The sequence below is a fragment of the Patiriisocius hiemis genome (assembly GCF_031846325.1).
GTDB classification, from domain to species: domain Bacteria; phylum Bacteroidota; class Bacteroidia; order Flavobacteriales; family Flavobacteriaceae; genus Patiriisocius_A; species Patiriisocius_A hiemis.
In genome coordinates this window covers 1-57,671 of sequence record NZ_JAVRHZ010000009.1, presented here as the reverse complement: position 1 = coordinate 57,671, position 57,671 = coordinate 1, and the positions used below count along the sequence as shown (strand labels likewise).

Annotated in this window: 64 protein-coding genes (1 of these 64 running past the window's edge); 45 read left to right on the top strand and 19 right to left on the bottom strand. The window is 34.3% G+C overall.

Annotated elements, in window-relative coordinates; genetic code table 11:
- Positions 1-773 carry the 5' portion of a replication-associated recombination protein A gene (locus RM538_RS12795; protein WP_311333835.1) on the bottom strand. 505 nt of this gene lie to the left of the window's left edge, so 773 of the gene's 1,278 nt are visible here — the first part of the coding sequence; it begins with the start codon at positions 771-773; its stop codon lies beyond the left edge, outside the window.
- Between the two features lie 86 nt (positions 774-859).
- Here RM538_RS12795 and RM538_RS12790 point away from each other — a divergent pair, with 86 nt between their 5' ends.
- Complete coding sequence (locus tag RM538_RS12790; protein WP_311333834.1) at positions 860-1,621, top strand: rhomboid family intramembrane serine protease; 762 nt, start codon at positions 860-862, stop codon at positions 1,619-1,621.
- Here RM538_RS12790 and rlmB read toward each other — a convergent pair.
- The 7 genes from rlmB to RM538_RS12755 form a co-directional block, all read right to left on the bottom strand.
- Complete coding sequence (rlmB, locus tag RM538_RS12785; protein ID WP_311333833.1) at positions 1,616-2,356, bottom strand: 23S rRNA (guanosine(2251)-2'-O)-methyltransferase RlmB; 741 nt, start codon at positions 2,354-2,356, stop codon at positions 1,616-1,618. The genes RM538_RS12790 and rlmB overlap by 6 nt on opposite strands.
- Before the next feature lie 60 nt (positions 2,357-2,416).
- On the bottom strand, positions 2,417-2,956 hold the full coding sequence (locus RM538_RS12780; RefSeq protein ID WP_311333832.1) for a hypothetical protein: 540 nt from the start codon (positions 2,954-2,956) through the stop codon (positions 2,417-2,419).
- 11 nt (positions 2,957-2,967) lie between these two features.
- On the bottom strand, positions 2,968-4,533 hold the full coding sequence (locus RM538_RS12775; RefSeq protein ID WP_311333831.1) for a SusD/RagB family nutrient-binding outer membrane lipoprotein: 1,566 nt from the start codon (positions 4,531-4,533) through the stop codon (positions 2,968-2,970).
- A gap of 10 nt (positions 4,534-4,543) precedes the next feature.
- The gene (locus tag RM538_RS12770) at positions 4,544-7,684 is read right to left on the bottom strand and encodes a SusC/RagA family TonB-linked outer membrane protein (protein WP_311333830.1); all 3,141 of its coding nucleotides are present in this window, start codon (positions 7,682-7,684) and stop codon (positions 4,544-4,546) included.
- 148 nt (positions 7,685-7,832) lie between these two features.
- Positions 7,833-9,329, bottom strand: coding sequence for a RagB/SusD family nutrient uptake outer membrane protein (locus tag RM538_RS12765; protein WP_311333829.1), 1,497 nt, complete (start codon positions 9,327-9,329; stop codon positions 7,833-7,835).
- Between the two features lie 28 nt (positions 9,330-9,357).
- The gene (locus RM538_RS12760; RefSeq protein WP_311333828.1) at positions 9,358-12,372 is read right to left on the bottom strand and encodes a SusC/RagA family TonB-linked outer membrane protein; all 3,015 of its coding nucleotides are present in this window, start codon (positions 12,370-12,372) and stop codon (positions 9,358-9,360) included.
- 118 nt (positions 12,373-12,490) lie between these two features.
- Positions 12,491-14,191, bottom strand: a complete 1,701-nt coding sequence (locus RM538_RS12755) for a BamA/TamA family outer membrane protein (RefSeq protein ID WP_311333827.1) — start codon at positions 14,189-14,191, stop codon at positions 12,491-12,493.
- Positions 14,192-14,373: 182 nt separating this feature from the next.
- Between RM538_RS12755 and rpsL the strand changes: the two genes are divergently transcribed.
- The 35 genes from rpsL (at position 14,374) to RM538_RS12580 (ending at position 35,584) form a co-directional block, all read left to right on the top strand.
- Positions 14,374-14,748, top strand: a complete 375-nt coding sequence (gene rpsL / locus RM538_RS12750) for a 30S ribosomal protein S12 (protein WP_179354551.1) — start codon at positions 14,374-14,376, stop codon at positions 14,746-14,748.
- Between the two features lie 22 nt (positions 14,749-14,770).
- Positions 14,771-15,247 carry a 30S ribosomal protein S7 gene (gene rpsG / locus RM538_RS12745; RefSeq protein WP_311333826.1) on the top strand — a complete coding sequence of 159 codons (477 nt, stop codon included), beginning with the start codon at positions 14,771-14,773 and terminating at the stop codon, positions 15,245-15,247.
- Positions 15,248-15,250: 3 nt separating this feature from the next.
- The gene (gene fusA / locus RM538_RS12740; protein ID WP_311333825.1) at positions 15,251-17,383 is read left to right on the top strand and encodes an elongation factor G; all 2,133 of its coding nucleotides are present in this window, start codon (positions 15,251-15,253) and stop codon (positions 17,381-17,383) included.
- An 11-nt stretch (positions 17,384-17,394) separates the two neighbouring features.
- A complete protein-coding gene (gene rpsJ, locus RM538_RS12735) occupies positions 17,395-17,700 on the top strand; it encodes a 30S ribosomal protein S10 (RefSeq protein ID WP_010181931.1) in 306 nt (101 codons plus the stop codon).
- A gap of 144 nt (positions 17,701-17,844) precedes the next feature.
- Positions 17,845-18,456, top strand: a complete 612-nt coding sequence (gene rplC / locus RM538_RS12730; protein ID WP_311333824.1) for a 50S ribosomal protein L3 — start codon at positions 17,845-17,847, stop codon at positions 18,454-18,456.
- On the top strand, positions 18,456-19,085 hold the full coding sequence (gene rplD / locus RM538_RS12725) for a 50S ribosomal protein L4 (protein WP_311333823.1): 630 nt from the start codon (positions 18,456-18,458) through the stop codon (positions 19,083-19,085). The genes rplC and rplD overlap by 1 nt, the downstream gene beginning before the upstream one ends.
- A gap of 7 nt (positions 19,086-19,092) precedes the next feature.
- The gene (rplW, locus tag RM538_RS12720) at positions 19,093-19,383 is read left to right on the top strand and encodes a 50S ribosomal protein L23 (protein ID WP_311333822.1); all 291 of its coding nucleotides are present in this window, start codon (positions 19,093-19,095) and stop codon (positions 19,381-19,383) included.
- Between the two features lie 25 nt (positions 19,384-19,408).
- The gene (gene rplB / locus RM538_RS12715; protein ID WP_311333821.1) at positions 19,409-20,233 is read left to right on the top strand and encodes a 50S ribosomal protein L2; all 825 of its coding nucleotides are present in this window, start codon (positions 19,409-19,411) and stop codon (positions 20,231-20,233) included.
- Positions 20,234-20,236: 3 nt separating this feature from the next.
- Positions 20,237-20,515: a 30S ribosomal protein S19 gene (gene rpsS / locus RM538_RS12710; RefSeq protein ID WP_311333820.1), complete on the top strand. Its 279-nt coding sequence runs from the start codon at positions 20,237-20,239 to the stop codon at positions 20,513-20,515.
- A gap of 6 nt (positions 20,516-20,521) precedes the next feature.
- Positions 20,522-20,929, top strand: coding sequence for a 50S ribosomal protein L22 (gene rplV, locus RM538_RS12705; protein ID WP_311333819.1), 408 nt, complete (start codon positions 20,522-20,524; stop codon positions 20,927-20,929).
- 4 nt (positions 20,930-20,933) lie between these two features.
- Positions 20,934-21,656, top strand: a complete 723-nt coding sequence (rpsC, locus tag RM538_RS12700) for a 30S ribosomal protein S3 (protein WP_311333818.1) — start codon at positions 20,934-20,936, stop codon at positions 21,654-21,656.
- Positions 21,657-21,676: 20 nt separating this feature from the next.
- Positions 21,677-22,096 carry a 50S ribosomal protein L16 gene (rplP, locus tag RM538_RS12695; protein ID WP_311333817.1) on the top strand — a complete coding sequence of 140 codons (420 nt, stop codon included), beginning with the start codon at positions 21,677-21,679 and terminating at the stop codon, positions 22,094-22,096.
- A gap of 10 nt (positions 22,097-22,106) precedes the next feature.
- On the top strand, positions 22,107-22,295 hold the full coding sequence (rpmC, locus tag RM538_RS12690) for a 50S ribosomal protein L29 (RefSeq protein ID WP_311333816.1): 189 nt from the start codon (positions 22,107-22,109) through the stop codon (positions 22,293-22,295).
- A 20-nt stretch (positions 22,296-22,315) separates the two neighbouring features.
- A complete protein-coding gene (gene rpsQ / locus RM538_RS12685; protein WP_311333815.1) occupies positions 22,316-22,576 on the top strand; it encodes a 30S ribosomal protein S17 in 261 nt (86 codons plus the stop codon).
- Positions 22,577-22,578: 2 nt separating this feature from the next.
- Entirely contained in the window at positions 22,579-22,947 is a 369-nt protein-coding gene (gene rplN, locus RM538_RS12680) for a 50S ribosomal protein L14 (RefSeq protein ID WP_114492593.1), read from the top strand.
- 16 nt (positions 22,948-22,963) lie between these two features.
- Positions 22,964-23,278 carry a 50S ribosomal protein L24 gene (rplX, locus tag RM538_RS12675; protein WP_311333814.1) on the top strand — a complete coding sequence of 105 codons (315 nt, stop codon included), beginning with the start codon at positions 22,964-22,966 and terminating at the stop codon, positions 23,276-23,278.
- A gap of 2 nt (positions 23,279-23,280) precedes the next feature.
- Complete coding sequence (gene rplE / locus RM538_RS12670) at positions 23,281-23,832, top strand: 50S ribosomal protein L5 (protein WP_311333813.1); 552 nt, start codon at positions 23,281-23,283, stop codon at positions 23,830-23,832.
- Positions 23,833-23,835: 3 nt separating this feature from the next.
- On the top strand, positions 23,836-24,105 hold the full coding sequence (gene rpsN / locus RM538_RS12665) for a 30S ribosomal protein S14 (RefSeq protein WP_311333812.1): 270 nt from the start codon (positions 23,836-23,838) through the stop codon (positions 24,103-24,105).
- A gap of 60 nt (positions 24,106-24,165) precedes the next feature.
- Positions 24,166-24,567, top strand: coding sequence for a 30S ribosomal protein S8 (gene rpsH / locus RM538_RS12660; RefSeq protein ID WP_311333811.1), 402 nt, complete (start codon positions 24,166-24,168; stop codon positions 24,565-24,567).
- 15 nt (positions 24,568-24,582) lie between these two features.
- Positions 24,583-25,125 carry a 50S ribosomal protein L6 gene (rplF, locus tag RM538_RS12655; RefSeq protein ID WP_311333810.1) on the top strand — a complete coding sequence of 181 codons (543 nt, stop codon included), beginning with the start codon at positions 24,583-24,585 and terminating at the stop codon, positions 25,123-25,125.
- An 11-nt stretch (positions 25,126-25,136) separates the two neighbouring features.
- The gene (gene rplR / locus RM538_RS12650) at positions 25,137-25,493 is read left to right on the top strand and encodes a 50S ribosomal protein L18 (protein WP_311333809.1); all 357 of its coding nucleotides are present in this window, start codon (positions 25,137-25,139) and stop codon (positions 25,491-25,493) included.
- A 5-nt stretch (positions 25,494-25,498) separates the two neighbouring features.
- Positions 25,499-26,023, top strand: a complete 525-nt coding sequence (gene rpsE, locus RM538_RS12645) for a 30S ribosomal protein S5 (RefSeq protein WP_311333808.1) — start codon at positions 25,499-25,501, stop codon at positions 26,021-26,023.
- 13 nt (positions 26,024-26,036) lie between these two features.
- Entirely contained in the window at positions 26,037-26,216 is a 180-nt protein-coding gene (gene rpmD, locus RM538_RS12640; RefSeq protein ID WP_311333807.1) for a 50S ribosomal protein L30, read from the top strand.
- A gap of 10 nt (positions 26,217-26,226) precedes the next feature.
- Positions 26,227-26,679: a 50S ribosomal protein L15 gene (gene rplO / locus RM538_RS12635; protein WP_311333806.1), complete on the top strand. Its 453-nt coding sequence runs from the start codon at positions 26,227-26,229 to the stop codon at positions 26,677-26,679.
- A 12-nt stretch (positions 26,680-26,691) separates the two neighbouring features.
- The gene (gene secY / locus RM538_RS12630) at positions 26,692-28,017 is read left to right on the top strand and encodes a preprotein translocase subunit SecY (RefSeq protein ID WP_311333805.1); all 1,326 of its coding nucleotides are present in this window, start codon (positions 26,692-26,694) and stop codon (positions 28,015-28,017) included.
- A gap of 2 nt (positions 28,018-28,019) precedes the next feature.
- On the top strand, positions 28,020-28,235 hold the full coding sequence (infA, locus tag RM538_RS12625) for a translation initiation factor IF-1 (RefSeq protein WP_068589225.1): 216 nt from the start codon (positions 28,020-28,022) through the stop codon (positions 28,233-28,235).
- A 6-nt stretch (positions 28,236-28,241) separates the two neighbouring features.
- Entirely contained in the window at positions 28,242-28,358 is a 117-nt protein-coding gene (gene ykgO / locus RM538_RS12620) for a type B 50S ribosomal protein L36 (RefSeq protein WP_013305171.1), read from the top strand.
- A gap of 2 nt (positions 28,359-28,360) precedes the next feature.
- Positions 28,361-28,735, top strand: a complete 375-nt coding sequence (gene rpsM, locus RM538_RS12615) for a 30S ribosomal protein S13 (RefSeq protein ID WP_311333804.1) — start codon at positions 28,361-28,363, stop codon at positions 28,733-28,735.
- An 11-nt stretch (positions 28,736-28,746) separates the two neighbouring features.
- Positions 28,747-29,145 carry a 30S ribosomal protein S11 gene (gene rpsK / locus RM538_RS12610; protein ID WP_311333803.1) on the top strand — a complete coding sequence of 133 codons (399 nt, stop codon included), beginning with the start codon at positions 28,747-28,749 and terminating at the stop codon, positions 29,143-29,145.
- 85 nt (positions 29,146-29,230) lie between these two features.
- Complete coding sequence (gene rpsD / locus RM538_RS12605; RefSeq protein WP_311333802.1) at positions 29,231-29,836, top strand: 30S ribosomal protein S4; 606 nt, start codon at positions 29,231-29,233, stop codon at positions 29,834-29,836.
- Positions 29,837-29,933: 97 nt separating this feature from the next.
- The gene (locus RM538_RS12600) at positions 29,934-30,926 is read left to right on the top strand and encodes a DNA-directed RNA polymerase subunit alpha (protein ID WP_311333801.1); all 993 of its coding nucleotides are present in this window, start codon (positions 29,934-29,936) and stop codon (positions 30,924-30,926) included.
- Positions 30,927-30,990: 64 nt separating this feature from the next.
- The gene (rplQ, locus tag RM538_RS12595; protein WP_311333800.1) at positions 30,991-31,470 is read left to right on the top strand and encodes a 50S ribosomal protein L17; all 480 of its coding nucleotides are present in this window, start codon (positions 30,991-30,993) and stop codon (positions 31,468-31,470) included.
- A gap of 157 nt (positions 31,471-31,627) precedes the next feature.
- Positions 31,628-32,752 (top strand): glutamine-hydrolyzing carbamoyl-phosphate synthase small subunit, encoded by a 1,125-nt coding sequence (gene carA, locus RM538_RS12590; RefSeq protein ID WP_311333799.1) that lies wholly within the window; start codon positions 31,628-31,630, stop codon positions 32,750-32,752.
- Between the two features lie 123 nt (positions 32,753-32,875).
- Positions 32,876-34,165: a phosphopyruvate hydratase gene (eno, locus tag RM538_RS12585; protein ID WP_311333798.1), complete on the top strand. Its 1,290-nt coding sequence runs from the start codon at positions 32,876-32,878 to the stop codon at positions 34,163-34,165.
- A 132-nt stretch (positions 34,166-34,297) separates the two neighbouring features.
- The gene (locus RM538_RS12580) at positions 34,298-35,584 is read left to right on the top strand and encodes a citrate synthase (RefSeq protein WP_311333797.1); all 1,287 of its coding nucleotides are present in this window, start codon (positions 34,298-34,300) and stop codon (positions 35,582-35,584) included.
- 53 nt (positions 35,585-35,637) lie between these two features.
- Here RM538_RS12580 and accD read toward each other — a convergent pair whose 3' ends face one another.
- From accD to tamL, 3 genes are all read right to left on the bottom strand, one after another.
- A complete protein-coding gene (gene accD, locus RM538_RS12575) occupies positions 35,638-36,507 on the bottom strand; it encodes an acetyl-CoA carboxylase, carboxyltransferase subunit beta (protein WP_311333796.1) in 870 nt (289 codons plus the stop codon).
- 28 nt (positions 36,508-36,535) lie between these two features.
- A complete protein-coding gene (gene fbaA, locus RM538_RS12570) occupies positions 36,536-37,603 on the bottom strand; it encodes a class II fructose-bisphosphate aldolase (protein WP_311333795.1) in 1,068 nt (355 codons plus the stop codon).
- Positions 37,604-37,691: 88 nt separating this feature from the next.
- Positions 37,692-40,277, bottom strand: coding sequence for a translocation and assembly module lipoprotein TamL (gene tamL / locus RM538_RS12565; protein ID WP_311333794.1), 2,586 nt, complete (start codon positions 40,275-40,277; stop codon positions 37,692-37,694).
- 35 nt (positions 40,278-40,312) lie between these two features.
- On the opposite strand from tamL, the gene RM538_RS12560 reads away from it, so the two are divergent.
- Positions 40,313-41,038, top strand: a complete 726-nt coding sequence (locus tag RM538_RS12560; protein ID WP_311333793.1) for a TrmH family RNA methyltransferase — start codon at positions 40,313-40,315, stop codon at positions 41,036-41,038.
- On the opposite strand, the gene porT is transcribed toward RM538_RS12560, so the two are convergent.
- The gene (gene porT, locus RM538_RS12555) at positions 41,025-41,732 is read right to left on the bottom strand and encodes a type IX secretion/gliding motility protein PorT/SprT (RefSeq protein WP_311333792.1); all 708 of its coding nucleotides are present in this window, start codon (positions 41,730-41,732) and stop codon (positions 41,025-41,027) included. The two genes, RM538_RS12560 and porT, sit on opposite strands and share 14 nt — an antisense overlap.
- A gap of 3 nt (positions 41,733-41,735) precedes the next feature.
- Positions 41,736-42,467, bottom strand: a complete 732-nt coding sequence (gene ubiE / locus RM538_RS12550) for a bifunctional demethylmenaquinone methyltransferase/2-methoxy-6-polyprenyl-1,4-benzoquinol methylase UbiE (RefSeq protein WP_311333791.1) — start codon at positions 42,465-42,467, stop codon at positions 41,736-41,738.
- A gap of 174 nt (positions 42,468-42,641) precedes the next feature.
- On the opposite strand from ubiE, the gene trkA reads away from it, so the two are divergent.
- The gene (gene trkA, locus RM538_RS12545; protein WP_311333790.1) at positions 42,642-43,991 is read left to right on the top strand and encodes a Trk system potassium transporter TrkA; all 1,350 of its coding nucleotides are present in this window, start codon (positions 42,642-42,644) and stop codon (positions 43,989-43,991) included.
- Positions 43,991-45,496 carry a TrkH family potassium uptake protein gene (locus RM538_RS12540; RefSeq protein WP_311333789.1) on the top strand — a complete coding sequence of 502 codons (1,506 nt, stop codon included), beginning with the start codon at positions 43,991-43,993 and terminating at the stop codon, positions 45,494-45,496. The genes trkA and RM538_RS12540 overlap by 1 nt, the downstream gene beginning before the upstream one ends.
- Positions 45,497-45,501: 5 nt before the next feature.
- Here RM538_RS12540 and purT read toward each other — a convergent pair whose 3' ends face one another.
- Genes purT through RM538_RS12525 form a run of 3 tightly spaced genes read right to left on the bottom strand, consistent with a single transcriptional unit; the run spans position 45,502 to position 48,966 of the window.
- Positions 45,502-46,665 carry a formate-dependent phosphoribosylglycinamide formyltransferase gene (purT, locus tag RM538_RS12535; protein ID WP_311333788.1) on the bottom strand — a complete coding sequence of 388 codons (1,164 nt, stop codon included), beginning with the start codon at positions 46,663-46,665 and terminating at the stop codon, positions 45,502-45,504.
- Between the two features lie 8 nt (positions 46,666-46,673).
- The gene (locus RM538_RS12530) at positions 46,674-47,864 is read right to left on the bottom strand and encodes a pyridoxal phosphate-dependent aminotransferase (protein ID WP_311333787.1); all 1,191 of its coding nucleotides are present in this window, start codon (positions 47,862-47,864) and stop codon (positions 46,674-46,676) included.
- 1 nt (position 47,865) lies between these two features.
- Positions 47,866-48,966 carry a fatty acid desaturase family protein gene (locus RM538_RS12525; RefSeq protein ID WP_311333786.1) on the bottom strand — a complete coding sequence of 367 codons (1,101 nt, stop codon included), beginning with the start codon at positions 48,964-48,966 and terminating at the stop codon, positions 47,866-47,868.
- Positions 48,967-49,092: 126 nt separating this feature from the next.
- Here RM538_RS12525 and rsmG point away from each other — a divergent pair, with 126 nt between their 5' ends.
- Positions 49,093-49,722 carry a 16S rRNA (guanine(527)-N(7))-methyltransferase RsmG gene (gene rsmG, locus RM538_RS12520; RefSeq protein WP_311333785.1) on the top strand — a complete coding sequence of 210 codons (630 nt, stop codon included), beginning with the start codon at positions 49,093-49,095 and terminating at the stop codon, positions 49,720-49,722.
- Here rsmG and coaD read toward each other — a convergent pair whose 3' ends face one another.
- The gene (gene coaD / locus RM538_RS12515) at positions 49,723-50,160 is read right to left on the bottom strand and encodes a pantetheine-phosphate adenylyltransferase (RefSeq protein ID WP_311333784.1); all 438 of its coding nucleotides are present in this window, start codon (positions 50,158-50,160) and stop codon (positions 49,723-49,725) included.
- Between the two features lie 114 nt (positions 50,161-50,274).
- A complete protein-coding gene (locus RM538_RS12510; RefSeq protein ID WP_311333783.1) occupies positions 50,275-51,252 on the bottom strand; it encodes a D-alanine--D-alanine ligase in 978 nt (325 codons plus the stop codon).
- A 96-nt stretch (positions 51,253-51,348) separates the two neighbouring features.
- Between RM538_RS12510 and RM538_RS12505 the strand changes: the two genes are divergently transcribed.
- Positions 51,349-51,963: a PASTA domain-containing protein gene (locus tag RM538_RS12505; protein ID WP_311333782.1), complete on the top strand. Its 615-nt coding sequence runs from the start codon at positions 51,349-51,351 to the stop codon at positions 51,961-51,963.
- A complete protein-coding gene (locus RM538_RS12500; protein ID WP_311333781.1) occupies positions 51,950-52,993 on the top strand; it encodes an RluA family pseudouridine synthase in 1,044 nt (347 codons plus the stop codon). The genes RM538_RS12505 and RM538_RS12500 overlap by 14 nt, the downstream gene beginning before the upstream one ends.
- A gap of 2 nt (positions 52,994-52,995) precedes the next feature.
- Here RM538_RS12500 and RM538_RS12495 read toward each other — a convergent pair whose 3' ends face one another.
- Positions 52,996-54,753: a T9SS type A sorting domain-containing protein gene (locus RM538_RS12495; protein ID WP_311333780.1), complete on the bottom strand. Its 1,758-nt coding sequence runs from the start codon at positions 54,751-54,753 to the stop codon at positions 52,996-52,998.
- A 164-nt stretch (positions 54,754-54,917) separates the two neighbouring features.
- Here RM538_RS12495 and yaaA point away from each other — a divergent pair, with 164 nt between their 5' ends.
- The 3 genes from yaaA to RM538_RS12480 form a co-directional block, all read left to right on the top strand.
- On the top strand, positions 54,918-55,679 hold the full coding sequence (yaaA, locus tag RM538_RS12490) for a peroxide stress protein YaaA (protein WP_311333779.1): 762 nt from the start codon (positions 54,918-54,920) through the stop codon (positions 55,677-55,679).
- On the top strand, positions 55,679-56,353 hold the full coding sequence (locus RM538_RS12485; RefSeq protein ID WP_311333778.1) for a uracil-DNA glycosylase family protein: 675 nt from the start codon (positions 55,679-55,681) through the stop codon (positions 56,351-56,353). Before yaaA ends, RM538_RS12485 begins: the two co-directional genes overlap by 1 nt.
- Before the next feature lie 208 nt (positions 56,354-56,561).
- The coding region (locus RM538_RS12480; protein ID WP_311333777.1) for a proprotein convertase P-domain-containing protein at positions 56,562-57,671 on the top strand (1,110 nt) is incomplete at its 3' end.

Genomic DNA, 57,671 nt, shown 5'->3' with positions numbered 1-57,671 from the left:
GCATTAGGGTCGCTACCCCTAATAGATTTTATAAATGCCGAAATAATATCATAATGCTGCTCACCAGTCTTATCATATAATACTGTATTTTTTTGCACTTTTTGAGATACTAAGTCATTAGTAATTGTTACTTTTTCTGATGTTTCAGAAAGTACGACAAGCTCTAATATGTTTAATAACTTTCTTGCATCTCCTCCAGAAAGCCTAATTAGTGCTTCAGTTTCTTTTAGCGATATGTTAATTTTAGATAGTTTTTCATCTATTTTAATCGCTCTCTTTAATAAGTTAGTGAGGTCTTCTTTTGTAAATGGCTTCAAGATATATACCTGGCATCTAGATAAAAGTGCAGGGATAACTTCAAAACTTGGATTTTCTGTTGTAGCTCCAATAAGAGTAATCCATCCCTTTTCTACAGCTCCTAGTAAAGAGTCTTGTTGTGATTTACTGAATCTATGTATTTCATCTATAAACAGGATGGGGTTTTTGCTTGAAAATAAAGTGTCACTTTTTTTAGCTTTTTCTATAACTTCTCTTACTGCTGCCACTCCGCTATCAATTGCGCTTAGTGTGTAAAAAGGTCTGTCAGATTCATTTGCAATTATAGTGGCTAATGTTGTTTTTCCTGTTCCAGGTGGCCCCCATAGAATCATAGATGGAAAAACTCCAGAGCTAAGTTGGGTAGTTAATGCACCATCCTTCCCAATAAGGTGTTGCTGGCTAAGATAGTTATCTAATGTTCTGGGTCTAATACGTTCTGCAAGTGGCGTACTCATGCCTTAAAATTACGATATTTAGCAACTATTTGGCTGACAAATTAGCATATCTTTTAGTTAGGACTGCTTTTTGACAATTAATTTTTATGGAATCACAACATCGGTTACAATTTTCACTAGGAACATTTCTGTTCCCATTGTTTTTTGTTTTTGTAATGTGGTTGTTTTTTTGGATTGAAGTTAGGTTTAACTATAATTTAAACTTCCTAGGTGTTTATCCTCAAACTATGGAGGGGCTGTTAGGAGTGTTTTTTTCTCCTTTTGTACATAGTAGCCTAGAACACCTTTTTAATAATAGTGTGCCTCTGCTAGTGCTTATGACTGCGCTGTTTTATTTTTATAGACATATTAAATGGCGAGTACTTTTATTTGGATTAGTTGCAACTGGGTTTTTAACCTGGTCTATTGCAAGGCCAGCTTATCACATAGGAGCAAGTGGCATTGTATATATGCTAGCTTCATTTTTATTTTTTAAAGGGATATTCTCTAAAAATTTTCAGCTTATTGCTTTATCTCTTGTCGTAGTTTTCTTGTATGGAAGCTTATTGTGGTATTTATTTCCTATTGATGAAAAAATATCTTGGGAAGGACACTTATCTGGATTTATAGTTGGCGTTGTTTTTTCATTTCTTTTCAGAAAAAATATAGTTGAAAATAAAAAATATGAATGGGAAAAAGAAAATTACGACCCATCCTTAGATCCTTTTATGCAACAGTTTGACGAAGAAGGAAACTTTATTGAAAAACCTAAAGAAGAAGAGATAGAAAGTGTTCCTGAAGTTCCAAAAAAAACAAAAATTAAAATACTTTATACTTTTAAAAAGAAGTCTAAAGATGAAGAGCTATAAACTTCTTTGCCTAACCATCTCGTATAGAAAAGCACCACAAGCAACAGATACATTTAACGAGTTAATCTCTCCTAAGAGTGGGAGAGAAGCTTGTTCATCAATTAAGTTTAATACAGATTTACTAACTCCTTTTCCTTCAGAACCCATTATTATTGCAATGGGTTTTTTAAAATCTGTATGATAGATTGAATTCTCTGCTTTTTCTGTAGCAGCTATAGTAGTTATCCCAGAGGCCTGCATATAAAAAATAGCATCTTTTATATGATCCACTTTACAAATAGGGATATTAAAGATAGCACCTGCAGATGTTTTTACGGTATCTCCACTTACAGGAGCTCCTCCTTTTTTTTGAATAATTACTGCATCTACTCCGGTACATTCTGCAGTACGTAAAATAGCCCCAAAGTTACGTACATCACTTATTTGATCTAAAATAAGGAAAGTAGCATCTTCCTTAGATGCAAGTGTTTTTTCTACAATAGACTCTAATGAATAGAATGAAATAGGAGAGGTGATGGCAACGATGCCTTGATGATTTCCTTTTGTTAACCTATTTAATTTTTCAATAGGAACATAATTTATAGTAACTCCATCTTTTTCTAGAGTAGCAAGAGATGAATCAACTTTAGGGTTGCTTAAATCTTTTTGCACATAGACTTTATCAAAAACAACCTCAGACTTGATTGCTTCTAAAACTGGGTAAACTCCAAATATGGTACTTTCTTTTTTGCTCATAAAAAAATATCGCTGCTCTTAATTAGAACAGCGATACAAAAATACATTTTTTAAAGGTATTTATTGGTCTAATGGCCACTCATAAAAATATGCGTGTCTTTCGAAAACCAAGAATGCCTCAAGTTTTGTTGGATCCTCTAGAATATTACCATCTGCATCTTCACTTCTACCTCTAAAGTATACACTTCCAGTATCCAAATCTGAAACAGGTACGTTTAATGCAGTTGCTACTTGTTCCTTAGTGAAAATTAATTCTACTGGAAAAGAATTTATAGTAGTAAGCAAAGCATCTGTTTCAAGTGGTCCTGTTTCATCATCACTGTCAAAACCTACATATACTTCATGTGAAATTATATTATTGTCTTGAGAGTCATAAGCAATTCTAACTTGATTTCCATTATTCTCAGCAACTAATTCAAATCCCCAAAAGTTATTTCCTGTGATATCTTCCAAGTCTTCATTTCTGTCTTGTATAGATACATAAGGAGCTCTGGTTTCGTCATTAAAGATTTCATCTCCAAAGAAACCTTCATCTTCACAACTTACAGAAAATAAGCTTATAAAAGCTAGTGCGATAAAAAGTTTTATATGTGTTTTCATAATTAAGTTTTTTAAAAATCTAAATTAAATGTTGTTCCTTCTGCCCACCATACTTTTTCTGCAACAGATGCTTTTTGTACTGCATCTGGATTATTATTATTCTGAATGTATACTGCAGGATACAGCATGCTATTTGTAAAAGTTCCTGGTGTTGGATCTTGAGAAGGAGCTATATCTGATGGATAACTCGTTCTTCTAAAGTTATTGTAAATTTCAATACCATTACCCCAAAGCGACTTGTAATATTCTGTAATTATTACATCTAACCTTTCTTGGTCACTTCCAGCTGAATCATATCTTGCGCCAACATCTGCTATATAAGCATCAATGTCTGCCTGAGAAGGTTCTGGAGCTCCACTAGGTATTGCACCACTTTGAAAGTTTGTTACTTTGTCTATAGAAGCACTTACACCATCAATTAATGCAGTTCTAGCATTTCCAATACTTCCATTAAGAATTAACTGTGCTTCGGCAATTAAGAATTGTGTAAATGAATTAGTCATAATAATAGAAGCGCCAGCACCTTGGGCACCATCAGTTGCTTGTCCTGGACCAGTTGTACCATCATTATACATTCCACCAGCTGGGTATAAACCATGAATAGTTATATCTCTAAATTCTGATGCAACACTTGGACTAGTATCACCATGTTCTCTTCCTTCAAAACCTCCTGGACCATCTTGTTGATAGAAATAGTAATTAAATCTAGGATCTCCATCCATTCTTCTTATAAAAGGATTTGACATATAGATACTAGCTCCACTTACATATTGAGATGTGAATAAAGGGTGACGACTTTCTGGATCTGTAGCTAAGCCGTAGTTAAACTGGAAATCATCATTATTGGTACTAATAAAACCACCATTATTAATAACTGCATTTGCGTGATCTGCAGCACTAGGGTTATTTATTCTTGATGAAACAGCAATTTTAATAAGCAGACTATTTGCTAATGCTCTCCATTGTTGTACATCTCCGTCATAAAATAGGTCACTAGGAATATCTACACTACCACCAGCATCAATTTTAGCAATGGCATCAATCAATAATTCTCTAGCAGCTGCATATACATCTTCTCCTAAGTCTCTTTTTGGGTTTAAGTTTCCAGAGCCTTGTAAAGTTTCAGAATAAGGGACATCTCCAAAAACATCAACTAAAGTTACAATAGTATATGCCTCCATAATTTGTGCTAAAGCAATAATATTGTTTCCGTTTACATCATCCGTTTCTAATGCAGCAGCAATCTCTTTGACTTGCTTTAACTCTACTAGGCAGTTAGCATAAGCATTTATCCATGTTCCATTAAAAGAATCTACAGTAAATTGATTTGCATAGGTTGCTGAGATTCGCATTAACTCCATTCTTGTTACTTGAGATAGACTAAATTGCAAGTTTTGAAAAAAACTATTAAAGCCGAACTGACTTGAGTTAATTAAAGCGCCAAGAGAGGCTTCATCTGGTGTTAAGTTGTTAGGGTCTTCTGTAAGGTCTGTTTCTATAGTTTCACAAGATACTGCCATAGACAATACTAAGAGTATTGAAAATAGGCGTGTGAATATATTTTTATATGTTTTCATATCTTTTAAATTAAAATGATGTTTTTATACTAACTCCAATTCTTCTTGATGATGGACTAACTCCAAGTTCAATTCCAGCTCCATTACTATTTACACCAGTACCGATAGAGTTAGTGTCAAGATTAATACCATCTGGTACATTAATAGCTTTGTAATACAGGTTTTCACCAACAAGAGAAATTGACATATTTCCAAATGGAGTTCTTTCTAATGTTTTGTCGCTAAAGCGATATGTTAATGCAATTTCTTGTAGTCTAATTGTTGTTCCGTCAAAAATTCCAAATTCATCTGGACCATTATTATAAAGATTAAAGTATGCATCTCCAGTACTTATTACTATATCATTAGGCATATCGGTATCTGTATTTATACCTGGTAAAATAAAACCTGCATTCTGTAATCCATCTGTATCAGTTGTAAGACCTCTACCTAAAAGCGATCGCGCAGTTGATGAGTAGATTGTACCACCTTTTCTATACTGCACATTTGCAGTTAAAGACAAATTTTTATAATTAATTGCTGTAAAAGCTGATGCGGTCCAATCTGGTGTTGGGTCACCTAATATTGCAGCTTCTGGGTCTATTGAATACTCTCTTCCATTATTAAGTAAATTACCATTTTCATCTCTTTGAACAATTGAACCTAATATAATACCTACAGGTTGTCCTTCTATTAAGTAATTTCCTAATTGACCACCAAATGCACTAGAAAATTGAAATTGGTCAACATCAAGTTCAGTCACTTCAGATTCTGTTTTAGTAAAGTTTCCTCCAATGTCCCATGAAAATTTTTCAGTATCAAAAACCTTTACATTTAAGTTAAGTTCAATACCATCAGATTTAAATTCATTAATATTTTGAGGACCTCCAGTATAACCAGTAGACGGGTCAAAACTTGTAAAGAATATTAAATCACTTGTAGTTCTAGTGTAATAACTAGCATCTAGCGTAACTCTATTATTAATAAATTTTGTTTCTATACCAAACTCTAATTCTTCAATTATAGATGGACCTATATTTTCATTTGCTAAATCATTATTAATTGCGTCCGTAACAACAACATCTCCATTAGCAGTAACAAATGAATTTGAATTTGATAATACAGTTTGAGATGTTGGATATGCTCCACCTCCAGGAACACTAAACTCCGCGGATGTTCCGTATCCTGCTCTTAACTTTAAATAATTTAGAGCATTACCTTTTAATCCTTCAAAAGCAGAAGTTGGTAAGAATGATATCCCAACTCCAGGATAAAATTGTGAATTATTATTAAAATTCGATGTCCAGTCATTTCTACCATTTGCTGTAATGTATACAATGTTATCATAATCAAATGTTGCTTGGGCAAAAACTCCCGGTCTATTTAATCTTGTTCTACTATTAAACCCTTGCGAAGAAGTAAAAAAGTTATGAGTAAACTGTCCAAAAACAGTTTGCTGTGTGCTATTTGCTCCATCTAGTACTTGTTCTTCACTAAAAACATCTCCCCCTATGTTTGCTGAAAGACCAAACTTTTCATCAAAAAATCTATTGTCATAGTTTAATAAAAGTGTATGGTTGGTAACAGTCTGTCTTCTTGTAGAAGTTGTAAGTGCACCAGTTACTTCAGCACCACCTGTACTACCTCTATTTACAAAAGATTTACGTTGTTCAATAGATACATCAATACCATATCTGTAAGTGGCTGAAAGTTTCTTATTAATTTCATATGTCGCAGATATTTGACCAAAAGCTCTATTCACCTCTTCTTCAATACCTGAATTATTAAGGTACCAATAAGGGTTTGATGCTCCACCATCATTTTGGAAGTTTATTTCTTCACCAGTTAAAGGGTGTTGTGATGGAAAGCCTTCTAAATCAATACTCTTTGGAGTATTTAATAAACCTGTAAATATAGGTCCAGTAAATGGCGATCTAAAATTAGTGTTTACATAATTTAATGTAGAAGAAACGCTAAAGTTGTTGCTAAACTTTGCATTTCCACCAATTGCTATTGCATCTCGGTCTAATTTGTTTCCTGGTAAAAACCCTTCATCATCCAAGTTACTGTATGAGATATTATATCCAAAGTTTTCAGATCCTCCACTAGCTGATAAATTTACGTTTTTTACTATTCCTGTATTAAAGAAATTTTCTTGAGATTGATAATCTCTGTAATCTACTCTAGTATCTGCTTGATCTGGAAAACCATCAACAAAAATTGGACTATTTAGTGCATATGGGTGAGATACTTGTCCTTGTGAGTCTATGTTTCCAAAATTTGGACGACCAAATGTTGCTCCCCAGTTTCCGAAGAAATTATAATAGGCATCGTAATAACCCTGTCCTCTTTGGTTTGTATAATCTGGTAAAGATGCAATATCATTTACAAAAGTTGATACAGTAACACTAATTTCATTTTTCTTGTTAAAATTACCTCCAATTTTTCCAGCTTTAGTTGTTATTACTATTACTCCGTTTTTACCATCAGCACCATATAGGGTTGTCGCATTAAGACCTCTTAGAACATTTACACTTTCAATATTGTTTGGGTCAATATCTAAAGATCTACTTGTTCCAGAAAATCCGGTTCCGTTTGTGTTTGAGTTGAATCTTACACCATCAACCACATAAAGAGGTTGGTTATCCCCAGTAGTTGATAAACCTCTAATTAATATACTTGATCCTGCTCCAGATAGTCCACTTGCATTAATCACATCAACACCAGCTGCTTTTCCTCTTAATATTTTAGTAATATCACCATTTGCTCTTTGTTGTAAATCATCTGCATCAAGAGCAGTAACAGCATAACCTAGTGCTTTTTTCTCTTTTTTAATACCCAATGCTGTTACTAAAACTTCATCAAGTTCAGAAGCGTCTTCATTCATGATAACGTTAACTGAGCTAGTTGAATCTGTCACAGTAACTTCTTGACTTTTAAAACCAACATAAGAAAACACTAGTATTTCACCATTACTAGCCTGTATGGTATAGTTGCCATCAAAGTCAGATTGTGTTCCTGTCGTGGTATTTTTAATTAAAATATTCACTCCAGGAAGAGGAATACCATTATTGTCAGTTACATTACCTGTAACTGTTTTTACCTGTGCTACTACTATGAAAGATGTTAATAGTAATGCAAAGCTAAATATCCAGCGTAATTTAGTTTTCATATTCGTTGTTTTGAATTAAGTATTACAAAAATGCTAATAAAATGTTAATTAAACAACTTTATGTATGCTTCTTCTAGGTTTAAATAAAAAAGAGCCACTATAAAGTGGCTCTTTGTATATAATTTTTAACTTAATATTAAAGTTAATCTTAGTATCCAGGGTTTTGCTGAATTACTTCATTAGCGTTTAACTCAACTAATGGTACTGGGATACTAAATAAATTACTAGTTGTTGGAATTGGAGTACATGAATTATTAACATCACAATCGTTAGGATCACGATCTATACCTCTTCCAGCACGTTGACCTAATCTCTTAAGATCTTTGTACCTGTGTCCTTCATAAACTAACTCAATTCTTCTTTCATCCATAATTGCTCCAAAAGCTTCTTGCTCACTTGCAAAATTTGGTAATGGTTGATCAGAACCAAATCTAGCATCTCTTAATTGCTTTAATAATCCAGCCGTTGTATTTCCAGGACCATTAAAACTTCCAGCGTCAGCTAATGCTTCAGCTTTTATAAGCAACATTTCAGATGATCTAAATATTTTTAAATCATTCATTAAAGGCTGACCATCCTTACCAGGATATTTAGAGATTGCTAAAATGTCTAAGTCATCATTGTTGTTAGTTAAGTAGTCTGGGTCTATTAGAGAAGTTGGGTGAACATTTACATCATATCTTATATCCGCAGGATCTAAGTTATTAAATACTGTTCTACTCATTTCAAAATAAGCACCTCCTGAAGCAGTTGGGTTTACAAAAGCAAAGACTGCTCCAGCCCATCCACCAGCAAAACCACTTCCTGTTGCACCTTGGCCATCATAAGGATCTCCAATTTGTCTAGATAACTTAAAGATTATCTCTGTGTTATCCTCATCAATAAACATATTTGAGTATTGATCTCTATTTGCTATTGGATAACTATTTAATAACTGAGATGCAAAATTATTTGCAGCAGCATAATTACCTCTATAGGCAGCAATACGAGCTCTTAATGCAGTTACAAAATCCTTACTAGCAAATACTGGATTTGATTGATCTGCAATTAAGTTTGAAGCTAATGTTAAATCACTATCTATTAATCCAAATATTTCTCCATTAGTATTTCTTGGTAAATCATCAACAACACTTGGTACAAAATCTAGTAATATGGTAGATAAAGCACTATCGTCAGAATAATCTGTACTTAGGTATGAAGCAAGTTGAAAGTGAGCAAAAGCTCTAAGAGCATATAATTGACCTACTATGTCATTATAATCTTGTTGTTCACCAGCTTCTGGTTCAATCCCCTCTGCAGCTTCAAGAACTCTGTTTATTGAGTTTAATGCAGTTAAGTTGTTTATCCACCATGCAGTAGGAAAAGAACTACTAGGGTTTAAGATATAGCTGTAATCTGCAATACCTTGACCTCCATTACCAACGCCTATTGATATTTCATCAGTAAAAACAGCGTTAAAGTTAATCTCTTGAGTCACATCAAAATTATTGTATGCTCCAAGTAAACCAAGTCGTAGATCTTCTACGTCACTAAAAGCTTGATCAGCCCCTAATATTCCAGGTTGTGTAATTTCAATTGCATCATTACAACTAACAATAGAAGCTGTAAAGAATACAAGTAGAATTAATTTTTTTATTTTTTTCATTTTATATAAATTAAAAGTTATATGTCAATTAAAATTGTAAGTCAACACCAAAAGAAATAGTTCTAGGCGTTGGGTATATTCTTGATGTATTACTTTGTGCTTCAGCATCAAAACCTCTCCAGTCTGTAAAAGTAAGAAGGTTTTCACCATTTACATACATTTTAATACCAGTAAAACCAGTACCGTCAAGATATTTAGATGGTAACGTATAACCAAACTGAGCAAAACGTAATCTTATGTAATCTGACTCTGTTAAATAGTAATCAGATCCAGCAAGTAATGATCTATTGTCTGCACCAAGTCTTGGAATGTTAGTATCTGTGTTCTCTGGAGTCCAAGCATCAAATAAATCTCTAGATAAATTAAAGTTACCTAAGTTATCGATGTTTTGGAATCCTGATAAGTCAAAGTCAAATCTATCTACTCCAATTACATAATTAAATTGTGTAGTTAAGAAAAAGCCTTTATAATCTGCACTAAATCCAAAACTTCCTTCATAATCAGGTAAAATGTTTTTGTCTGACCAAACTCTATCAGCATCTACATCTGGAGTTTCAGTTTCTTCACCATCTGCAGTTAAGAATAATATTTCACCATTTTCAGGATTAATTCTTGAAAATCTATACAAGAAATACTCTCCTAATTTTCCACCTACTTGTCCAGTACCAATAATCTCTTCAGATCCATCACCGAATTCAACAATTTCATTTTTATTGTAATTACCTACGAAGTTCAAGTCAAGATTAAATCCATCAGCTTCTTTAGCTCTAATTACTGTGTAAGATAAGTTTACATCTACACCAGTATTTTTTAATTCACCACCATTTACATTTAAGAGAGTTGCTGCAGTTACAGCAGATAAAGGTTGGTTAAGATATAGATCTGTAGTAGTTTTATCATAAACATCTACACTACCTCTTAATCTTCTATTAAATACTTCGAAATCTAATCCTAAGTTTGTTGTAGTAACAGTTTCCCACTTAAGTGCATCATTACCTATTAAGGCAAGTGATAGTGAATTAGCTCCTTGATACCCTGGTGAAGTTTGGAATAATGAATTTGTTAGTGTTAATCCACCAAAAAGTCCAGCACCAGTTACATCTTGGTTACCATTAGTACCATAAGAAGCTCTTAGCTTTAATAAATCAAAAGCACTATCTTCCATAAAAGCTTCATTTCCTATATTCCATCTAGCTGCAACAGAATAAAAAGTTGCCCATCTATTACTATTTGCAAATCTAGATGAAGCATCACGTCTAACAGTACCTGTTATACCATACTTTGCATCATAGTCATAGTCTGCTCTTGAAAAATAAGAGAATAAACCAGATTCCAAAATATTAGCATTTGCAGTATCAACAAAGAAATCATTGTCAGCATTGTCTGCTATAAATCCACTACCATCTCCTGAAGAAAATGTTAATGGGTCAAGACCTTCTTGGAAATATCCAAAGTTCTTAAAGTGTGCTTTAAAGTATTCTGAGTATAAACCTAAGTTAAATGTATGCTTGCCAAATTCTTTATTGTAAACTAAAGATAATAATTGGTTGTAAGAAAAAGCTCTATTAAAATTCTCTTGTTGGAAACCAGGAGTGTCGTTTCCTGTCTCAGCAAATAATAAGGCATTAAAACTATTAGGTCCCTCAGAACGTAAAGTGTTTTCTTGTTGCATATCGATACTCATAAGAGCACTAGCTGTAATGTCATTTGTAAGTTTATAACTTCCATCGAAACTACCAACAATCTTTAATTCTTCATCAAATCTATCAAAAGTTCTAAGTCTATCTACAATAAGTAATGGAGTTACAGTAAAAGTACCATCAAATTGCTCATCTAAAATAAACTGCCCATCAACATAATCATCAATACTTAAATAAGGTACAGATTGATATGCTCCAAGAATTGGGTTTCTATTTACAGCGCCAGTACCAATATTGTTAGGCTCGTCTGATTTTGAATAGTTAGTTGATAAATTTAATCTATAAGTAAACCTATCATTACTACTTTTTCCACTAAGATTTGTTCTAAGGTTAAAACGCTTTAAGCTACTACTTCTAAGTAATCCCTCTTGATCATGAAAACCTAAAGAAATAAAAGTAGAAACATTTTCTCCACCTTTAGAAGCAGAAATTGTATGACTTTGCGTTAAAGCTGTGTCAAAGAAGTAATCTGCCCAGTCAAATGTTCTTGCGTTTGCAATTTCAGCATCTGTTAACGTAGCACCTAAACCAGAACCTCTTTCCTTTTCAAGAGTTAATAGCTCTTGAGAATTCATTAAGTTATAATCATTGTCTTGAAGGTTACTGATGTTAACCTGACCTACATAATTCATTACAAGGTCAGACCCAAAAGTTCCACTTTTAGTTTTAATAATAATTACACCATTCGCACCTCTGTTACCATAAATTGAAGTTGCCCCTGCATCTTTAAGTACAGTTACAGATGCAATTTCATTAGGGTTTAAACTACGGAAGTTATCCTGATCTACTGGTGCACCATCTATAATAAATAATGGCTCTGTGTCACCGTTAATAGAACTCACACCTCTAATTCTAACTGTAGAGTTAGCTCCAGGCTGTCCACTAGCAGTAGAAATAGATAATCCAGGTACTTGACCTGAAAGAGTTTGTACAAAACTTGCGTTTGGTCTTGCTTTAATTGTTTCGGCGTTTACAGTAAAAGAAGAAACACTTGATTTCTCTTTTGTACTTGTATTACTACCTATAATTACAACCTCTTCTAATACTGATCCAGGTTGTAATGTTACATTGATTGTGTTGGATGCACCTACTGCTACTTCTTGCGTTTCAAATCCAACATAACTAAAAGTTAATGTTTGACCTACAGAAGCAGAAATAGAGTAATTTCCATCAAAATCTGTTTGAGTACCTGAACTAGTACCCTTAATAATTACATTAGCACCTGGTAAAGGAAGATTTGCATCATCCAATACGGTACCTGTAATAGTTTTAGTTTGTGCAATACTTACTTGCACAACCAACGCCAATAAAAGCGTTAAAATTCCACTAAACTTTGTTCTCATTTTATAAATTATTTGAATTAGCCAATGCCAAAAGTCACAATAAAAACTTAATTACACAACTTTTTAAACTTAAAATTTATATTTTTTTAAACATAACGTTAAGCTAGTGTTAGCTTAATTAAAACCTTGTCGTTAATATTATGTGAATTTTAGAATTTGAAAACTCAAAGTTTCGACTTTCAATGAGTCCATTTGCAAATGCCAATTTTAAAACTCCTGCATTGGTATTTAATCCAAAACCAAATCCAACGCTGTATAGATTTTGCTCTAAGTCTAGTTGTTTATTTTCAAAGTAAGCGAGGTCTAGTATAGAATGGGCATAGATGGAGTTGTTTAAAAATATTCTATACTCAGTATTAATAACTGTAAATAAAGATGCGTCAATACTGTTTTCGTTAAATCCTCTTATACTTGTTATTCCTCCAAATCTATATAATTCATTTTCAAAAAAAGTATCACTAAATAACGCAGAGGTAACATTCTTTAAAAAAATACTATTGGTTTTATTTAGATTAAAAATATGTAAACCATTAAATAATATTCTGGTTTGTTTTTCTCTTAATCCGTCATTTGCTTCTCTACTCCCCAGCTCTGTATCAACTTTTATGCTGGTTTTGATAGGAAAGAAGGGATTGCTTTGAGATTTTAAATATTGAATCCCTCCAATTGCGAAAGATGAATTATAGTCTTGCACGGCTACTCCAGCAACTGCATTGTCTAATAAATTGCTAGACTCATAGCTTTTATAGCCAATATAAGATTTTATAGCAGGGCTAATTTGATAGGAGAGTCTTGCTTGTTGATCAGTAGTTACAAAAGAGCTATCTCTTTTAAAAATTTGTAATTGTAATTCGATTCCAACGGGGCTTTTAAATATATATGGGAGGGTTGCTTTTGTTTTAAAATTTACTTGTTCTTGACCGTCAGCTTTATAATTAATAAGGAGTTGCTCTCCATAATTAAGGTTGTTGTTTAATTCTAAGTTTAAGTATCCGTTTAACTGCAGTTTATTTGTTTCTTCATTGGTATTAAACCCTAAAATACCATCAAACAAATTGTTGTTTTCTTTTTTTAAGTAGAAGTAAACTATTGTTGAGTCTTTTTTAAATAAAGTTTCAGGTGGTTTTATGGTAGATACAAATCCAAGAGAGTTTAGAATCTCATTTTTTTTTAGAATCGTGGTCTGGCTAAATACTGTGTTTTTTTTTAAACCTGAGAAATATTTTAGGTATGATGTAGGAAATTTTTCATAACCTTTAATTACATAATCATCTATAGTTCTTTTTTGGTTAGATGTAAGTGATAATTGTGCAGATAATGTTGAAGCGTTTTCTTTTTTGACTTCTGAAAGATTTATGCTAGCAAAAGCATCACCGTTTTCAGTTTTATATGATGTCAGCTTTTTGAGTGTACTCTCAACATCTTCAAAAGGAATGATAAAATAACTATCCTTTATTTTTGAAGAAATATTTATTAGTTCACTTTCAGTAAAACTTTCTTTAGAATAAAATATTTTAATGTTTTTTATTCTGTCGCCTAGATAAAATTCAGAAATAAATATAGAGTCATTAAGTTTCTTAATATCAATTAATCTACTTTCTATGTATCCAATTTTTTCAAGTTGATTTGCTAAAGAGTCAGATTGCTTTTTTAACGTATTATAATTTGGAAATTTTTTATTGGATAATAAAGAGTCAATAGTTTCTTTAGCTTTAATATTTTCAGCTTCAACTTTTAACTCAATTTCTTGAGCAGTTATGGTTAGAGAAAATATTGAATATATATTAAGGTATAAAAATGTGTAAAGTAATTTCTTCAAGAGCTACATTTTGGAGTTATAAAGCTAACGTTTGTATTATGTTTTTCATATTCTAATATTAATTTTTTAAAAACAGTAAAAATAAATAGCATAGCGTTTGAATTATTCAATTTAATTTCTACCTTTGCAAGCCCTTAGAAAAGGGGTATTTTATAATACATTAAGTATAATACATATTTTATATGCCAACAATTTCACAATTAGTACGAAAAGGAAGAGCCAAAATAACCAAGAAGAGTAAATCGGCTGCTTTAGATTCGTGTCCGCAACGCCGCGGTGTGTGTACGCGTGTATATACTACAACGCCAAAGAAACCTAATTCTGCAATGCGTAAAGTTGCTAGGGTAAGGTTGACTAATGGTAAAGAAGTAAACGCATACATCGGAGGTGAGGGCCACAATTTACAAGAGCACTCGATAGTATTGGTTAGAGGTGGAAGGGTAAAAGATTTACCAGGAGTTAGATACCACATCGTTCGTGGAGCCTTAGACACAGCAGGTGTTTCAGGTAGAACACAACGTAGATCTAAGTATGGTGCAAAACGCCCTAAAAAGTAATTTAAAACTTTAAGAAGAAGACATGAGAAAAAGACAAGCCAAAAAAAGACCGCTTTTGCCAGATCCAAGGTTTAACGACCAATTGGTAACACGTTTTGTAAATAACATGATGTGGGATGGAAAGAAATCGGTGGCTTTTAAAGTATTCTACGATGCAATTGATATTGTAGATGAAAAGAAAACAGACGAAGAAAAAACAGCATTAGAAACTTGGAAAGATGCATTATCAAATGTAATGCCTCATGTAGAAGTTAGAAGTAGAAGAGTGGGTGGAGCTACATTCCAGATTCCAATGCAAATAAGACCAGACCGTAAAATTTCTACTGCTATGAAGTGGTTAATTATGTTCGCGCGTAAGAGAAATGAAAAGTCTATGGCTCAAAAACTTGCTGCAGAAATTCTTGCAGCTGCTAAAGAAGAAGGCGCAGCCGTTAAAAAGAGAGTAGATACTCACAAAATGGCCGAAGCAAATAAAGCATTCTCACATTTCAGATTTTAAAAAATGGCACAAAGAGATTTAAAATTTACAAGAAATATAGGTATTGCAGCACATATTGATGCTGGAAAAACAACCACAACAGAACGTATTCTTTACTACACAGGAGTAAGCCACAAAATTGGTGAGGTACATGATGGTGCGGCAACTATGGACTGGATGGAGCAAGAGCAGGAAAGAGGTATTACAATTACTTCTGCTGCAACAACTTGTACATGGAGATTTCCATTAGAAAATGCACAACCAACTCCAGATACTAAAGATTACCACTTTAATATTATTGATACCCCTGGTCACGTAGACTTTACTGTAGAGGTAAACAGGTCATTACGTGTACTTGATGGTTTGGTGTTCTTATTTAGTGCTGTTGATGGTGTTGAGCCACAATCTGAAACTAACTGGAGATTAGCAGATAACTATAAAGTTCCTAGAATAGGTTTTGTTAACAAAATGGACCGTCAAGGATCTAACTTTATGGCTGTATGTCAACAGGTAAAAGATATGTTGAAGTCTAATGCAGTACCAATTGTAATGAATATTGGTGATGAAGCAGACTTTAAAGGTATTGTTGATTTAGTAAAGAATCGTGCTATAGTTTGGCATGATGAAACACAAGGGGCAACTTTTGATGTTATTGATATTCCAGAAGAGTTAAAAGCAGAAGCTGCAGAATTAAGAGGAAAACTTATTGAAGAAGTTGCTGCTTATGATGAAAACCTTCTAGAAAAATATATGGAGGATGAAGAATCAATTACTGAAGACGAAGTGCATGCTGCACTTAGAGCTGCCGTAATGGATATGTCTATCATTCCAATGGTTTGTGGTTCTGCGTTTAAAAACAAAGGAGTGCAATTTTTATTAGATGCGGTTTGTCGTTACTTACCTTCTCCAACAGATAAAGAAGGTATTGTAGGTGTTAATCCAGATACAGAACAAGAGGAATTACGTAAACCAGATGTAAAGGAGCCATTTGCTGCTTTAGCGTTTAAAATTGCTACAGACCCATTTGTTGGTCGTTTAGCATTCTTCCGCGCATACTCTGGTCGTCTCGATGCAGGTTCTTACATTTTGAACAATCGTTCAGGTAAGAAAGAACGTATTTCTCGTATCTACCAAATGCACTCTAATAAGCAAAATGCAATCGATTATATCGAAGCTGGTGATATTGGGGCTGCAGTAGGATTTAAAGATATTAAGACGGGAGATACTATGTCTGATGAAAAACATCCTATCGTGTTAGAGTCAATGGACTTTCCAGATCCTGTAATTGGTATCGCTGTTGAGCCTAAAACTAAGGCAGATGTAGATAAATTAGGTATGTCTTTGGCAAAACTTGCCGAAGAAGATCCTACATTCCAAGTGCGTACAGATGAAGCTTCTGGACAAACTATTATTTCAGGAATGGGTGAGCTTCACTTAGATATTATTGTAGACCGTCTTAGACGTGAGTTTAAGGTTGAAGTAAATCAAGGGCAGCCTCAAGTTGAGTACAAAGAAGCTGTAACAAGAGTAGCGCAACATAGAGAAGTTTATAAGAAGCAGTCTGGTGGTCGTGGTAAATTCGCAGATATCGTATTTACATTAGAACCAGCAGAAGAAGGAAAAGAAGGATTAGAGTTTGTTTCTGAAATTAAAGGAGGTAATGTTCCTAAAGAATTTATCCCATCTGTAGAGAAAGGATTTAAAGAGGCAATGAAAAATGGTCCATTAGCTGGATATGAAGTAGATGCTATGAAAGTAACATTGACAGATGGATCATACCATGATGTGGATTCAGATCAATTATCTTTCGAATTGGCTGCAAAATTAGGATTTAAAAATGCTGCAAAGGCTGCAAAAGCAGTAATTATGGAGCCTATAATGAAACTGGAAGTGTTAACTCCAGAAGAAAACATGGGTGATATTGTAGGGGATTTAAACCGTCGTCGTGGTCAAGTAAGTGACATGAGTGATCGTGCAGGTGCAAAAGCTGTAAAAGCAACAGTACCACTTTCTGAAATGTTTGGTTATGTAACTACATTAAGAACACTTTCATCAGGTCGTGCAACATCAACAATGGAATTCTCTCATTATGCAGAAACCCCTTCAAATATATCTGAAGAAGTAATCGCTGCAGCAAGAGGAACCGCTAACGTTTAACAATTTCAGCAATGAGTCAAAAAATAAGAATTAAATTAAAATCTTACGATCACAATTTAGTGGACAAATCTGCTGAAAAGATTGTAAAAACTGTAAAAAGTACTGGTGCAGTAGTAACAGGACCAATCCCGTTACCAACCCACAAAAAGATATTTACTGTATTACGTTCTCCACACGTTAACAAAAAGAGTAGAGAACAATTCCAATTAAGCTCTTACAAGAGATTATTGGATATATACAGTTCTTCTTCAAAAACAATTGATGCTCTAATGAAATTAGAGTTACCAAGTGGTGTTGAAGTAGAGATTAAAGTATAATTACAATTCCGAATTTATTTCGGAAGACATGTCCTAAGCTTGTAAGCAAGGGAAAAACGGAAAACAAAATAACATTCGGGGTCGAATTTATTTTGACCCCGTTTATTTTAAACAAAAAAATTAATAATCAATAAATAATTAAATATGTCTGGGTTAATTGGAAAAAAGATAGGGATGACCAGCATCTTTGACGAGAAAGGAAAGAATATTCCTTGTACTGTTATAGAGGCAGGCCCTTGTGTTGTTACCCAAGTCAGAACCGAAGAGGTTGACGGGTATGAAGCTCTTCAACTTGGTTTCGATGACAAAAAGACTGCTAATAAAGCTGCCGAAGGCCATGCGAAAAAAGCAGGAACCGTTGCAAAACGTAAAGTCGCCGAATTCCAAGGATTTGAAGAGGAGTATAAATTAGGTGATACTATCACAGTAGATCACTTTGCTGAAGGCGAGTTTGTAGATGTTTCTGGAACTAGTAAAGGTAAAGGTTTTCAAGGGGTAGTTAAACGTCACGGTTTTGGTGGTGTAGGTCAAGCTACTCACGGTCAACATAACCGTTTAAGAGCGCCAGGTTCTATTGGTGCAGCATCGTATCCTGCGAGAGTATTTAAAGGAATGCGTATGGCTGGACAAATGGGGAATGAAAAAGTGAAAGTACAAAACTTAAAAGTGTTAAAAGTAGTCGCAGATAAAAACCTACTTGTTGTGAAAGGCTGTGTGCCAGGTCACAAAAACGCTTATGTAATGATTCAGAAATAATGAAGGTAGCTGTATTAGATAAAAACGGAAAAGACACAGGTAGAAAGGTAGAACTTTCTAAAGATGTGTATGGTATTGAGCCTAACAATCACGCTGTTTACCTTGATGTAAAACAATTCTTGGCAAATAAGCGTCAAGGAACGCATAAAGCAAAAGAGCGTGCTGAAATTACAGGTTCTACTAGAAAGATAAAAAAGCAAAAAGGAACAGGTACTGCCAGAGCAGGTAGTATCAAGTCTGGGCTTTTTAAAGGTGGAGGTCGTATGTTTGGACCAAGACCAAGAAACTACTCATTCAAATTAAACAAAAATTTGAAAAGATTAGCTAGAAAATCTGCTTTAAGCATGAAAGCAAATGATAAGGCAATAATGGTAGTAGAAGACTTCAATTTTGAGTCACCAAAAACAAAAGATTTTACTTCAGTTTTAAAAACTTTAGGACTAGAAAACAAAAAATCTTTATTTGTGTTGGGTGAGTCAAATAATAATGTATATTTGTCGTCTCGCAATTTGAAAGGTACAGAAGTTGTAACAAACTCAGAATTAAGTACTTATAAAATTATGAATGCAAATAACGTTGTGTTATTTGAAGGTTCTTTGGAAGGAATTGAAACAAACTTAAGTAAATAGAAACAAGATGAGCATCTTAATTAAACCTATTATTACAGAAAAAGCAACTGCTGATGCAGAGCTTAAAAACCGTTACGGTTTTGTAGTAAACCCAAAGGCGAATAAGATAGAAATCAAGAAAGCGGTTGAAACCACTTACGGAGTTTCTGTTGAAAAAGTTCGCACATTAAATGTCCGCCCTGATAGAAAAACTCGTTATACAAAAACGGGTATTCAAACTGGTAAAACAAATGCCTATAAAAAGGCAATTGTACAGGTGGCGGAAGGTGATACAATTGATTTTTACAATAACATCTAAGAAATTAGATATTAATTAGACAAAAATGTCAGTAAGAAAATTAAAACCAATCACCCCAGGTCAGCGTTTTAGAGTTGTAAATGGATTTGACGCCATTACAACTGATAAGCCGGAAAAGAGTTTACTCGTTCCGAATAAAAGATCTGGAGGTAGAAACAGTCAAGGTAAAATGACCATGCGCTACATAGGTGGTGGTCATAAGAAGAAATATCGAATTATCGATTTTAAGCGTGACAAAGCTGGAATTCCTGCTACTGTTGCCACAATAGAATACGATCCAAACCGTACGGCTTTTATAGCGTTAGTAAACTATCAAGATGGTGAAAAGCGTTATGTAATTGCTCAAAATGGTCTTCAAGTTGGTCAAAATATCGTCTCAGGCGATAGCGTAGCTCCAGAAATTGGAAACGCAATGAAACTAGCAAACATACCTTTAGGTACCATCATTTCTTGTATTGAGTTACACCCCGGACAAGGTGCTGTTATGGCACGTAGTGCTGGTGCGTTTGCTCAATTAATGGCAAGAGAAGGAAAGTACGCAACTATTAAATTACCATCTGGAGAAACACGATTAGTGTTAAGTACATGTATGGCTACAATAGGTGCTGTGTCTAATAGTGACCACCAATTGTTAGTATCTGGTAAGGCAGGTAGAACAAGATGGTTAGGTAGAAGACCACGTACAAGACCAGTAGTGATGAACCCGGTAGATCACCCAATGGGTGGTGGAGAAGGGAAGTCTTCTGGTGGACACCCAAGATCTAGAAACGGTATACCTGCAAAAGGTTACAGAACACGTTCTAGAACAAAAGCGAGTAATAAATATATCATAGAACGTAGAAAGAAATAAGCTATGGCAAGATCATTAAAAAAAGGACCTTACGTTCACTATAAATTAGAGAATAAAGTACAACAAAATGTTGAGGCTAATAAGAAGACTGTTATCAAGACTTGGTCTAGAGCGTCTATGATTACTCCAGATTTTGTTGGGCAAACCATTGCAGTTCATAATGGACGTCAATTTGTTCCAGTATATGTTACTGAAAACATGGTAGGACATAAATTAGGAGAATTTTCACCAACAAGATCATTCCGTGGTCATGCAGGTGCTAAAAACAAAGGAAAAAAATAATAAGCCATGGGAGTTCGTAAAAGAGAAAGAGCAGAGCAAATCAAGGAGGCGAAAAAAACACAATATTTTGCTAAGTTGAATAATTGCCCTACATCACCAAGAAAAATGCGTTTAATGGCGGATTTAATTAGAGGTGAAAAAGTTGAAAAAGCGCTTAATATTTTAAGATTTAGCTCTAAAGAAGCTTCAATTAGACTAGAAAAATTGGTCTTATCTGCTATGGCCAACTGGCAAGCAAAAAATGAAGATGCTTCTATGGAGGATGCAGATCTATTTATAAAAGAAATTCGCGTTGATGGTGGGACTATGTTAAAAAGACTTCGTCCAGCACCTCAAGGTAGAGCGCACAGAATTAGAAAACGTTCTAATCACGTAACAGTCGTGCTTGGAGCTAACGATAACACACAAAGCTAAATAAATGGGACAGAAGACAAATCCAATCGGGAATCGCTTAGGTATCATTAGAGGATGGGAATCCAACTGGTACGGAGGTAACGACTACGGTGATAAACTTGCCGAAGACGACAAGATTAGAAAATATGTTCACGCTCGTTTAAGTAAGGCTAGTGTGTCAAGAGTAATTATTGAGCGTACGCTTAAACTTGTAACCGTTACTATCACAACAGCTCGTCCAGGTATCATTATTGGTAAAGGAGGGCAAGAGGTAGACAAGTTAAAAGAAGAGCTTAAAAAAATTACAGGTAAAGAAGTACAGATCAATATTCATGAGATTAAGAGACCTGAAGTTGATGCACATTTAGTAGGAGCAAGTATTGCAAGACAAATTGAGAATAGAATCTCTTACCGTCGAGCAATAAAAATGGCTATCGCTGCTGCAATGCGTATGAATGCAGAAGGGATTAAAATCCAAATCTCTGGAAGATTAAATGGTGCAGAAATGGCACGTAGTGAATCTTACAAAGAAGGTCGTATTCCTTTATCAACTTTTAGAGCCGATATTGACTATGCTTTAGTTGAGGCACATACTACTTATGGTAGACTAGGTGTTAAAGTATGGATCATGAAAGGTGAAGTGTATGGAAAAAGAGAGCTTTCTCCTCTAGTTGGTTTAGACAAAAAAGGAGGAAAAGGTGGTTCTGGTCGAGGTGGAAACAAATCACGTCGTAATAACAGAAAGTAATTTTTTAAAGAAAGTCAACAATGTTACAACCTAAAAGAACAAAGTTCCGTAAACAACAAAAAGGCCGTATGAAAGGTAATGCTGGTCGTGGTAATCAATTATCATACGGAACCTTTGGTATAAAGTCTTTAGATTCAAATTTCTTAACGGCTCGTCAAATAGAAGCTGCACGTATTGCTGCAACTCGTTACATGAAAAGAGAAGGTTCTATCTGGATTATGATATTTCCAGATAAACCAATTACAAAGAAACCTCTTGAAGTACGTATGGGTAAAGGTAAAGGTGCTGTAGAATATTGGGCAGCTGTTGTTAAACCTGGTAGAGTCTTGTTTGAAGTTTCTGGTGTGTCTTTGGATACTGCAAAAGAGGCATTGCGTCTTGCAGCTCAAAAACTCCCAGTAAAAACAAAGTTTATAATTTCTAGAGACTATCAAGCTTAAAATTTTAAAGATGAAACAATCTGAAATAAACGAAGCATCAACAGTAGAATTGCAAGAAAAACTTGCAGAATCTAAACAAGCATATTCTGATCTTAAAATGGCGCATACTATTTCGCCTTTAGAAAATCCAATTCAGCTTAGGTCTCATAGAAGAACTATTGCTAGAATAGCGACAGAACTAACAAAAAGAGAAGAATAATAACGGTACGAAGCTGAAAGATGGAAATAAAAAGAAACTTAAGAAAAGAACGTATAGGTGTAGTAACCAGCAACAAAATGCAAAAGTCTATTGTTGTAAGTGAGGTTAAAAAAGTAAAGCACCCTATGTATGGTAAATTCGTATTAAAAACGAAGAAATACGTAGCACACGACGAGAAAAACGACTGCAACGAAGGTGATACTGTAAAGATCATGGAAACAAGACCTATGAGTAAAACTAAGTGTTGGAGATTAGTAGAAATAATTGAAAGAGCGAAGTAATTATGGTACAACAAGAATCAAGACTTAGAGTAGCAGACAACACAGGTGCCAAAGAGGTGCTAACAATTAGAGTGTTGGGAGGTACAAAGAAACGATATGCTTCTATTGGAGATAAAATTGTAGTAACTGTAAAAGAAGCTACTCCTAATGGAAATATTAAAAAAGGAGCCGTTTCTACAGCAGTTGTAGTACGTACCGTAAAAGAAGTAAGACGTCCAGACGGATCATATATTCGTTTTGATGATAATGCATGTGTATTATTGAACCCGCAAGGTGAAATGAGAGGTACACGTGTTTTTGGACCTGTTGCGAGAGAACTTCGTGATAAACAATTCATGAAAATTGTATCATTAGCACCAGAGGTGCTTTAATACACAACTTAGTAAGATGGCAAAGCTTAAAATTAAAACAGGAGACACAGTAGTAGTTACTGCTGGAGAGCACAAAGGCTCTGAAGGTAAAGTGATGAGAGTGTTTTTTGAAAAAAACAAAGCAATCGTAGAAGGAGTAAATACTGTAAAGAAACATGAGAAGCCTAGTGCGGCAAACCCTCAAGGTGGAATTACAGAAAAAGAAGCTCCAATTCATATTTCTAACCTATCGTTAATTGATCCAAAATCTGGAGAAGCTACACGAGTAGGATATAGAATGGAAGATGGTAAAAAAGTACGATTTTCTAAAAAATCGAATCAAGTATTATAGTTATGGGATATATACCAAGACTTAAGGAAGAATATAAGAGCAGAGTAATTAAAGCTCTTACAGATGAATTTGGTTACAAAAATGTAATGCAGGTTCCTAAACTAGAACGTATCGTTGTATCAAGAGGAGTTGGTGCTGCCGTTGCAGATAAAAAATTAATTGACAATTCTGTAGAAGAGTTAACTAATATTACTGGACAAAGAGCAGTAGCTACTATTTCTAAAAAAGACGTTGCAACGTTCAAGCTTAGAAAAGGAATGCCAATTGGAGCAAAAGTAACTTTAAGAGGTGAGCGTATGTATGAGTTTTTAGATAGACTTGTAACATCTGCTTTACCAAGAGTTAGAGACTTTAATGGTATCAATGCTACAGGATTTGATGGTAGAGGTAACTACTCTTTAGGAGTTACTGAACAAATAATCTTTCCAGAAATCGATATCGATAAGGTAAAAAAGATTGAAGGAATGAACATCACTTTTGTAACTACTGCGGAAACAGATAAGGAAGCTAAATCATTATTAACAGAAATGGGATTACCCTTTAAAAAGAATTAAGAGATGGCTAAAGAATCAATGAAAGCCCGTGAGGTTAAAAGAGCAAAAACAGTAGCAAAATATGCTGAAAAGCGTAAAGCTTTAAAAGAAGCTGGAGACTGGGAAGGTCTTCAAAAGCTACCAAAAAATGCTTCTCCTGTTCGTATGCACAATCGTTGCAAACTTACTGGAAGACCAAAGGGGTATATGAGAACATTTGGAATTTCTCGTGTTACATTCAGAGAGATGGCAAATCAAGGGCTTATCCCAGGTGTTAAAAAAGCAAGCTGGTAAAATTACAAATTGGTTGTAGGTTCATAATAGTATGAAAACCACTTCCGCAAATTAATATAAATGACAACAGATCCAATCGCAGATTATCTAACAAGAGTTAGAAATGCAGTTAAAGCAGGGCACCGAGTAGTGGATATCCCAGCTTCTAACTTAAAAAAGGAGATTACAAAAATTCTTTTTGACCAAGGATTTATTTTAAGCTACAAATTTGAAGATGAGAAAGGACCTCAGGGAACAATCAAGATTGCTTTAAAGTATGATAAGCTTACAAAAGATCCAGTAATAAAAAGAATGCAAAGAATTAGTAAACCAGGTTTACGTAAGTATGCAGGTTCTTCAGAAATGCCTCGTATTTTGAATGGTTTGGGTATTGCAATTGTTTCAACTTCAGCAGGAGTGATGACAGGTAAGCAAGCACAATCTCAAAATGTAGGTGGAGAAGTATTATGTTACGTTTACTAAAAAAAGAGACAAGAAATGTCAAGAATAGGTAAAAACCCGGTAGCAATTCCAGCAGGAGTTACAATAGATGTAAAAGATAATGTAATTACTGTTAAAGGAAAATTAGGCGAATTAACGCAAGAATACTCAGATGTGAGTATTAAAGTAGAAGAGAACGAAGTAACTGTTGAACGTTCTTCAGAATATAAAGATCACAGAGCAAAGCATGGTTTATACAGAGCTCTAATTTTTAATATGATTGAAGGTGTTACTAACGGATGGTCTAAAGAATTAGAATTAGTAGGAGTAGGATATCGTGCTTCAAATCAAGGACAAAAACTTGATTTAGCAATTGGATTCTCTCACAACATAGTTCTTGACATAGCTCCAGAAGTTAAAGTAGAAACAGTTAGCGAAAAAGGAAAGAATCCTATAGTAAAATTAACATCTCACGACAAACAATTGGTTGGACAAGTAGCTGCAAAGATACGTGCCTTCCGTAAGCCAGAACCTTACAAAGGGAAAGGGATTAGATTTGTAGGAGAACAAATAAGAAGAAAAGCAGGTAAATCTGCATAAGATATAAAGTTATGGCATTATCTAAAGAAGATAGAAGACAGCGTTTACGTTTTAGAATACGTAAAACAGTCTCAGGTACTGAGCAAAGACCGCGTTTAGCTGTTTTTAGGAGTAACAAAGAGATTTACGCACAACTTATTGACGATGTAAATGGAAAAACAATTACCGCTGCATCTTCAAGAGACAAAGACATTGATGTTTCAAAAGTAAACAAAAGTGAAGCAGCAAAGTTAGTAGGGAAAGCAATCGCAGAAAAAGCGCAAAAGGCAGGTGTAGAAACTGTTTCTTTTGACAGAGGCGGTTACCTATATCACGGAAGAGTAAAATCATTAGCTGAAGGAGCTCGCGAAGGCGGCCTTAAATTCTAAGTAGTATGTATCAAGATTATAAGAACGTAGAATTAGTAAAACCAAGTGGTCTAGATTTAAAAGACCGTTTAGTAGGTGTACAACGTGTTACCAAAGTAACAAAAGGGGGTAGAGCCTTCGGATTTTCAGCAATAGTTGTTGTTGGTGATGAAAACGGTGTTGTAGGTCAAGGACTAGGAAAGTCTAAAGATGTAGCAAGTGCAATTGCAAAAGCTATTGAAGACGCAAAGAAAAACCTAGTTCGTATCCCACTTAATAAAGCAACATTACCTCACGAGCAAAAAGGTAAATATGGAGGAGCAAGAGTTAATTTGCTTCCTGCAGCACCTGGTACAGGTGTAATTGCTGGAGGTGCTGTGCGTGCGGTATTAGAGGCAGTAGGAGTACATGACGTACTTTCTAAATCTCAAGGATCATCAAACCCACATAATGTTGTAAAAGCTACTTTTGATGCATTACTTCAGTTAAGAAGTGCACAAACTGTGGCAAAGCAAAGAGGTATTTCTTTAGAGAAATTATATAAAGGATAAAATACAGAAGAAGATGGCAAAGATCAAAGTAACAAAGGTAAAGAGTGCTATTAACCGCACTAAAAACCAAAAAAGAACGCTAGAAGCGTTAGGTCTCAAGAAGATAGGTCAAACTGTCGAGCATGAAGACACGCCAAACATTCTTGGTATGGTAACAAAAGTTAAACACTTGGTTTCTGTAGAAACCGTATAAGAGATATAAGATGGATTTAAGTAATTTAAAACCAGCAGAAGGCTCGGTAAAAAGACAAGGTAAACGTGTAGGTCGTGGTCAAGGATCTGGAAAAGGTGGTACTGCAACACGTGGACATAAAGGAGCTAAGTCACGTTCTGGATATTCTAAGAAACTAGGATTTGAAGGTGGACAAATGCCATTACAACGTCGTGTACCTAAGTTTGGGTTTACCAATATTAACCGTAAGGAGTACCAAGGGGTTAACATTGATACGTTACAACAATTAGTTGACGACAAGAAAATTAAAGATGCTGTAGATTTTGAAACTTTAGTAAGTTTAGGTCTAGCTGGTAAAAACGAAATGGTAAAGATTTTAGGAAGAGGAGAATTATCTGCTAAATTAAAAGTAACAGCTCACAAATTTACTGCTACAGCTCAAAAAGCTATTGAAGCTGCAGGTGGTGAAGTAGTAACTTTGTAATAAGAAGCAAGCATGAAATTTATTGATACCTTAAAAAACGTTTATAAAATTGAAGAGCTTCGTAATAGAATCATTGTTACGTTAGGTCTGTTATTAGTGTACCGTTTTGGTGCGCAAGTACCATTACCTAGTATTGATGCTTCTTTGTTAGGAGAGTTCGCAGGTAAATTTGATGATGGAGGTATTGGAGGAATATTAAATGCTTTTACAGGTGGTGCATTTGCAAATGCATCTGTTTTTGCATTGGGTATCATGCCGTATATCTCTGCTTCTATTGTTGTGCAATTAATGCAAATTGCTGTACCATATTTACAGAAGTTACAAAAAGAAGGAGAAAGTGGTAGAAAGAAAATTAACCAGATTACACGTTGGTTAACTATTGGGATCTGTTTGGTTCAAGCACCTAGTTATTTAATAGGGCTTGAGGCACTAGGGGTCCCTGCAGAGGCGTTTATTTTAGGTAAAACTCCTTTATTCTTTATATCATCTACAATTATACTTGTAACAGGTTGTGTATTTGCAATGTGGTTAGGAGAAAAAATTACAGATAAAGGTATTGGAAATGGTATCTCAATATTAATTATGGTTGGTATCATTGCTACATTACCTGCTTCTTTCGCTCAGGAAGTTGCTTCAAACTCTGTAATGTTAGTATTAATAGAATTGGTTATCTGGTTTGTAATCATATTACTTTCTGTATTACTCGTCATGGCAGTTAGAAAAATACCCGTCCAATATGCACGTAGAACAGCAAGTGGAGAATATGAGAAAAACATTTTTGGCGCAAGGCAGTTTATACCTTTAAAGTTAAATGCTTCTGGTGTTATGCCAATTATCTTTGCTCAGGCTATCATGTTTGTGCCTTCTGCAGTTGCAGGGCTTAGTGATAGTAACTTTGCAAAGACATTACAAGCAAACTTTAGTGATATTTTTGGTCTGTGGTATAATGTAGTTTTCGCATTATTAATTATAGTATTTACGTACTTCTATACTGCGATTACAGTACCAACAAATAAAATGGCAGATGATTTAAAACGAAGCGGTGGATTTATACCAGGTATTAAGCCAGGAACTGACACAGCAGAATTTTTAGATAGAGTAATGTCGCAAATAACGTTGCCAGGATCTATATTCTTAGCAGCAATAGCAATTTTCCCAGCTGTTGTATATCAATTAATGGGAATCCAACAAGGTTGGGCATTGTTCTTTGGAGGTACTTCACTACTTATTATGGTAGGAGTAGCTATTGATACAATGCAACAAATTAATTCGTACTTACTAAATCGTCATTATGATGGTTTAATGAAGTCTGGTAAAAATAGAAAAGCAGTAGCATAATTATGGCAAAACAACCCGCAATAGAACAAGATGGATCAATAGTAGAAGCATTGTCTAACGCAATGTTTAGAGTTGAACTAGAAAACGGTCACATTGTGACTGCACATATCTCGGGTAAAATGCGTATGCACTACATTAAACTATTACCAGGAGATAAAGTAAAATTAGAAATGAGTCCTTACGATTTAACGAAGGCTCGTATAACATACAGATACTAAACTAAAATGAAAGTTAGAGCATCAGTAAAAAAGAGAAGTGCCGACTGCAAAATCGTTCGCAGAAAAGGCAGATTATATGTAATTAACAAAAAGAACCCTAGGTTCAAACAAAGACAAGGATAATTATGGCAAGAATCGCAGGTGTAGATATCCCAAAACAAAAAAGGGGTGTAATCGCGTTAACATATATCTTCGGAATTGGTAAAAGCCGTGCGCAAGATATATTAAAAGAGGCCGGAGTAGATGAAGGCAAAAAAGTAAACGAATGGAACGATGAAGAAATCGGAAAAATTCGTGATGCTGTTGGGTCTTTCAAAATTGAAGGTGAATTACGTAGCGAAGTTCAATTAAGCATTAAGCGTTTAATGGACATTGGTTGTTACAGAGGTATTCGTCACAGAGCTGGTCTTCCATTAAGAGGACAACGCACTAAGAATAACTCGAGAACAAGAAAAGGAAAACGTAAAACAGTTGCTAACAAGAAAAAAGCAACTAAATAATACCTAGAGATATGGCAAAGGCAAATCCAAAAGCTAAAAGCACAAAAAAACGTAAAGTTACTATTGAGTCTGTAGGTGAAGCACATATAACAGCTTCATTTAACAATATCATTATTTCTTTAACTAACAAGAATGGTGATGTTATCTCATGGTCTTCAGCAGGAAAAATGGGCTTTAGAGGTTCTAAAAAGAATACTCCTTATGCAGCTCAATTAGCAGCAGAAGATTGCGCAGCAATTGCTCATGAAGCAGGCTTACGTAAAGTAAAAGTATACGTTAAGGGACCTGGTAATGGTAGAGAATCTGCTATTAGATCCATCCACAATGCAGGAATTGAAGTTAGCGAAATTATCGATGTAACTCCAATGCCACATAATGGATGTCGTCCTCCAAAGCGTAGAAGAGTATAATTATAATAAATATCAATCTGAAGGATATTGGAGTTAGAGGATAGATAAGACCTTAATTTAATTTCACCTTCAAAATCACTTAAAAATGGCAAGATATACTGGTCCAAAAACTAAAATAGCTCGTAAGTTTGGCGAAGCTATCTTCGGGGAAGATAAGTCCTTCGAAAAAAGAAATTACCCTCCAGGGCAACACGGTAACAACCGTCGTCGTGGAAAGAAATCTGAATATGCTATTCAATTAGCTGAAAAGCAAAAAGCAAAATACACTTATGGTATTTTAGAAAAGCAATTCAGAAACATGTTTAAAAGAGCAACTGCTGCCCCTGGAATTACAGGTCAGGTATTGCTTCAACTATGTGAGTCACGTTTAGACAATGTAGTGTACCGTATGGGAATTGCTCCTAGCCGTCCAGCTGCAAGACAATTAGTGTCTCACCGTCACATTACAGTTAATGGAGAGAAAGTAAATATTCCTTCTTACCAATTAAAACCTGGTGATGTAGTTGCTGTTAGAGAAAAGTCTAAATCTCTAGAAGCTATTGAAAGCTCATTAGCAAACGCAAATCACGTTTACGAGTGGATTACATGGAATGGAGAGAAAAAAGAAGGAACGTATGTTTCAATCCCTCAACGTCTTCAAATTCCAGAGAACATAAACGAGCAGTTTATCGTCGAATTATATTCAAAATAAAAAATTAATCATATTGGTATTTAGCCAAAGGGTTTATAGTGTTCTTCAAGCTAATAAACCGCGCAACTAAGTAACAATTAAAACGAAGAAAAAAATTATGGCAGTATTTAGTTTTCAGAAGCCTGATAAAGTTATCATGATTAATTCAACAGATTTTGAAGGGAAATTTGAATTTCGCCCTTTAGAACCTGGATATGGATTAACAGTAGGTAACGCATTAAGACGAGTTTTACTTTCTTCTCTAGAAGGATTTGCAATTACTTCGGTACGTATCGAAGGAGTTGATCACGAATTCTCAACCATTGCAGGAGTAGTAGAGGATGTTACTGAAATTATTTTGAATTTGAAACAAGTACGTTTCAAAAGACAAATAGATGAAATAGATAATGAAACCGTTACTATCTCAGTAAATGGAGGTGAACAACTTGTTGCTGGAGATTTTCAAAAATTTATCTCTGGTTTCCAAGTGTTAAACCCAGATTTAGTCATCTGTAATATGGATGCTAAAGTAAATCTTAACTTTGAGATTACTATAGAAAAAGGTAGAGGATATGTTCCTGCTGAAGAGAACAAGAAAGCAAATGCACCTCTTGGAACTATTTTTACAGATTCTATCTACACGCCAATTAAAAATGTTAAGTATAGCATTGAAAATTATCGTGTAGAGCAAAAAACAGATTACGAAAAATTAGTTTTCGAAATCATTACTGATGGTTCTATTCACCCTAAAGACGCACTAACAGAAGCTGCAAAGACGTTAATTCACCACTTTATGCTATTTAGTGATGAGCGTATTACGCTAGAAGCTGATGAGATTGCACAAACCGAAACCTATGATGAAGAGTCACTTCACATGCGCCAGTTACTTAAAACAAAATTAGTAGATATGGACTTAAGTGTTCGTGCTCTTAATTGTTTAAAAGCTGCAGAAGTTGATACTTTAGGAGACTTAGTTTCTTTTAACAAGAATGATTTAATGAAGTTTAGAAACTTTGGTAAAAAGTCTTTAACAGAGCTAGAAGAGCTTGTAAGTGTTAAGGGACTTAATTTTGGGATGGACCTTTCAAAATATAAATTAGATAAAGATTAATTAATCATATTTTGCTCCCACTTTAAAATATGTGGTTTGGTAGCAAGATGATAATAATAAAGTCATGAGACACGGAAAAAAAGTAAATCATTTAGGAAGAAAAACAGCTCATAGAAGAGCTATGTTAGCAAATATGGCTTGTTCCCTAATTGAACACAAAAGAATAAACACAACTGTTGCAAAAGCAAAAGCGTTAAAGCGTTTTGTAGAGCCAATGATTACTAAGTCTAAAGAAGATACAACACACAATCGTCGTATCGTAATGTCTAGACTACGTCAAAAAGATGCAGTTACAGAATTATTTAGAGATGTAGCAGTAAAAGTTGGAGACAGACCAGGCGGATATACAAGAATTATTAAGCTTGGAAATAGACTAGGAGATAATGCAGATATGGCAATGATAGAACTAGTTGATTACAACGAGTTATACAATGCTGGTAAAGCTAAGAAAACTAAATCTACACGTAGAAGTAGAAGAGGTGGATCTAGCAAAGCTAAAGCTGCTCCTGCTGCTGAAACTAAAGCAACTAAAGAAGAAGAATAAATGAAATATCATTTATAAATAATAAAAAGGACAAACAGCAATGTTTGTCCTTTTTTTATGGTTATGTTTTAAATGAACAATTATTGTTTACAATTTTTAAATACACAATTTTAATAGCAATCACTTTTAAAGTATTTTTGTTAAACTTTTTAAACGTATGAAGTACACTACAAGAAAACCAGCACTTATTTTATTAGCAGACGGCACTATTTTTCATGGTAAGGCAGTAGGAGGTAAAGAAGGGTCTGCATTTGGAGAAGTTTGTTTTAATACAGGTATGACGGGCTATCAAGAAATTTTTACTGATCCCTCATATTATGGTCAATTAATGGTTACTACTAATGCACATATTGGTAACTACGGAACGCAAGAAGATGAAGTAGAATCAAATTCAGTTAAAATTGCTGGGTTAATTTGTAGAAATTTTAGCTACAATATGTCTAGACCAGCTGCAAATGAGACATTAGAAAAATTTTTAGAACAAAACAATCTGTTAGCTATTAGTGATGTAGATACTAGAGCACTAGTAAGCTACATTAGAGATAATGGTGCAATGAACGCTGTTATTTCTACAGATGTTGATAATATTGAAGGATTAAAAAAACAATTAGCTGATGTCCCTAATATGAATGGACTAGAGTTGGCAAGTAAAGTTTCTACTAAAGAACCATATTTCTTCGGAAATGAAAATGCAACCTATAAAGTATCTGCTCTAGATATTGGTATCAAGAAAAACATTTTAAGAAACCTTGCTGAAAGAGATTGCTACATAAAAGTATTTCCATACAATGCCCCTTTTGAAGACTTACAAAGTTTTGAACCAGATGGTTACTTCCTATCCAATGGTCCTGGAGATCCAGAACCATTAAAAGAGGCAATTGAAACTACAAAACAAATTTTAGCTACAAATGCTCCACTTTTTGGAATATGCTTAGGTCATCAAGTGCTAGCATTAGCCAATGGAATTTCAACCTATAAAATGCACCATGGACATAGAGGAATTAACCACCCTATCTTAAATTTAGTTACTGGAAAAGGTGAAATTACTTCTCAGAATCATGGGTTTGCAATTAATAGAGAAGAAACCGAGAGTCATTCAGAAATAGAAATTACCCATACACATCTTAACGATAATACAGTTGCGGGTATAAAAATGAAAAACAAACCTGTGTTTTCTGTACAATATCATCCAGAAGCAAGTCCAGGCCCTCATGACGCAACATATTTATTTGATGATTTTATAAAAAACATTAAAGAAAGCAGTTTAAAGAAAGTCCATTAATGGACTTTTTTTAATCGTACATAACGAAAACGATATAGTGTTAAAACCACCATCATTATTGAGGGTGCCTATAAAATTATAATCGTAACTTTTGTATATTCACACTTCAAATTTAAATAACCCATGAGTATTATTATAGACATACACGCAAGACAAATTTTTGATTCAAGAGGAAACCCAACTATAGAAGTAGATGTAGTTACTGAAAATAGCTTTATGGGTAGAGCAGCAGTTCCTTCTGGAGCTTCTACAGGAGAACATGAAGCAGTAGAGCTTAGAGATGGTGGAGATGCTTATATGGGGAAAGGTGTTTTTAAAGCCGTTGAGAATGTAAATGGAAAAATTGCTGGGACTTTACTAGGTGTTTCAGTTTTTGAGCAGGCTCAGATAGATAAAATTATGTGTGATTTAGATGGCAGCTCTAATAAATCAAACCTTGGGGCTAATGCTATTCTAGGTGTTTCACTAGCAGTAGCAAAAGCAGCAGCAGCGGAGTTAGGGCTACCATTGTATAGATACGTAGGGGGTGTAAGTGCAAAAACACTTCCTGTGCCAATGATGAATATTATTAATGGTGGCTCACATAGTGATGCACCTATTGCTTTTCAAGAATTTATGGTAATGCCTGTAAAAGCAAAAAGCTTCACTCATGCAATGCAAATGGGTTCTGAAATTTTTCATAACCTGAAAAAAGTTCTTCACGATAGAGATTTAAGTACTGCTGTTGGTGATGAGGGAGGTTTTGCTCCCACACTTGAAGGAACTGAAGATGCTCTTGATACTATAAAGCTTGCAGTAGAAAAAGCTGGATATAGTTTTGGAGATGAAATTATGATTGCTTTAGATTGTGCTGCGGCAGAGTTTTATGAAAACTCATCTTACGACTACACTATTTTTGAGGGTGAAAGTGGGAAGATTAGAACATCAAAAGAACAAGCAGAATATCTTGCAGAGCTTACAAAAAATTATCCAATAATTTCTATTGAAGATGGTATGGATGAAAATGATTGGGAAGGATGGAAGTACTTAACAGAATTAGTTGGTGATAAAGTTCAGTTAGTGGGAGACGATTTATTTGTTACTAACGTTGAGAGATTATCTAAAGGCATTTCAGAAAGCATTGCAAATTCAATTCTAATTAAAGTAAACCAAATAGGAACTCTAACTGAAACTATTGCAGCTGTTAATATGGCTCATAATGCTGGATATACATCTGTTATGTCGCATAGAAGTGGAGAGACTGAAGATAATACTATTGCTGACCTTGCTGTTGCATTAAACTGCGGGCAAATTAAAACTGGATCTGCATCAAGAAGTGATAGAATGGCAAAGTATAATCAATTATTAAGAATTGAAGAACAACTTGCTGAGATTGGTTACTATCCAGGGGTACATGCTTTTAAAGTTAAATAAACTAGAATAGACTATTTGTATATAATTTTTTAATGAAACTTTAACCTAACGAACGTTAGCAACTGTTAAAAAATCGTCTGTTATTTTGTATCTTTACATTCCTTGAAAAGATATTAAAATTTCAAAACAACTATGTCGAAAATTGCTACACTAGAAATAGAAGGAAAAAGCTACGAATTTCCAATTATAGAAGGAACAGAAAACGAATTAGCCATTGATATAAAGACGCTTCGTGGAGTTACAGGAGGTGTCACTACTATTGATCCTGGATACAAAAATACAGGGTCTTGTGAAAGTGCTATTACTTTTCTTGATGGTGAAAAAGGGATTTTGCGGTACCGAGGGTATGCAATAGAAGACCTTGCAGACAAAGCAGATTTTCTTGAAGTTGCTTATTTATTAATTTTTGGTGAGTTACCTACCAAAGAACAATTAGAGAAATTTCATGATGATATAAATGCACAATCTCATGTAGATGAAGATGTGAAAAAGATTTTGGATGGTTTTCCTAAGTCTGCTCATCCAATGGGAGTTCTATCTTCTTTAACTTCAGCATTAATTGCATTTAATCCTTCTTCAGTAAATGTAGATAGTGATGAAGAAATGTACAATGCTATCGTGCGTATTATGGGTAAATTTCCAGTACTTACTGCTTGGGCATATAGAAAAAGAGCAGGTTTACCATTGGACTACGGAGATGATTCATTAGGTTATGTAGATAACTTTTTAAAGATGATGTTTAAGAAACCTAATGGTGAGTATACATCTAACAAGATTCTCGTAAATGCTTTAGATAAGTTATTAATCTTACATGCAGACCATGAACAAAACTGTTCTACTTCTACGGTGCGTATTGTAGGTTCTTCTCATGCAGGATTATTTGCCTCTTTATCAGCAGGAATTAATGCTTTATGGGGTCCATTACATGGAGGTGCTAATCAAGCAGTACTTGAAATGCTTGAAGCAATTAAAGAAGATGGTGGCGACACTAAAAAATACATGGCAAAAGCCAAAGACAAAAGTGATCCATTTAGATTAATGGGATTTGGACATCGTGTATATAAAAACTTTGATCCTCGAGCAAAGATTATTAAAGTAGCAGCAGATGATGTTTTAAATGATTTAGGTGTTGAAGACCCTATTCTAGATATTGCAAAAGGACTAGAAAGAGAGGCACTTGAAGATTCATACTTTGTAGATAGAAAGTTATACCCTAACGTGGACTTTTACTCTGGTATTATTTATCGTGCTATGGGTATTCCTGTAGAAATGTTTACTGCTATGTTTGCGCTTGGTAGATTGCCAGGTTGGATTGCACAATGGAAGGAGATGCGTCAACGTAAAGAACCAATAGGAAGACCAAGACAAGTTTATATTGGAGAAAACCTAAGAGATTTTAAAGACATAACTAAGAGGTAATTTTGCCACACACTATAAAAAATAAGAGCCGCTTTTAAAGCGGCTCTTATTTTTTATGCTGTTTTTTTCTCTCGTAAAGGTCTATTAAGAACCAAATCTAAATAGAGGTTTACATTACGTTTAAGATCTTTTCTATGTGATATAAAATCTAAGAAGCCATGGTCTAATACAAACTCTGCAGTTTGAAAACCTTCTGGTAATTCTTTACCCGTTGTGTCACGTACAACACGAGGTCCTGCAAAACCAATTAAGGCTCCTGGTTCACTTATATTAATGTCACCTAGCATTGCAAAAGAGGCAGTCGTACCTCCTGTAGTTGGATCTGTACACAACGAAATGTAAGGAATGCCGGCTTCAGCAAGTTGTGCCAATTTTGAGCTTGTTTTTGCAAGTTGCATTAATGATAGTGCAGCTTCCATCATACGGGCACCACCACTCTTACTAATCATTAAAAAAGGAATATTATTTTTTAAAGCGTGATCTGCAGCTCTTGCAATTTTTTCTCCAACGACACTTCCCATAGATCCACCAATAAAACTAAAATCCATACAAGCGACAACTAAGTCTGCCCCCATAGATTTTCCTACTGCTGTTCTAACAGCATCTTTAAGTCCTGTTTTTTCTTGAGCAGCTTTTAGCCTATCGGTATATTTTTTACTATCCTCAAACTTTAAGGGGTCTTTTGAAGTTAGATTTTTGTCAAGCTCTTTAAACTTATTATCATCAAATAAGATTTCAAAATACTCTTTACTCCCTATTCTTACATGATAGCCATCTTCTGGACTTACATAAAAGTTATTTTCAAGTTCTTCACTTCCTACAATTTTTCCCGTAGGAGATTTATACCAAAGTCCTTTTGGGACATCTTTTTTCTCTTCGGTTGGGGTTTGTATACCCTTTTTTGTTCTTTTAAACCAAGCCATACTATATTAGTTGAGGTTATTTATAGTTTTATAAGGTATTAATATTATTTAAGTCTTCAAAAGCTTGTTTTAATCTCGCTTTAAAAGTTAATTCTCCTTCACGAAGCCATTTTCTTGGGTCGTAATATTTTTTATTAGGGATATCGCTTCCATCAGGGTTTCCAATTTGAGTTCTAAGGTATTCTATGTTTTTTTCCATATAATCACGGACGCCTTCGTTATAAGCAAATTGAAGATCTGTATCAATATTCATTTTAACAACACCGTAACCAATAGCTTCTCTAATTTCTTCTACTGAAGAACCACTTCCACCATGAAACACAAAGTCGATGGGATTATGTTTTGTATTAAACTTTTTCTGAACATATTCTTGCGAATTTTTAAGAATAACGGGTGTTAATTTTACATTTCCAGGTTTGTAAACTCCATGTACATTTCCAAAGGCGGCAGCTATAGTAAATTGGTCGCTTACTTTTTTTAACTCTTCATATGCATAACTTACCTCTTCTGGTTGAGTGTATAATTTTGAAGAATCTACATCTGTATTATCTACTCCATCTTCCTCACCTCCAGTAATTCCTAATTCTATTTCTAGGGTCATCCCCATTTTGCTCATACGTTCAAGGTAGCGCTTTGAAATTTCTATGTTTTCTTCAATTGGTTCTTCACTTAAATCTATCATATGAGAGCTATAAAGAGGGGTCCCAAATTGCTTGTAATGTTTCTCTCCAGCATCAAGTAACCCATCAATCCAAGGAAGTAGTTTTTTTGCACAATGATCTGTATGAAGTATTACTGTAGCTCCATACGCTTTTGCCATTTCATGAACATGTAAGGCACCAGCAACACCACCGGCAATAGCTGCTTTTTGTGAATCGTTAGACAACCCTTTTCCAGCATTAAAATGCGCTCCACCATTAGAAAATTGAATGATAACTGGAGCATTTGACTCTGCAGCAGTTTCTAATACTCCATTTACACTACTAGAACCAACAACATTAACAGCAGGCATTGCAAAGCCTTTTTCTTTTGCTAGTTGATGTATTTTTTGAACTTGCTCTCCTGTGGCAACTCCAGGTTGTATTGTGTGACTCATAGTTTGTTTTTATTAAGATTACAAAAATAATAAATTTAATCTCAGGGCGATAGCGAAAAAAGTTTTTCTCTAAGGTAAATACGCGAATTTAGAAAGGATAGTTAATACCTATATTATACACAGCATTGCTAAAATTGTAGTCTTTAAACCACCTAGCACCTTCTTTTCTTGCAGGATCGTAAGTTTTAAATCCAACATCAAAACGGAGTACAAAAAAACCAAAATCATACCTAAGTCCTAGACCAGAAGCTATAGCGAGTTCGCTAATATCACTTATACTTGTAAAAGAAGAGGCTTCATCTTCTACATTGTCCAATACATTCCATATGTTTCCAGAATCAATAAAAAAAGCACCTTTAAAAGCACCAAGAATAGTATATCTGTACTCTGCGTTTAAAGCAATTTTTAAATTAGCTTCATTAAACTCATCGATACTTCCGCTACTACCTGGTCCTAGGTCATAAGCGCGCCATCCTCTATTATCATTTGCGCCACCAGCAAAATAACTTTTAATAAATGGAATACTATTACTATTGCCAAATGGGACAGCAATACCTCCAAAAGCTCTAATTGCAAAAATTGCATCATTACCCACTTCCCAATGTTTAATAAACTCTGTTTCGCCTTTTACGTATTGCGAATACTCTACTCCTAAGGCTTCAAAGTTACCATCATCATTTCTTTCAAATCCTGCTACATTAGATATGGCCGAAAGCAAGTTTCCAGCTGTTTCAAGTCTCCATCTCAATCTCGAAAAATTATTATCAAAAATATTGGCTCGCGTATCTCTAGTCCAAGTAAATGCGCTGGAAAAAATCAAGTTATTTTCAGTAAGCCTTTCTCTTCGCTCATTTATTACATTTATAGTTTCAATATTCTCCTGTAAGTTGGTAAAATTACTAATGTTTGTTATAAAATTATTAGCGCCATCGGGAATTGTTAGTACAATTTCATTGTCTGCATTAAGGCTATAATCGTTTGGATCTAAAGCTCCAGGGTTTTGATTTTCGATAGTGTTTGCAATATCATTGAGTTGGTTAAAAGAGTTTTTGTAAACATCAAAATAATTTTCGGCATTAAGATTTCTTACAAACTGAAGGTTTACTAAATCAAATTGATAGGTTTTAAATTTACTAGGCTTCCAGCTGTAATTAAAAATAGTATTAAAATTTTGCCTGTCTAATCCAATATTATTTTGAGCATTAATACCTGCACTAATGCTAGTGTTAGGAGACATATATTTAGGAATAATTTTGTCTGTATTAAACGGAAACAAAAACCTAGGGATAGTTAACTTTACATTAGCTCCAACATCAGAAATATTAAAAAATGAACTTTCATTATCCCCAGCATCTTTTGAAGACCCTATACTTCCCCCGCCCGAAACCTCAAAAATTTCGGCACCTCTGAATACATTTCTAATTTGAAACCTTGAATTAAAACCTATACCAAACTGTTGGATAGGGGAAGGAATAGGAATAACGTCAAAATCAACTCCTGCCGAATATTTTTTCTTTGGACTTAAAAGCACCGTTGCAATTAATCCAGTTCCTGTTGAATCCTGCGGGTCGTTTTGATAACTTATATTGGGGTATTTAAATATTCTAAGATCATTAATTTGATTATACGTTAGTGTTCTGTCTATATCCTTAAAAATAGTATTTGGTGTAATAGAAAGAGCGTCTGTAATAGCTTTGGGTCTGTATTTTAACTCATCATAGCTAAATAGCTGATACCCATTATATACTGCAGAGTCTCCCCATTTTCTATTTCGATTGTTAAAACTATAATCTGTAACAATCCTAACTTGGTTTATTTTATGGACTCTAAAGGGCTCTGTGAAAGTGGTGTCGCCAATAGTTATTTTTCTGTCCGGAATAAGATATTTAATATTTGCTTTGTGACCAGTATTAACAGTATCTGCTTCAAATCTTATATAGCTTTGGTCAAAATAGTATAAACCTGAATTTCTAAATTGAATATTTAACCTTGCGACTTCATTCTCAAAATCTGTGGCAGCATATTGTTTTCCTTTTTTAATAAACGTATTATTTTTTGTGTCTTCAAAAATAGAATCTACTGCTGGAGAAGTAATCTCTTTGGAAATGGAATCTATAAAGTAAGGTTTGTATCTAGTAATGTCATACTTTACAGATGCTCGCTTCTTCTTATTAGAGTCTGGTATAACTTCATAATCGCCTTTTGTGTTAAACCAACCGCGTTTTGAATACCATGCTTTAATACGTTCTAAAGATTTATTTGTTTTTTCTTCTGAAACAATAACTGGTGCATCACCAGATTTTTCTAGCCATTTGTTAAAGCCAATGTAACTATTACCAATTTCATCAACTTGTTTTTTTGAAATAAAACTTTCAAGTCTTTCTTTTCGTTTAGGCTTTTTGTTTAACCATTTAATATAAGTAGAATCTGGCTGTGGATCTGCCATATTGTATATATGTAAACCAAAGGGAATCCCTAAAACTGGAATTTTAGGGTTAGGTCTTTGATACAACTGGCTATATACACCAGCATCTTTAATTTCCTCTCCGTCTACTGTAATCTCATTCTCAGTAAGTAAAAATTTATCATCTGGAACTCTCTTAACAGCATTACAAGAGGATATATATATCGCTAGGATAAATAATAATGATATTTTTGTGAGGATTTTAATCAAAGAGTGCCAATTTGCATTTCAAAAATAGGATAAATTTGATAAGTAAAAGTCAAATAAAGTTAATAACGAGTTTACAGCAAAAAAAGTACCGAGAAAAAGAAGGTTTGTTTTTTGCTGAAGGACCTAAAATTATAAAAGACCTAGTAGCTTCTGGTGCGAAGCTACATACTTTATTTGCTACCGATAATTTTTTAGATACTGAAAATTATGTATCCATTTCAGATTCAGACTTAAGAAAGATTAGTGCCTTGAAGACTCCACATATTGGAGTTGCTTTATTTTTTATTCCTAAACCACAAAAAATTAAATTTGAAGGTTTAATTGTTGTATTAGATTCGGTAAGAGATCCTGGAAATTTGGGTACAATTATTAGACTTTGCGATTGGTTTGGAGTAACACATTTGCTTTGCTCAAAGGATACGGTGGACAGATACAACACAAAAGTAGTCCAAGCATCAATGGGTTCTATTGCTAGGGTGTCAATTTCTTATCTTGATCTGCCTGAAACTCTTAAAACAACAGATTTGTCACAATACGCTGCTGTAATGGATGGAGCTTCTGTTTATGAAACAAAATTACCTACAGACGCTATTCTAGTTATGGGTAATGAAGCAAATGGGATTTCAGATACGCTACAAGCAATGATTTCTAATAAAATTTCGATACCACAATTTGGTATAAATAAAGAAACTGAAAGCTTAAATGTGGCTACAGCAACGGCAGTATTGCTTAGTGAGTTTATGCGAACTACTGGAACGTAAAATTGATAAAAACACCTCTGGATTTTAAACTAGAAATGTTCCCTGTCCAAGGACTGTTAGGATCATCGTCTGCAACAAGCTCATCACTCATTGCAAATACACCTCTTATAGATGGCGTAAACTTAAAGTAGTATAAGTATATATCTATACCAAATCCAACTTCATAATAAGTGGTATTTGTTGTCGTTCTAAACTGGCCTTCGAAATTGTCCTCTGGGTTATCTTCATTACTAGATAAGTTAAAAGAGGCAGAAACCCCACCAACTAAGAAAGGTTTTATGTTGTTTAATCTTTTTGTTGAAACTTTAAGTAAAAGCGGGACATGAATGTAGGTAGATTTTATTTCTCTTAAAAAATCTTTTTCTTCAGTAAAATTTGGGAAATATAAATCTCTTTTCGTGTAATATAAACCTGGCTCTAAACGAAGATTAAGGTGTTTGTTAATGCGCATATCACCAATTAAACCAACGTTAAAACCTGCTTCTTCGGTAATTAAGACATCTGTGTTGAGGTCAGTATTTTGATTTTTGTATTCTATTTTAAAATCATAGCTATTAAAACCTAAAAAATATCCCCACGTTAAAAAACGATTATCAAAAGTTTCTAAATTTGCTAGCCTTTCTTTGCTAAAAAGCTGTGCTGTAGCAGCTTGTGCAAAAACTAATAAACATAAAACAAAAAATAGCTTTCTCATAAATTACTTAGTAGCTTTATATATTGTTGCTACCCCAAATGTTTGCGGTTTATTTTCCACTTCTTTAAACCCAATTTTTCTTAAAATATTGTTGAGTGTTGAACCATATGGAAAAACCGAGGCGCTTTCACTAAGATACTTGTAAGCCACTTTGTCTTTTGAAAAAAGCTTTCCGATAATTGGAAGTATTCCTTTAGAGTAGATTGTGTACCCTTGCTTGAAAGGTATTTTAGTAGGTACTGAAGTTTCAAGTATTACAAATATCCCCTTTGGCTTTAATACTCTTAATATTTCTGAAAGCCCTTTTTCAAGTGTTTCAAAATTCCTAATACCAAATGATACAGTAATAGCATCAAAGCTATTATCTTCAAAAGGCAGATTTTCACTATCTCCTTTTACAAAATCAATTCGGTTTCTAAAATTAGTTTTTGCTATTTTTTTATGCGCAATGTTTAACATCCCTTCACTAAGGTCTAAACCTATAATTTTTTCTGCTTGAGTAGCTTCAGCAAATTGTATTGCTAGATCACCTGTTCCTGTTGCTATATCTAAAATGCTAGTAGGATTAGTGCCTGAAACTAGTTTAATTACCTTTTTCCTCCACTTTACATCAATCCCTAACGAGATAACTCTATTTAGGCCATCATAATTTCCAGAAATGGTATCAAACATCTGCTCAACTTGCTGTTTTTTGTTGAGCGAGGAGTCTTTATAAGGGGTAACTTTCTTTTCCATATATGCGGTTGCAAAGCTACATAATTTTAAGAGGATGCACCACTAGCTATCTATAAAATAGCTACCTTTGCATTCTCATTACAATTGAATTATGAACTGCCCCAAAATAATTAAATTAATAGAGATTAATATAGTGGGCATTGCATTTTCATATTTATCAAATATCATTTACAGATGAAAATTATTATTGCCGGTGCCGGTGAGGTAGGATTTCATTTAGCAAAACTCCTTTCTTTCGAGTCCCAAGATATTACACTAATAGATCCAGACAGAGAATCTCTAGCGAGTGCAGATAGTCATTTGGATATTAGGGTTATTAAAGGTGACGCAACATCTATAGCTGTTTTAAAAGAGGCAAAAGTTGACGATACAGATCTTGTAGTGGCTGTTACTTCTAGTGAGACTACAAATATTACTGTTTGTGTATTAGCAAAACAATTAGGAGCTGCAAAGACTATTGCCAGAATTTCTAATACAGAGTTTATAGAAAACAAAGATGAAGTTGGATTTACAAAGTTTGGAATTGATGAACTTATTTCTCCAGAATCACTTGCCGCTAATGAAATTGAGCTGCTCCTAAACCAAAGTGCATTTAATGACACATATGAGTTTGATGATGGAGCTTTAACAATGATAGGTCTTTCTCTTTCACGCACAACAGCCTTTGTAGGAAAAACAGTTAGTGAGGTTGGAGAAGTTTATCCAGATTTAAAATATATGCCTATTGCCATACAGCGATATGGTACTCAATATACTATAATACCTAGAGGAGATACACTTTTTAAAGAAGGAGATCAAGTATATTTTACAACTACAAGTGATGGAGTTGATCAAATATATGAACTTAGCGGAAAGGTTAGAGAAGAAATTAAAAATGTAATGATTCTCGGTGGAAGTAAAATTGGCTGTAAGACAGCAAAAGATTTATGTAAAAATAAATTTAATGTAAAACTTGTTGAAAGCGATAAAGAGAAAGCCTACGAAATCGCAGATGATAATCCAAGGTGTCTCGTAATAAATGGAGATGGAAGAAATGTAGATTTGTTACAAGAAGAATCTATACAGGATATGGACGCTTTTATATCTGTAACTGGTAATAGTGAAACAAACATAATGTCTTGTTTGGTAGCTAAGTCAAAAGGAGTGAAAAAAGCTATCGCTCTGGTTGAAAACATGGATTATTTTCAATTATCACAATCTATAGGAATAGATACTTTGATTAATAAAAAATTACTAGCTGCAAATAACATCTTTAGATATGTAAGAAAAGGAGAAGTTGTAGCTATGACTAAGCTTAATAATATGAATGTTGAGTTACTAGAGTTTTTGGTTTCTCAGGATTCTATGGTCTGTAATGAAATAATAAGGGAGATTGATTTTCCTAGATCTGCAATTATTGGTGGTGTAATTAGAAACAATGAAGGGATTATTGCTTTAGGAGATTTTAGAATTCAAAGTGGTGATAGGATAGTTGTTTGTTGTCTTCCTCAATCTATTGCCAAAGTAGAAAAACTGTTTGTTTAATGCGATCAGTACTTCATTTAAATTATAAAATCATAGCCCATATCATGGGCTTATTGCTTACAGTTAATGGTGGCTTTATGTTATTGTCAACCTTAGTAAGTTTGATTTATGATGATGGAGTAGTGTTACAAATGCTAAGCTCTGGTCTAGTTGCTTTAGGTGTAGGTGGTGCAATTATGCTTTTAACAAAGAAGCATAAAAAAGAAATTCAGAAACGAGAAGGGTACATTATAGTTGCCTTTGGGTGGCTTGTTATGGCACTTACCGGAACATTACCCTATCTTATTACTCAGACTATCCCTGAGTTTACTAATGCTTTTTTTGAAACTATGAGCGGTTATACTACTACGGGCGCAACTGTAGTTAGTAATATCGAAGCACTTCCTGAGGGAATATTGTTTTGGAGAAGTATTACACATTGGATTGGTGGTATGGGAATTATTGTACTGGCAGTTGCTATTCTTCCATTATTAGGAATAGGAGGGATGCAATTATTTGCTGCCGAAGCTCCAGGCCCTGGAGGAGATAAATTACATCCAAGAATTACAGATACTGCTAAACGTCTTTGGCTCATTTATGTTGGGTACACAGTTATTGAAACTGTTTTGCTAAAGGTTGCTGGAATGTCCTTTTTTGATGCTGTAAATCACTCGTTAAGTACGTTAAGTACTGGAGGGTTCTCAACAAAGAACGATAGCATTGCTCATTGGAATGACACCCCAATTATTCAGTACATCATTATAGTGTTTATGTTCTTAGCAGGGACTAATTTTGTCTTGAGTTATTTTGCTTTTAAGGGACGTTTTAAAAAGATTATAAAAGATGAAGAGTTTAAATTATACGCTGGTTTTATTATTGGGCTTTCAATAATAGCTGCTTTAATTATATACTTTCAGGCTGATGTTTCGAAGTCTACAATAGCGCATCCTTTGGTTTGGGGAGAATTTGAAAGCGCGGTAAGGCATGGCTTATTTCAAGTATTGGCAATTGCTACCACTACAGGATTTGTCTCTGCAGACTATACACTTTGGACACCATTTTTAACAATTTTCTTTTTTGGATTAATGTTTCTGGGCGGCTCATCTGGCTCTACTTCTGGTGGGGTTAAAGTGGTGCGTCATTTAATTATGATAAAAAACGGAATTTTAGAATTTAAACGTACCCTTCACCCTCATGCAATCTTACCTGTTCGTTATAACCGTAAAGCGGTGCAACAACCAATAGTGTATAATATATTAGGCTTTTTTATTTTGTATATGCTCTCTTTTATTATGGGTGTATTAGTGTTTTCTTGGTTAGGACTAGATTATAAAACTTCCTTAGGAGGAGCGGCGGCAACTTTAGGTAATGTTGGTCCTGCGTTAGGAGATTTAGGGCCTGTAGATAATTTTGGAAACTTACCCGGCTTGGCAAAGTGGTGGGCCTCTTTTTTAATGCTAATAGGGCGTCTAGAACTCTTTACGGTACTAATATTATTTACGCCTTTCTTTTGGAGGAATAGGTAATTAAATTAAGATAAAACTTTTACTTTACATGCCAAGTTTTTTGCCCTTTCAGTAATTTCAGAAATATCTTTATCAAGATTTCCATAGGTAACAACAACACCCATTCTTCGGTAAGGACGGGAGGTTGGTTTACCAAATAACCTAAAATCGCTTTTAGGGGCAGCAGCTACCTTTTCAATACCATAAAAGTTAGGGTTTTCTGAAAAATCATTTGCTAATATTACCGCAGAAGCTCCTTTGCGTTCTAATGTAATTTCTGGTATTGGAAGTCCAATAACAGCTCGAAGGTGTAACTCAAACTCATTAAAATTTTGAGTATTGGCAAGTGTTACCATTCCTGTATCGTGAGGCCTAGGTGATAATTCTGAGAAATAAACCCCTTCATTACCTACAAAAAATTCTATACCCCAAATACCTGCACCGCCTAAGGCTTCGGTAACTTTTGCAGCCATATCTTTTGCGGCTTCTAAGTGGTTAGTTTTCATCGTTGCAGGTTGCCAACTTTCTTGGTAGTCGCCTCGTTCTTGCCTATGTCCTATTGGGGGGCAAAATAATGTCTCACCTTCTCTTTGGGTGACGGTAAGTAGCGTGATTTCATAGTTAAAATTTACAAAGCTTTCTACAATTACTTCGGCTACATCTCCTCGTGAACCTTCTTGACTATAGTTCCAGGCTTTTTCTATATCTGCTTGAGACTTAATGGTGCTTTGCCCTTTTCCGCTTGAAGACATCAAGGGTTTTACAACACAGGGCATTCCAATTTCTTCAACCGCTTTTTTTAGTTCGGTTGCTGAGGTGGCATAGCGATAGTGTGCTGTTTTTAACCCTAATTCTTTTGAAGCTAAGTCACGTATAGCTTTACGATTCATAGTGTAGTTAGCTGCTTTTGCAGAGGGTACCACAGTATAGCCTTGTTTTTCGTACTCATAAAAACGTTCGGTTCTTATAGCTTCAATCTCTGGTACAATGTAATCTGGATTGTATTTTTTTACTACAGCATCAAGTGCATCTCCATCTAGCATATTAATCACTTCCCATTCGTGTGCTACTTGCATCGCTGGAGCATTTTCATAGCTGTCAATTGCAATTACTTTTTGACTAAGTCGCTGCGCAGCGATTACAAATTCTTTTCCTAATTCACCTGCTCCAAGAAGTAGTATAGTTGCCATTGTATTTCTTAATTTGAAACAGCTTTTTTAATACGTTGTATAGCTTCTTTGATATTATCTTCGGAAGCTGCATAGGAGATACGTATGCAATTAGGGTCCCCAAAAGCTTCTCCTGTTACAGTTGCGACATTGGCTTCTTCTAATAAGTATAATGAAAAATCTGAAGCTGTATTAATATGTTTTCCGCGTAATGTCTTTCCGAAGAAAAAAGAAATATCTGGAAAAACATAAAAGGCGCCTTCTGGTTCATTAGTTTTAAAACCTTCAATATCGCTTAGTAGCCCTAAAATAAGTTTCCTTCTATTTTTAAAGGCATCTATCATGTATTGTATTTTACTAGGCGGATTAGATAATGCAGTAATAGTTGCTTGTTGCGCAATACAGTTAGCTCCACTTGTTACTTGTCCTTGCATTTTATTACACGCTCTTGCAATCCACTCTGGTGCTCCAATGTAACCAATTCGCCAGCCTGTCATGGAGTAGGCTTTAGAGACACCATTAACCACAACAGTACGGTCATACATATCCTCAAAACTTGCCATTGAAACATGCTTTCCAGTAAAATTAATGTGCTCGTAAATTTCATCACTTACCACTATAATATCAGGGTAATTAACAAGTACATCTGCAAGTGATCTCAATTCTTTTTTACTATAAACAGACCCGCTTGGGTTACAAGGGGAACTGTAAATAATCATTTTTGTCTTAGGAGTAATAGCGGCTTTTAGTTCTTCTGCGGTAATTTTAAAATCGTTTTCTATGGACGTTCTAATTTCTTTTGGAACTCCTCCAGCGACCTTACTAATGTCACTATAACTCACCCAATATGGTGCTGGTAGCAAGACTTCGTCTCCTTCATTAAGAAGTACTTGTGCTAGATTGTAAAGTGATTGTTTGGCACCTGTAGAAACTACAATTTGAGAAGGTTTATATGTTAGCCCGTTGTCACGATTAAATTTTGTTATAATAGCTTGCTTTAAGTCTCCATAACCATCTACAGGGGTGTAGGAGTGAAAATCATTATTTACTGCTTCTATTGCTGCCTTTTTAACAAATTCTGGAATTGTGAAATCTGGTTCTCCTAAGCTGAGCCCTATTATGTCTTTACCTTCTTCTCTTAATTCTCTAGCCTTTGCTGCCATAGCTAGGGTAGCTGAGGTAGCCATTTTGTTAATACGGTTGGAAAGTTTTGGATTCATTCTAAGCAGTTAATTGAGGTTGCATCCCCATTTGTTTTAAATATTTAAAATGCGCTATAATAGCTTTTCTAGTTGTTTTGTATTCGTGATATGGTAAATTGAATTCACTTGCAGTTTCTCTTACAATCTTAGAAATACGCGTGTAATGAACGTGACTTATGTTAGGAAAAATATGATGCTCTACTTGATGGTTTAGCCCACCTGTAAACCAGTTCATAATTCTGTTTTTTGTTGAAAAATTTACGGTTGTAAATAATTGATGTATTGCCCAAGTATTTTTCATTGTTCCTGTTTCATCTGGAAGTGGCATGTCTGTATCTTCAACAACATGAGCCAATTGAAACACGATACTTAAAATTAAGCCAGCTACATAATGCATAATAAAGAAACCAATTAATATTTTCCACCAAGCGATTTCAAAAAATAAAATTGGAATTACAATCCATATACTAACATAAATTATTTTAGTTATAATTAGTGTACTCCATTGATTAATTGGCTTAGGCAGTTTGCCGTATGACAACTTCTTTTTTAAATACCGTCTAGTTTGCTTGAAGTCTGCTGTAAGCATCCAATTAAACGTTAGTAACCCATAGAGAAAAACACTATAGTAGTGTTGAAACTTATGAAAACGATACCATTTTGCGTGTTTTGAAAAACGAATAATCCTACCGGCATCTAAATCTTCGTCATGACCATGAATATTTGTGTAGGTGTGGTGTAGTACATTATGTTGTACTTGCCAGTTGTATACATTTCCGGCTAGAATGTAAATACTACTTCCAAGAATTTTATTAATCCATTTTTTTGAAGAATAGGAGCCATGATTTGCATCGTGCATTACGTTCATCCCAACACCAGCCATTCCAATTCCCATAATTATTGTGCACAATACTTGTAGCCAAGTAGGTACATTAAGTGTAAGAAGTAAAAAATAAGGAGCTAAATACAAAGAAAACATTACAATAGTCTTGAGATGCAATTTCCAGTTTCCAGTACGTTGTATTTTATTTTCTTTGAAGTAACTATTAACACGTTTGTTTAATGTTCTAAAGAACTTAGCTGAGTCTACTCTAGAGAATTTTATTTGTTTTGAATCCACAGTATTTGGGTTTATAGGGATATTCCAAAATAGGAATTTGTAAAAATAAACATCTCCTTTTTAAAAGTGCTAAGAAGACTCATAAATTTATTATCAAATTGATACTTTTGCTGTTTATAAACTACTATGGAAATACTTTTAAAATACTTCCCTGATCTTACAGAAGTACAAATAACTCAGTTTAAAAAGCTTCAAGAGCTTTATAAGGATTGGAATTTAAAAATAAACGTAGTTTCAAGAAAGGATATTGATGAACTATATGTAAGACATGTTCTACATTCATTAGCAATTGCAAAAGTTTTGACTTTCATGCCTAACTCAAAAGTTCTTGATGTAGGTACCGGAGGTGGTTTTCCAGGTATTCCTCTAGCTATTTTGTTTCCTGAAGTAAAGTTTCATTTAGTAGATAGTATAGGAAAAAAAATTAAAGTAGTAAATGAAGTTGTAGATGGTTTAGAAATCACAAATGTTACAGCAATTAATGCTAGAGTAGAAACTGTAGATGAACAATATGACTTTATTGTAAGTAGAGCAGTAGCACAAATGGATACTTTTTTACATTGGGTAAAAAACAAGGTTGCCAAAAAAAGTAAACACGAATTAAAAAACGGAATCTTATACTTAAAAGGGGGAGATTTAAGAGAGGAATTAAAACAATTTCCTAAAGCAACTATTTATCCATTACCAGACATTTTTGAAGAAGATTTTTTTGAAACAAAAACAGTAGTACATCTTCCCTTAAAGTATAAGCCCTAGTTACGGTACTAAACTACTATAGTCACCATTATTTCTTGCAATATCTCTTACTATTGAGGAGGAAATATAACTAAACTCTGGGCTAGATATAATAAAAATACTATCTACACCATTTACTTTTTGATTGGCTTGTGCTATGGTTTGTTCGTAGGTAAAATCTTGTGAGTTTCTAAGGCCTCTTAATATAAATTGTGCATTCTCTTTTTTGCAAAAACGTGCAGTAAGTCCCGTATATGTTTTTACTAGAACAGCATCATGGTTGCTAAAGGTTTTTTCGATACGTTCTTTACGTTCCTCTAATGACCACATATATTTTTTAGCAGCATTAGATCCTATGGCAATAATAATTTCATCAAAAAGCGGTAATGCTCTTTCAATAATATCTTTATGCCCTAGTGTAAAGGGGTCAAAGCTACCGGGAAAAATGGCTCGTTTCATATATTTCTGCCTTTAGATTCTACTTAAGATAAACTTTAGTAGCGTTCTCTCTTTAATTTAAAGTACAATTAATAATGATACTAAGTTACTAATAAAAGTTTAGTTGTTTGTTTATTACGATAGTGTATTATTAATAAGAATTTCAAAAAAAGAGGAAAGTGTCATCCCTGCATGACGCACTTGTTTAGGTATAATACTTTCAGAAGAAAGTCCGGGCGCAGTATTTATTTCTATAAAGTAAGGAATACCATTTTGTAATATAAACTCACTTCTGGCAACTCCTTTTAAGTTGAGTAAAGCATGAATTTTCTTTGCTTCTGTTTGCACTCTTTTTGTTTCTTCATCTGAAATTCTAGCTGGTGTGATTTCTTGTGATTGCCCTAAATATTTTGCCTCGTAGTCAAAAAACTCGTTTTCAGAAACTATTTCAGTAGGTGCAAATACAAAAATAGTGTCGTTTTTAGTATAGGTTCCAATGGAAACTTCGGTTCCAATAAGTGCAGTCTCAATAAGTACTTCATGGTCTTCCTTAAAGGCTTTTTCTATGGCAGGTGCAAGCTCTTCAATAATATTCACCTTTGAGATTCCAAAACTAGAACCAGACCTATTGGGCTTTACAAAGCAGGGAAGTCCAACAATTTTTATAATTTCTTCAGTTTTTATTGTGATTCCTTTATTTATATAATAAGAGTTTGCACATTTAATTCCGAAGTTTTTTAAAACCGAAAGACAATCTCTTTTATTAAAGCTCAAAGCAGCTTCATATAAATTAGCACTTGTTTGCGGTATTTTAAGAAGTGTGAGGTAAGCGGCTAAATAGCCATCTTCTCCTGGAGTACCATGAATTGTGTTAAAAACAACATCTGGTCTAATGGTTTCAGTAGGAGTAGTGAAACTAAAATCTGCTTTGTTTATGGGATATTTTTCGGTATTGTTAATAACTGCATCCCATCCAGTTTCAAGAATATGGATAGGGTAAATAGTGTAGTTTGAATTTTGTAATGCTTCGCAGACTATGCTGCCGCTCTCAAGCGATATTTTATATTCGCTTCCGTAGCCCCCCATGACTACAAACACATTTTTTTTGCTCATAACAAAACCTGTTTATCAACGTTAACAAAAATATCACTAATGTTGTGAAAGATACTAACTTTAGGTTTTATATTTTTGCATCGTAACTATCAACAAATGACTTTTTTTAAATTCCTCACAACAAAAACTTTTTTAAAGCAGCTTTTATATGCTGTTGTCGTTTTAATTATCTTAAGTTTTATAGTATTGTGGTGGTTAAAAAGTACCACAAACCATGGGCAGCAAATAGAAGTACCTAATCTTTCTAAACTTTCACTAGACAAAGTTGAAGAAGTATTAGATGAAAGAGATTTGAAGTATGAGATCTTAGACTCTGCAAATTATAACCCTGAATACCCGAAATACTCAGTTATCGAACAAGTCCCTAAGGCAGGTAATTTTGTCAAAGAGGACAGAAAAATATATATTGCTCTTAACCCTTCTGGCTATGCAAAAATTAAAGTCCCTAGTGTTTTAGGTAAAACACTTAGGCAAGCAGAGCCAACTCTTTTAGCTACAGGTTTTAAAATTGGTAAAGTAAGTAAGCGACCTCACATTAGTGACCAAGTCCTAGAAATGCGCTACAAAGGAGAAAGACTAGAAGTTGGGACAGAATTGCAAAAAACTTCGGTTATAGACTTAATAGTGGGTGATGGATCATTAAATAGGGTACAAGAAGTGAGTAATGATGGTGAAGGAAATTCTGAAAATGATGCTGATGAGTCAAACTAATTCTTCTGAAAATTTGGATAACACCAGCGATGACCTCTATGAGCATTATAAATTTGTAGCAGATAAAGGGCAACAGCCACTTCGTGTAGACAAATATCTAATGAACAAGGTTGAAAACGCAACTCGAAATAAAATCCAAAAAGCAGCTAAAGACGGTAATATATTTGTAAATGATATTGCTGTAAAATCAAGCTACAAAGTAAAGGGGAACGATATTGTTACTGTGCTTTTTGAGCATCCTCCCTACGAACATTTATTGGTTCCGGAAGATATCCCAATTAATATAGTTTATGAAGATGATGATGTTCTAGTAGTAAACAAACCAGCTGGAATGGTTGTGCATCCTGGGCATGGAAATTATAGTGGGACTTTAATTAATGCCCTTACTTTTCATTTTAAAAATTTACCAAATAATAGTAGTAATCGTCCTGGATTAGTACATCGTATAGACAAGGATACAAGTGGTCTTTTGGTGATAGCAAAGACTGAAGAAGCTATGACCCATTTGTCGAGACAGTTTTTTAATAAAACAACTCAACGAGAATATATAGCGCTTGTTTGGGGAAATGTTGAAGCTGATGAAGGTACTGTTGAAGGTCATATTGGTAGACATCCTAAAAATAGACTACAAAACACCGTTTTTCTCGGAGACGAAGCAGAGCTTAAGGGAAAGCCAGCTGTTACTCATTATAAAGTAATTGAAAGATTAGGATATGTTACTTTAGTTTCATGCAAATTAGAGACTGGACGCACACATCAAATACGTGTACATATGAAACACATAGGACACACACTTTTTAATGACGAACGATACGGAGGAGAAAAAATATTAAAAGGAACCACTTTTAGTAAGTATAAACAATTTGTTGAGAATTGTTTTAAGGTACTTCCAAGACAGGCTTTACATGCACGAACATTAGGATTTGTACAACCCAAAACAGGAGAGTTTTTAAAATTTGAAGCCCCTATACCAAAAGATATAGAGGCTTGTTTGATGAAATGGCGAAACTATTCAAAACACGCTATGTGATTTTAGCGTTTTAGCCATTTTAAAACTGTTTTGTTTTTACTTTCTGTGTCTTCTATACTTATGAAGTATATTCCAGATGAAATTGAATTAAAGTTATAACTCTTAGTTCCAGTTTCTAGTAAACTAGTTTTTTCAGAAAAGAGAATTTTTCCATCCATTGTAAGAACGCTAAGAGTTGCATTTTCTAATGAAATTTCTGAATTAATTTTTAATATTCCTGATGATGGGTTAGGTGAAATTGAAATATTATTTGTTAGAATATTTTCTGAAACTTCTAAAATTTCTTCATCTCCTAAAAGGCCATCTCTACTATTATCTCCTTTATACCCGTTTCTTAATATCTTAGCGGTATTATATGGTACGTTAAGATTATAAGTGCTTACGTAACTAGAATCTATACCAGCTCCAAAGGTTTGAGTATATGAGTTGGCAGTAAGATCCATAAGTCCGTCGTTATCTACATCACCAAGGACTGCTCCGTTTAGAAATGTAAAACCTCTAGGGCGTAATGGGAAACCATCGATTTCTCCACTTCCGTCTAGAGAATACGCGTGGATATAGCCAAAACCATCCATATCTGTAAGTGTGCTTGAAAATATAATATCATATACATTATCGTTATTTACATCTGCAATGGTTAAAACTCCTTCATTTCCTCCATATTTTTCAATAGGAAAATTAGGTAAATTGTTGGCGTCTGGATCAAGCCCATAGATTGTAGGTAATGGTGTTCCATCATTGCTTGTGTTTCTATCTGCCATAAAAATCTCATATGTTCCATCTTCTTCAATATCTACAACAGTAGGAGGAGAGTATGTCCATCCAGAAGTGGCAACTGGCCAACCTGGATAATAAGTAGCATCATTTTTTAGGACATAAAAGCCAGGAGCATCGCCATGATTACTTCCTATTATTTCAAGGTTTTCATCATTGTCTAAATCTGCTAATATGGGAGATTGATATGAGTATTTTACATTAGGATCTGCTAAGGGAAATCCTGTGTGTAAGTTTCCATTAGCATCATATACATAAAGGCCTGTAGATGAGGTTGCAATAACTACATCCTTTACTCCGTCATTATCGATATCTCCTATAGAAGGTGTAAATGCAGGAGTTGCGTTAAATTGAATTGGCCAGTTACTGTTTATTGGAGTAGCGTCCATTTTTAAAGCATGAACAAACCCAATAGTACTACTTTCTCTTTGGCAAGTAATAACATCCAAAAAATTATCTCCATCTAAATCTGCTAAAACAGGAGCGTTAATCATCCACTTATCGTTAAAGTTTAAAGGCCATCCAGGTAGGTCTGTTCCTTGGTTGTCCATAAGATACACTCTCCCTACCGTTGTAGGGTATCCAGTATTTAATGCAATTTCTACTTCGCCATCACCATCCATATCCATTACAGTTGGAGGTAGTAGTATAGGTCCTAAAACAGTTTTTTGCCATAAAATATCTCCGTTGCCATCTATTACATATAGCTCTGTGTCGATACCATATAAAATTTCTTCAATACCATCATTATTCACATCTGCAATAGTAACGCCTCTTGAGTTTTTAATTGCTGGATTAGCGGGTTCTCCAAAGCTAAATAGTAAGTCTGTTGATGATTTGTTTTGATTAGAAGATTCAGAAGGTAATAAAACTGTTTCTACTCTTATTGTACCGTCTTCTAGTAAAGTTGCTTTTTTCCCTATTTCATTTTGAGCGTTTGTTAAAATTGCGAAAAAGATTAGGGCTAAGGTTAAATTGTTTTTCATATTAGTTGGTTTTCCGTAAATGTATTGATCAGGTATTCTTTATTTTGTTAAACAAATATTAAAAATATAATACCATAGATATTTAACACTTTTCAATAAATTTTTTTAATGTAAATGTTAATGACAAATTGTATTTCTTAATTAGCTTTGTAGAAAATCATGTTATGAAAATAGTAGTATCTCCCGCCAAATCACTAGATTTTGAAAGTTCTTTGCCAACTAATAGAGGCACACAACCTATATTTATTGAGCAAGCAAAAAAGATTAATAACAAGCTTGAAAAAAAATCTAAAAAAGCAATTGGAGAATTAATGTCTATAAGTGACAAACTTGCACAGTTAAATTACCAACGGTATAAAGATTTTTCTACCCCATTTACAAAACAAAATGCAAGACCAGCTGTTTATGCTTTTTCTGGTGACGTATATCAAGGTTTAGATGCTTATAACATTTCTTCTGAAAAAATTGATGACTTAAATAACACCTTGCGCATTTTATCTGGAATGTATGGAGTTTTAAAACCTTTAGACTTAATCCAGCCGTATCGATTAGAGATGGGAACAAGTCTTAAAGTAGGTAGAAAAAATAATTTGTATGAATTTTGGGGCGATACTGTAACAGAAGCTATTAATAAAGAATTAGAAGAGGGTGAGCTTTTTGTTAACCTTGCAAGTCAAGAGTACTTTAAAGTAATTAATACTAAAAAACTTAAAACCGAAGTAATTGCTCCTGTTTTTAAAGATTTTAAGAATGGTAAGCTTAAAATTATTTCATTTTTTGCAAAAAAGGCAAGAGGAAGCATGTCGAGGTATTGTATAGATACAGGCGCTACAACATTAGATGATATTATGGGCTTTGATTATGATGGGTATCGTTTTTCAGAAAAATACACCGAAAAAGAAAACGAGCCGGTTTTTGTAAGGTAATGTTTTTACACACCCACCCGTATCCACCTTATATTCCTAAAAATGCTACAAAGCTTATTGTGGGTACTTTACCACCCCCAAGGTTTACTACAGGCGAGTTAAACTCTAAGGACGTTGATTTTTGTTATGGAAGTAGTAATGGGTTGCTCTGGCCTATTTTAAATAAAATTTTTGAGCTTGACTTATTGTACGAAGATTCTAAAATAGCAATCAAACAACGTAAAGATTTTTTAAATCAGCATGGTATCGGGGTTTGCGACATTGTTTCGGTAGCAAAACGTAAAAAAATAGATGCTTCAGACTTGGGAATGCAGAATGTAGTATTGCGAGATATGATTGCAATATTAAAAGAAAACCCAAAAATTGATACTTTATTATTTATGGGAGGAAATAGTAAAAATGGTCCTGAGTATTTTTTTAGGAGACACCTTAAAATCTATAACTTAAAGTTAGAAATTGTTTCGGACATAGTTCCTAGAATTCATAGAGTAAAACTCCCATCTTCAAAAAGAATTATTACTACAGTTTCATTAACCGCCCCAAGTGGTGCAGCAAATAGAGCTATTGGGAGTATGGACGAATATAAACTTCAAAAACAGAAAAACTTAAATTACACAACCTTAGATTTTAGAATTGCCCAATACGCTCCATTTTTAGGGAAGGATAACAATTAAAGTTTCTTTAACATTTTAATGTGCTACAGTTTATTTAACAAGATTTCAGTTTTTGTCTTATTAAATTATACGTGTAAACACTTATATGGCTTTGCTAGTCTAAGTTTGTTCAAATTTTCATCTTTTATTTTTTTAAGTTTATTGAACTTGTTTTGTAAGAATTATTACTTATATTCGTTTTTTATTAACTAAAATTTAATATTAAATTATGAAAAAAATTACTTTTATTTTAATGGCATTAATGGTCACCTCTTTTACGTGGCAGCTTAATGCACAAAGTGGTACGATATCCGCCAGTTCTATAGATCCTGCTGCAAGTTGGGCAGACGGAACCACCGGTGCAGCTGTTGCTTCTCTAACGGCTGATGTTTCTGGAATTCCAGCTAATGCAATTGTAGAGGATGTAAACTTATTATTAGAAGTTGACCATAGTTGGACTGGAGATATGGATGTTACTCTAGTAAGCCCTGATGGAAATACAGTTCTAGTTGTAGATAATGTATGTGCAAATGATTCAAACTTTAACGTTACCTTAGATGATGAAAGTGCAAATCCTTTAACATGTGGTGGTTACGATACGGCAGTTTCAAATTCTGAAACATGCCCTTCTGATTATTTAATCGATGCTACATTATCAGGAGATATGCAAGCATCAAATCTTTTAAGTGCACTAGATGGTGATCTTGCATCTGGTACATGGACTGTAAATATTGATGATAATGTTGGTGGCGACGGGGGTTGTTTTCATGGGTTTACCGTAACAGTAGATTGGGCAGTACCACCTCCATGTGCTCCAGACAATCCACAACCTATTAACGACTTTACTCCAGTAAGTTCTGTAATAAATGTTGCAGGTATGGGTGTAGTTGGCGCAATGACAGACCAAAACACATTTACCTCATTACTAGTAGAAGCACAACATGACAGAGTTGGTGATTTAGTGATGACATTAACCTCTCCTGCTGGAACAGTATTAGAGTTATCTTCTAATAACGGTGATGCAGATGGTCTTGACATTCAAGATACTATCTCATTTGTAGATGGGCAACCTAATATTACTACTTGGGTAGGTGGTGCTCCAGATGCTGCTGGATATGAAGCTGAAGGTGGTAGCCTAATGGCTACGTTTGCTGGTGAGCCTATTGCTGGTGACTGGACACTTACAATTGAAGATGGTGGTTTAGGAGATGAAGGTACTCTAGAAAACTTCTGTTTAGAATTTACAAACAATGGAGTAGTTGGAACACCTCCTACTATTTCTTGTCCTGCAGATGTTACAATCACTACCGATGATGATGGAGCTGGAGATTGTACAGCG

Coding starts and splice junctions, on each gene's coding strand:
- rpsS (WP_311333820.1), top strand. CDS start 20,237: ATGGCAAGATCATTAAAAAAAGGACCTTACGTTCACTATAAATTAGAG.
- rplX (WP_311333814.1), top strand. CDS start 22,964: ATGGCAAAGCTTAAAATTAAAACAGGAGACACAGTAGTAGTTACTGCT.
- rplR (WP_311333809.1), top strand. CDS start 25,137: ATGGCATTATCTAAAGAAGATAGAAGACAGCGTTTACGTTTTAGAATA.
- rpsD (WP_311333802.1), top strand. CDS start 29,231: ATGGCAAGATATACTGGTCCAAAAACTAAAATAGCTCGTAAGTTTGGC.
- rpsN (WP_311333812.1), top strand. CDS start 23,836: ATGGCTAAAGAATCAATGAAAGCCCGTGAGGTTAAAAGAGCAAAAACA.
- RM538_RS12530 (WP_311333787.1), bottom strand. CDS start 47,864: ATGAATCCAAAACTTTCCAACCGTATTAACAAAATGGCTACCTCAGCT.
- coaD (WP_311333784.1), bottom strand. CDS start 50,160: ATGAAACGAGCCATTTTTCCCGGTAGCTTTGACCCCTTTACACTAGGG.
- rplV (WP_311333819.1), top strand. CDS start 20,522: ATGGGAGTTCGTAAAAGAGAAAGAGCAGAGCAAATCAAGGAGGCGAAA.
- rplB (WP_311333821.1), top strand. CDS start 19,409: ATGTCAGTAAGAAAATTAAAACCAATCACCCCAGGTCAGCGTTTTAGA.
- rlmB (WP_311333833.1), bottom strand. CDS start 2,356: ATGAGCAAAAAAGAAAGTACCATATTTGGAGTTTACCCAGTTTTAGAA.
- RM538_RS12540 (WP_311333789.1), top strand. CDS start 43,991: ATGCGATCAGTACTTCATTTAAATTATAAAATCATAGCCCATATCATG.
- carA (WP_311333799.1), top strand. CDS start 31,628: ATGAAGTACACTACAAGAAAACCAGCACTTATTTTATTAGCAGACGGC.
- rpsM (WP_311333804.1), top strand. CDS start 28,361: ATGGCAAGAATCGCAGGTGTAGATATCCCAAAACAAAAAAGGGGTGTA.
- RM538_RS12775 (WP_311333831.1), bottom strand. CDS start 4,533: ATGAAAACATATAAAAATATATTCACACGCCTATTTTCAATACTCTTA.
- ubiE (WP_311333791.1), bottom strand. CDS start 42,467: ATGGAAAAGAAAGTTACCCCTTATAAAGACTCCTCGCTCAACAAAAAA.
- rpsC (WP_311333818.1), top strand. CDS start 20,934: ATGGGACAGAAGACAAATCCAATCGGGAATCGCTTAGGTATCATTAGA.
- rplD (WP_311333823.1), top strand. CDS start 18,456: ATGAAGGTAGCTGTATTAGATAAAAACGGAAAAGACACAGGTAGAAAG.
- rplE (WP_311333813.1), top strand. CDS start 23,281: ATGGGATATATACCAAGACTTAAGGAAGAATATAAGAGCAGAGTAATT.
- trkA (WP_311333790.1), top strand. CDS start 42,642: ATGAAAATTATTATTGCCGGTGCCGGTGAGGTAGGATTTCATTTAGCA.
- RM538_RS12600 (WP_311333801.1), top strand. CDS start 29,934: ATGGCAGTATTTAGTTTTCAGAAGCCTGATAAAGTTATCATGATTAAT.
- yaaA (WP_311333779.1), top strand. CDS start 54,918: ATGAAAATAGTAGTATCTCCCGCCAAATCACTAGATTTTGAAAGTTCT.
- rpsH (WP_311333811.1), top strand. CDS start 24,166: ATGACAACAGATCCAATCGCAGATTATCTAACAAGAGTTAGAAATGCA.
- rpsG (WP_311333826.1), top strand. CDS start 14,771: ATGAGAAAAAGACAAGCCAAAAAAAGACCGCTTTTGCCAGATCCAAGG.
- ykgO (WP_013305171.1), top strand. CDS start 28,242: ATGAAAGTTAGAGCATCAGTAAAAAAGAGAAGTGCCGACTGCAAAATC.
- rpmC (WP_311333816.1), top strand. CDS start 22,107: ATGAAACAATCTGAAATAAACGAAGCATCAACAGTAGAATTGCAAGAA.
- RM538_RS12770 (WP_311333830.1), bottom strand. CDS start 7,684: ATGAAAACTAAATTACGCTGGATATTTAGCTTTGCATTACTATTAACA.
- rplP (WP_311333817.1), top strand. CDS start 21,677: ATGTTACAACCTAAAAGAACAAAGTTCCGTAAACAACAAAAAGGCCGT.
- rplN (WP_114492593.1), top strand. CDS start 22,579: ATGGTACAACAAGAATCAAGACTTAGAGTAGCAGACAACACAGGTGCC.
- rpmD (WP_311333807.1), top strand. CDS start 26,037: ATGGCAAAGATCAAAGTAACAAAGGTAAAGAGTGCTATTAACCGCACT.
- rplO (WP_311333806.1), top strand. CDS start 26,227: ATGGATTTAAGTAATTTAAAACCAGCAGAAGGCTCGGTAAAAAGACAA.
- secY (WP_311333805.1), top strand. CDS start 26,692: ATGAAATTTATTGATACCTTAAAAAACGTTTATAAAATTGAAGAGCTT.
- rplF (WP_311333810.1), top strand. CDS start 24,583: ATGTCAAGAATAGGTAAAAACCCGGTAGCAATTCCAGCAGGAGTTACA.
- RM538_RS12580 (WP_311333797.1), top strand. CDS start 34,298: ATGTCGAAAATTGCTACACTAGAAATAGAAGGAAAAAGCTACGAATTT.
- rpsE (WP_311333808.1), top strand. CDS start 25,499: ATGTATCAAGATTATAAGAACGTAGAATTAGTAAAACCAAGTGGTCTA.
- fbaA (WP_311333795.1), bottom strand. CDS start 37,603: ATGAGTCACACAATACAACCTGGAGTTGCCACAGGAGAGCAAGTTCAA.
- fusA (WP_311333825.1), top strand. CDS start 15,251: ATGGCACAAAGAGATTTAAAATTTACAAGAAATATAGGTATTGCAGCA.
- infA (WP_068589225.1), top strand. CDS start 28,020: ATGGCAAAACAACCCGCAATAGAACAAGATGGATCAATAGTAGAAGCA.
- porT (WP_311333792.1), bottom strand. CDS start 41,732: ATGAGAAAGCTATTTTTTGTTTTATGTTTATTAGTTTTTGCACAAGCT.
- rplQ (WP_311333800.1), top strand. CDS start 30,991: ATGAGACACGGAAAAAAAGTAAATCATTTAGGAAGAAAAACAGCTCAT.
- RM538_RS12765 (WP_311333829.1), bottom strand. CDS start 9,329: ATGAAAAAAATAAAAAAATTAATTCTACTTGTATTCTTTACAGCTTCT.
- RM538_RS12505 (WP_311333782.1), top strand. CDS start 51,349: ATGACTTTTTTTAAATTCCTCACAACAAAAACTTTTTTAAAGCAGCTT.
- purT (WP_311333788.1), bottom strand. CDS start 46,665: ATGGCAACTATACTACTTCTTGGAGCAGGTGAATTAGGAAAAGAATTT.
- RM538_RS12510 (WP_311333783.1), bottom strand. CDS start 51,252: ATGAGCAAAAAAAATGTGTTTGTAGTCATGGGGGGCTACGGAAGCGAA.
- eno (WP_311333798.1), top strand. CDS start 32,876: ATGAGTATTATTATAGACATACACGCAAGACAAATTTTTGATTCAAGA.
- RM538_RS12485 (WP_311333778.1), top strand. CDS start 55,679: ATGTTTTTACACACCCACCCGTATCCACCTTATATTCCTAAAAATGCT.
- accD (WP_311333796.1), bottom strand. CDS start 36,507: ATGGCTTGGTTTAAAAGAACAAAAAAGGGTATACAAACCCCAACCGAA.
- RM538_RS12500 (WP_311333781.1), top strand. CDS start 51,950: ATGAGTCAAACTAATTCTTCTGAAAATTTGGATAACACCAGCGATGAC.
- rpsJ (WP_010181931.1), top strand. CDS start 17,395: ATGAGTCAAAAAATAAGAATTAAATTAAAATCTTACGATCACAATTTA.
- rpsQ (WP_311333815.1), top strand. CDS start 22,316: ATGGAAATAAAAAGAAACTTAAGAAAAGAACGTATAGGTGTAGTAACC.
- rplW (WP_311333822.1), top strand. CDS start 19,093: ATGAGCATCTTAATTAAACCTATTATTACAGAAAAAGCAACTGCTGAT.
- RM538_RS12790 (WP_311333834.1), top strand. CDS start 860: ATGGAATCACAACATCGGTTACAATTTTCACTAGGAACATTTCTGTTC.
- RM538_RS12495 (WP_311333780.1), bottom strand. CDS start 54,753: ATGAAAAACAATTTAACCTTAGCCCTAATCTTTTTCGCAATTTTAACA.
- rpsK (WP_311333803.1), top strand. CDS start 28,747: ATGGCAAAGGCAAATCCAAAAGCTAAAAGCACAAAAAAACGTAAAGTT.
- rplC (WP_311333824.1), top strand. CDS start 17,845: ATGTCTGGGTTAATTGGAAAAAAGATAGGGATGACCAGCATCTTTGAC.
- rsmG (WP_311333785.1), top strand. CDS start 49,093: ATGGAAATACTTTTAAAATACTTCCCTGATCTTACAGAAGTACAAATA.
- RM538_RS12780 (WP_311333832.1), bottom strand. CDS start 2,956: ATGAAAACACATATAAAACTTTTTATCGCACTAGCTTTTATAAGCTTA.
- RM538_RS12760 (WP_311333828.1), bottom strand. CDS start 12,372: ATGAGAACAAAGTTTAGTGGAATTTTAACGCTTTTATTGGCGTTGGTT.
- rpsL (WP_179354551.1), top strand. CDS start 14,374: ATGCCAACAATTTCACAATTAGTACGAAAAGGAAGAGCCAAAATAACC.